General features: G+C 56.6%; 58 protein-coding genes, 1 pseudogene and 1 riboswitch (1 of these 60 cut by a window edge). Of the genes and pseudogenes, 23 read left to right on the forward strand and 36 right to left on the reverse strand.

The window, feature by feature from the left end; translation table 11 throughout:
• Positions 1-298: 298 nt before the first annotated feature.
• From GOW04_RS16875 to GOW04_RS16895, 5 genes are all read right to left on the reverse strand, one after another.
• Positions 299-886 (reverse strand): hypothetical protein, encoded by a 588-nt coding sequence (locus GOW04_RS16875; protein WP_253282529.1) that lies wholly within the window; start codon positions 884-886, stop codon positions 299-301.
• Positions 887-1,013: 127 nt separating this feature from the next.
• Positions 1,014-1,184 carry an AlpA family transcriptional regulator gene (locus GOW04_RS16880; RefSeq protein ID WP_171120901.1) on the reverse strand — a complete coding sequence of 57 codons (171 nt, stop codon included), beginning with the start codon at positions 1,182-1,184 and terminating at the stop codon, positions 1,014-1,016.
• A gap of 123 nt (positions 1,185-1,307) precedes the next feature.
• Positions 1,308-2,012, reverse strand: coding sequence for a hypothetical protein (locus GOW04_RS16885; RefSeq protein ID WP_171233360.1), 705 nt, complete (start codon positions 2,010-2,012; stop codon positions 1,308-1,310).
• Complete coding sequence (locus tag GOW04_RS16890) at positions 2,009-3,196, reverse strand: site-specific integrase (protein WP_171120897.1); 1,188 nt, start codon at positions 3,194-3,196, stop codon at positions 2,009-2,011. The genes GOW04_RS16885 and GOW04_RS16890 overlap by 4 nt, the downstream gene beginning before the upstream one ends.
• 615 nt (positions 3,197-3,811) lie before the next feature.
• The gene (locus GOW04_RS16895; RefSeq protein ID WP_171233358.1) at positions 3,812-4,021 is read right to left on the reverse strand and encodes a hypothetical protein; all 210 of its coding nucleotides are present in this window, start codon (positions 4,019-4,021) and stop codon (positions 3,812-3,814) included.
• Here GOW04_RS16895 and GOW04_RS22295 point away from each other — a divergent pair.
• Positions 3,947-4,150 (forward strand): S1 RNA-binding domain-containing protein, encoded by a 204-nt coding sequence (locus GOW04_RS22295; RefSeq protein ID WP_171233361.1) that lies wholly within the window; start codon positions 3,947-3,949, stop codon positions 4,148-4,150. The two genes, GOW04_RS16895 and GOW04_RS22295, sit on opposite strands and share 75 nt — an antisense overlap.
• A gap of 219 nt (positions 4,151-4,369) precedes the next feature.
• Here GOW04_RS22295 and GOW04_RS16905 read toward each other — a convergent pair whose 3' ends face one another.
• Together GOW04_RS16905 and GOW04_RS16910 are read right to left on the reverse strand one after the other, a co-directional pair.
• The gene (locus tag GOW04_RS16905) at positions 4,370-6,313 is read right to left on the reverse strand and encodes a DUF3604 domain-containing protein (RefSeq protein ID WP_171233362.1); all 1,944 of its coding nucleotides are present in this window, start codon (positions 6,311-6,313) and stop codon (positions 4,370-4,372) included.
• Between the two features lie 350 nt (positions 6,314-6,663).
• Positions 6,664-8,514, reverse strand: a complete 1,851-nt coding sequence (locus tag GOW04_RS16910; RefSeq protein ID WP_254430192.1) for a bifunctional 2',3'-cyclic-nucleotide 2'-phosphodiesterase/3'-nucleotidase — start codon at positions 8,512-8,514, stop codon at positions 6,664-6,666.
• 19 nt (positions 8,515-8,533) lie between these two features.
• Between GOW04_RS16910 and GOW04_RS22020 the strand changes: the two genes are divergently transcribed.
• Entirely contained in the window at positions 8,534-8,692 is a 159-nt protein-coding gene (locus tag GOW04_RS22020) for a hypothetical protein (protein WP_254430193.1), read from the forward strand.
• 464 nt (positions 8,693-9,156) lie between these two features.
• On the opposite strand, the gene GOW04_RS16915 is transcribed toward GOW04_RS22020, so the two are convergent.
• Positions 9,157-9,648 carry an ATP-binding protein gene (locus GOW04_RS16915; protein ID WP_171233364.1) on the reverse strand — a complete coding sequence of 164 codons (492 nt, stop codon included), beginning with the start codon at positions 9,646-9,648 and terminating at the stop codon, positions 9,157-9,159.
• 16 nt (positions 9,649-9,664) lie between these two features.
• Positions 9,665-10,564 carry a LysR family transcriptional regulator gene (locus GOW04_RS16920; RefSeq protein WP_171233365.1) on the reverse strand — a complete coding sequence of 300 codons (900 nt, stop codon included), beginning with the start codon at positions 10,562-10,564 and terminating at the stop codon, positions 9,665-9,667.
• Between the two features lie 96 nt (positions 10,565-10,660).
• Between GOW04_RS16920 and GOW04_RS16925 the strand changes: the two genes are divergently transcribed.
• From GOW04_RS16925 to GOW04_RS16950, 6 genes are all read left to right on the forward strand, one after another.
• A complete protein-coding gene (locus GOW04_RS16925) occupies positions 10,661-11,308 on the forward strand; it encodes a class I SAM-dependent methyltransferase (RefSeq protein WP_171233366.1) in 648 nt (215 codons plus the stop codon).
• Between the two features lie 446 nt (positions 11,309-11,754).
• On the forward strand, positions 11,755-13,302 hold the full coding sequence (locus GOW04_RS16930; protein WP_171233367.1) for an arylsulfatase: 1,548 nt from the start codon (positions 11,755-11,757) through the stop codon (positions 13,300-13,302).
• Positions 13,303-13,713: 411 nt separating this feature from the next.
• A complete protein-coding gene (locus GOW04_RS16935) occupies positions 13,714-13,983 on the forward strand; it encodes a potassium channel family protein (RefSeq protein ID WP_371807936.1) in 270 nt (89 codons plus the stop codon).
• 176 nt (positions 13,984-14,159) lie between these two features.
• Positions 14,160-15,239: an AI-2E family transporter gene (locus GOW04_RS16940; RefSeq protein ID WP_152459503.1), complete on the forward strand. Its 1,080-nt coding sequence runs from the start codon at positions 14,160-14,162 to the stop codon at positions 15,237-15,239.
• Positions 15,236-16,300: an HlyD family secretion protein gene (locus tag GOW04_RS16945; RefSeq protein ID WP_152459502.1), complete on the forward strand. Its 1,065-nt coding sequence runs from the start codon at positions 15,236-15,238 to the stop codon at positions 16,298-16,300. Before GOW04_RS16940 ends, GOW04_RS16945 begins: the two co-directional genes overlap by 4 nt.
• Positions 16,290-17,297, forward strand: a complete 1,008-nt coding sequence (locus GOW04_RS16950; protein ID WP_171207152.1) for a DUF2955 domain-containing protein — start codon at positions 16,290-16,292, stop codon at positions 17,295-17,297. Before GOW04_RS16945 ends, GOW04_RS16950 begins: the two co-directional genes overlap by 11 nt.
• A gap of 266 nt (positions 17,298-17,563) precedes the next feature.
• On the opposite strand, the gene GOW04_RS16955 is transcribed toward GOW04_RS16950, so the two are convergent.
• The 10 genes from GOW04_RS16955 to GOW04_RS17000 form a co-directional block, all read right to left on the reverse strand.
• The gene (locus GOW04_RS16955) at positions 17,564-18,313 is read right to left on the reverse strand and encodes a proteasome-type protease (protein ID WP_152459500.1); all 750 of its coding nucleotides are present in this window, start codon (positions 18,311-18,313) and stop codon (positions 17,564-17,566) included.
• 11 nt (positions 18,314-18,324) lie between these two features.
• Positions 18,325-19,122, reverse strand: a complete 798-nt coding sequence (locus GOW04_RS16960; protein WP_171172168.1) for a transglutaminase family protein — start codon at positions 19,120-19,122, stop codon at positions 18,325-18,327.
• A gap of 3 nt (positions 19,123-19,125) precedes the next feature.
• A complete protein-coding gene (locus GOW04_RS16965) occupies positions 19,126-20,067 on the reverse strand; it encodes an alpha-E domain-containing protein (RefSeq protein WP_152459498.1) in 942 nt (313 codons plus the stop codon).
• Positions 20,068-20,069: 2 nt separating this feature from the next.
• A complete protein-coding gene (locus GOW04_RS16970) occupies positions 20,070-21,488 on the reverse strand; it encodes a circularly permuted type 2 ATP-grasp protein (protein WP_171172167.1) in 1,419 nt (472 codons plus the stop codon).
• A 280-nt stretch (positions 21,489-21,768) separates the two neighbouring features.
• Complete coding sequence (locus GOW04_RS16975; RefSeq protein ID WP_171233368.1) at positions 21,769-22,455, reverse strand: D-lyxose/D-mannose family sugar isomerase; 687 nt, start codon at positions 22,453-22,455, stop codon at positions 21,769-21,771.
• Complete coding sequence (locus GOW04_RS16980; RefSeq protein ID WP_171233369.1) at positions 22,452-23,729, reverse strand: amylo-alpha-1,6-glucosidase; 1,278 nt, start codon at positions 23,727-23,729, stop codon at positions 22,452-22,454. Before GOW04_RS16980 ends, GOW04_RS16975 begins: the two co-directional genes overlap by 4 nt.
• A 12-nt stretch (positions 23,730-23,741) precedes the next feature.
• Complete coding sequence (locus GOW04_RS16985; protein WP_171233370.1) at positions 23,742-24,782, reverse strand: ABC transporter ATP-binding protein; 1,041 nt, start codon at positions 24,780-24,782, stop codon at positions 23,742-23,744.
• Between the two features lie 23 nt (positions 24,783-24,805).
• Positions 24,806-25,642, reverse strand: a complete 837-nt coding sequence (locus GOW04_RS16990; protein WP_171233371.1) for a carbohydrate ABC transporter permease — start codon at positions 25,640-25,642, stop codon at positions 24,806-24,808.
• The gene (locus GOW04_RS16995; protein ID WP_152459492.1) at positions 25,639-26,484 is read right to left on the reverse strand and encodes a carbohydrate ABC transporter permease; all 846 of its coding nucleotides are present in this window, start codon (positions 26,482-26,484) and stop codon (positions 25,639-25,641) included. Before GOW04_RS16995 ends, GOW04_RS16990 begins: the two co-directional genes overlap by 4 nt.
• A gap of 74 nt (positions 26,485-26,558) precedes the next feature.
• Positions 26,559-27,827: an ABC transporter substrate-binding protein gene (locus GOW04_RS17000; RefSeq protein ID WP_171233372.1), complete on the reverse strand. Its 1,269-nt coding sequence runs from the start codon at positions 27,825-27,827 to the stop codon at positions 26,559-26,561.
• A gap of 212 nt (positions 27,828-28,039) precedes the next feature.
• Between GOW04_RS17000 and GOW04_RS17005 the strand changes: the two genes are divergently transcribed.
• Complete coding sequence (locus tag GOW04_RS17005) at positions 28,040-29,050, forward strand: LacI family DNA-binding transcriptional regulator (RefSeq protein ID WP_171233373.1); 1,011 nt, start codon at positions 28,040-28,042, stop codon at positions 29,048-29,050.
• A gap of 40 nt (positions 29,051-29,090) precedes the next feature.
• Here GOW04_RS17005 and GOW04_RS22025 read toward each other — a convergent pair.
• The 3 genes and pseudogenes from GOW04_RS22025 to GOW04_RS17015 all read right to left on the reverse strand — a co-directional run.
• A pseudogene (locus GOW04_RS22025) lies at positions 29,091-29,219 on the reverse strand (integrase); the annotation flags it as partial.
• A gap of 510 nt (positions 29,220-29,729) precedes the next feature.
• A complete protein-coding gene (locus GOW04_RS17010) occupies positions 29,730-30,812 on the reverse strand; it encodes a hybrid-cluster NAD(P)-dependent oxidoreductase (protein WP_171233374.1) in 1,083 nt (360 codons plus the stop codon).
• Between the two features lie 5 nt (positions 30,813-30,817).
• Positions 30,818-32,071, reverse strand: coding sequence for an aromatic ring-hydroxylating dioxygenase subunit alpha (locus GOW04_RS17015; protein WP_171233375.1), 1,254 nt, complete (start codon positions 32,069-32,071; stop codon positions 30,818-30,820).
• 81 nt (positions 32,072-32,152) lie between these two features.
• A riboswitch (cobalamin riboswitch) is annotated at positions 32,153-32,357 on the reverse strand.
• A gap of 111 nt (positions 32,358-32,468) precedes the next feature.
• Here GOW04_RS17015 and GOW04_RS22030 point away from each other — a divergent pair.
• From GOW04_RS22030 to GOW04_RS17025, 3 genes are read left to right on the forward strand one after another with little or no spacing between them, the layout of a single operon-like run.
• The gene (locus GOW04_RS22030) at positions 32,469-32,591 is read left to right on the forward strand and encodes a hypothetical protein (RefSeq protein WP_371814415.1); all 123 of its coding nucleotides are present in this window, start codon (positions 32,469-32,471) and stop codon (positions 32,589-32,591) included.
• Positions 32,592-32,622: 31 nt separating this feature from the next.
• Entirely contained in the window at positions 32,623-32,874 is a 252-nt protein-coding gene (locus tag GOW04_RS17020) for a hypothetical protein (protein ID WP_171233376.1), read from the forward strand.
• A gap of 59 nt (positions 32,875-32,933) precedes the next feature.
• Positions 32,934-33,107 (forward strand): hypothetical protein, encoded by a 174-nt coding sequence (locus GOW04_RS17025; RefSeq protein WP_171233377.1) that lies wholly within the window; start codon positions 32,934-32,936, stop codon positions 33,105-33,107.
• Positions 33,108-33,136: 29 nt separating this feature from the next.
• On the opposite strand, the gene GOW04_RS17030 is transcribed toward GOW04_RS17025, so the two are convergent.
• Genes GOW04_RS17030 through GOW04_RS17050 form a run of 5 tightly spaced genes read right to left on the reverse strand, consistent with a single transcriptional unit; the run spans position 33,137 to position 37,343 of the window.
• A complete protein-coding gene (locus GOW04_RS17030) occupies positions 33,137-33,679 on the reverse strand; it encodes a DUF3833 family protein (RefSeq protein ID WP_171233378.1) in 543 nt (180 codons plus the stop codon).
• Positions 33,676-34,293 (reverse strand): DUF3833 domain-containing protein, encoded by a 618-nt coding sequence (locus GOW04_RS17035; protein WP_171233379.1) that lies wholly within the window; start codon positions 34,291-34,293, stop codon positions 33,676-33,678. Before GOW04_RS17035 ends, GOW04_RS17030 begins: the two co-directional genes overlap by 4 nt.
• Entirely contained in the window at positions 34,290-35,513 is a 1,224-nt protein-coding gene (locus GOW04_RS17040) for an MFS transporter (RefSeq protein ID WP_171233380.1), read from the reverse strand. The genes GOW04_RS17035 and GOW04_RS17040 overlap by 4 nt, the downstream gene beginning before the upstream one ends.
• Positions 35,513-36,058 carry a hypothetical protein gene (locus GOW04_RS17045; RefSeq protein ID WP_253283522.1) on the reverse strand — a complete coding sequence of 182 codons (546 nt, stop codon included), beginning with the start codon at positions 36,056-36,058 and terminating at the stop codon, positions 35,513-35,515. Before GOW04_RS17045 ends, GOW04_RS17040 begins: the two co-directional genes overlap by 1 nt.
• Positions 36,012-37,343, reverse strand: a complete 1,332-nt coding sequence (locus GOW04_RS17050) for an NAD(P)/FAD-dependent oxidoreductase (RefSeq protein WP_171233381.1) — start codon at positions 37,341-37,343, stop codon at positions 36,012-36,014. Before GOW04_RS17050 ends, GOW04_RS17045 begins: the two co-directional genes overlap by 47 nt.
• A 193-nt stretch (positions 37,344-37,536) precedes the next feature.
• Here GOW04_RS17050 and GOW04_RS17055 point away from each other — a divergent pair, with 193 nt between their 5' ends.
• The gene (locus GOW04_RS17055; RefSeq protein ID WP_171172141.1) at positions 37,537-38,262 is read left to right on the forward strand and encodes an SDR family oxidoreductase; all 726 of its coding nucleotides are present in this window, start codon (positions 37,537-37,539) and stop codon (positions 38,260-38,262) included.
• A gap of 3 nt (positions 38,263-38,265) precedes the next feature.
• Here the strand turns inward: GOW04_RS17055 and GOW04_RS17060 are convergent, their stop codons facing one another.
• Complete coding sequence (locus GOW04_RS17060) at positions 38,266-39,918, reverse strand: DNA polymerase Y family protein (RefSeq protein ID WP_171233382.1); 1,653 nt, start codon at positions 39,916-39,918, stop codon at positions 38,266-38,268.
• Between the two features lie 62 nt (positions 39,919-39,980).
• Positions 39,981-40,268 carry an I78 family peptidase inhibitor gene (locus GOW04_RS17065; protein WP_171233383.1) on the reverse strand — a complete coding sequence of 96 codons (288 nt, stop codon included), beginning with the start codon at positions 40,266-40,268 and terminating at the stop codon, positions 39,981-39,983.
• A 130-nt stretch (positions 40,269-40,398) separates the two neighbouring features.
• Between GOW04_RS17065 and GOW04_RS17070 the strand changes: the two genes are divergently transcribed.
• The gene (locus GOW04_RS17070) at positions 40,399-41,511 is read left to right on the forward strand and encodes an S-(hydroxymethyl)glutathione dehydrogenase/class III alcohol dehydrogenase (RefSeq protein WP_171233384.1); all 1,113 of its coding nucleotides are present in this window, start codon (positions 40,399-40,401) and stop codon (positions 41,509-41,511) included.
• An 89-nt stretch (positions 41,512-41,600) separates the two neighbouring features.
• Positions 41,601-42,329, forward strand: a complete 729-nt coding sequence (locus GOW04_RS17075) for an NYN domain-containing protein (RefSeq protein WP_171233385.1) — start codon at positions 41,601-41,603, stop codon at positions 42,327-42,329.
• An 8-nt stretch (positions 42,330-42,337) separates the two neighbouring features.
• On the opposite strand, the gene GOW04_RS17080 is transcribed toward GOW04_RS17075, so the two are convergent.
• From GOW04_RS17080 to GOW04_RS17090, 3 genes are all read right to left on the reverse strand, one after another.
• Positions 42,338-43,276 (reverse strand): DMT family transporter, encoded by a 939-nt coding sequence (locus GOW04_RS17080; protein ID WP_171233386.1) that lies wholly within the window; start codon positions 43,274-43,276, stop codon positions 42,338-42,340.
• Between the two features lie 135 nt (positions 43,277-43,411).
• A complete protein-coding gene (locus tag GOW04_RS17085) occupies positions 43,412-43,825 on the reverse strand; it encodes a group III truncated hemoglobin (RefSeq protein ID WP_171229990.1) in 414 nt (137 codons plus the stop codon).
• 48 nt (positions 43,826-43,873) lie between these two features.
• A complete protein-coding gene (locus GOW04_RS17090) occupies positions 43,874-46,792 on the reverse strand; it encodes an error-prone DNA polymerase (RefSeq protein WP_171233387.1) in 2,919 nt (972 codons plus the stop codon).
• Positions 46,793-46,902: 110 nt separating this feature from the next.
• On the opposite strand from GOW04_RS17090, the gene GOW04_RS17095 reads away from it, so the two are divergent.
• Positions 46,903-47,367, forward strand: a complete 465-nt coding sequence (locus GOW04_RS17095) for a DUF1203 domain-containing protein (RefSeq protein WP_171233388.1) — start codon at positions 46,903-46,905, stop codon at positions 47,365-47,367.
• Here GOW04_RS17095 and GOW04_RS17100 read toward each other — a convergent pair.
• Positions 47,364-48,356 (reverse strand): ABC transporter ATP-binding protein, encoded by a 993-nt coding sequence (locus tag GOW04_RS17100; protein WP_171233476.1) that lies wholly within the window; start codon positions 48,354-48,356, stop codon positions 47,364-47,366. The two genes, GOW04_RS17095 and GOW04_RS17100, sit on opposite strands and share 4 nt — an antisense overlap.
• Positions 48,357-48,443: 87 nt before the next feature.
• Here GOW04_RS17100 and GOW04_RS17105 point away from each other — a divergent pair, with 87 nt between their 5' ends.
• From GOW04_RS17105 to polA, 3 genes are all read left to right on the forward strand, one after another.
• Complete coding sequence (locus GOW04_RS17105) at positions 48,444-48,620, forward strand: zinc-finger domain-containing protein (RefSeq protein ID WP_152459472.1); 177 nt, start codon at positions 48,444-48,446, stop codon at positions 48,618-48,620.
• Positions 48,621-48,675: 55 nt separating this feature from the next.
• The gene (locus GOW04_RS17110) at positions 48,676-49,173 is read left to right on the forward strand and encodes a hypothetical protein (RefSeq protein WP_171233389.1); all 498 of its coding nucleotides are present in this window, start codon (positions 48,676-48,678) and stop codon (positions 49,171-49,173) included.
• Positions 49,174-49,243: 70 nt separating this feature from the next.
• A complete protein-coding gene (gene polA, locus GOW04_RS17115; RefSeq protein WP_171233390.1) occupies positions 49,244-52,042 on the forward strand; it encodes a DNA polymerase I in 2,799 nt (932 codons plus the stop codon).
• 20 nt (positions 52,043-52,062) lie between these two features.
• Here polA and GOW04_RS17120 read toward each other — a convergent pair whose 3' ends face one another.
• Positions 52,063-52,293 carry a DUF2798 domain-containing protein gene (locus tag GOW04_RS17120; RefSeq protein WP_171117031.1) on the reverse strand — a complete coding sequence of 77 codons (231 nt, stop codon included), beginning with the start codon at positions 52,291-52,293 and terminating at the stop codon, positions 52,063-52,065.
• A gap of 74 nt (positions 52,294-52,367) precedes the next feature.
• Complete coding sequence (locus GOW04_RS17125; protein WP_171233391.1) at positions 52,368-53,123, reverse strand: hydroxypyruvate isomerase family protein; 756 nt, start codon at positions 53,121-53,123, stop codon at positions 52,368-52,370.
• 9 nt (positions 53,124-53,132) lie between these two features.
• Here GOW04_RS17125 and GOW04_RS17130 point away from each other — a divergent pair, with 9 nt between their 5' ends.
• Together GOW04_RS17130 and GOW04_RS17135 are read left to right on the forward strand one after the other, a co-directional pair.
• A complete protein-coding gene (locus GOW04_RS17130) occupies positions 53,133-53,294 on the forward strand; it encodes a hypothetical protein (RefSeq protein WP_171233359.1) in 162 nt (53 codons plus the stop codon).
• Positions 53,295-53,305: 11 nt separating this feature from the next.
• Complete coding sequence (locus GOW04_RS17135) at positions 53,306-54,250, forward strand: DMT family transporter (RefSeq protein WP_254430194.1); 945 nt, start codon at positions 53,306-53,308, stop codon at positions 54,248-54,250.
• Here the strand turns inward: GOW04_RS17135 and GOW04_RS17140 are convergent.
• Positions 54,233-54,808 carry a DUF1285 domain-containing protein gene (locus tag GOW04_RS17140; protein ID WP_171233393.1) on the reverse strand — a complete coding sequence of 192 codons (576 nt, stop codon included), beginning with the start codon at positions 54,806-54,808 and terminating at the stop codon, positions 54,233-54,235. The genes GOW04_RS17135 and GOW04_RS17140 overlap by 18 nt on opposite strands.
• 64 nt (positions 54,809-54,872) lie before the next feature.
• Between GOW04_RS17140 and GOW04_RS17145 the strand changes: the two genes are divergently transcribed.
• Both GOW04_RS17145 and GOW04_RS17150 read left to right on the forward strand, forming a co-directional pair.
• Positions 54,873-55,880, forward strand: coding sequence for a MoxR family ATPase (locus GOW04_RS17145; RefSeq protein WP_152459465.1), 1,008 nt, complete (start codon positions 54,873-54,875; stop codon positions 55,878-55,880).
• Positions 55,877-56,155, forward strand: partial view of a DUF58 domain-containing protein gene (locus tag GOW04_RS17150; RefSeq protein WP_171172113.1) — the 5' end (the start) only. The gene runs 597 nt beyond the window's last position; only the first 279 of its 876 coding nucleotides appear in the window; its start codon is at positions 55,877-55,879; the stop codon falls past the right edge of the window. The genes GOW04_RS17145 and GOW04_RS17150 overlap by 4 nt, the downstream gene beginning before the upstream one ends.

Below are 56,155 nucleotides of genomic sequence, written 5' to 3' on the forward strand. Positions count from 1 at the left end.
CACCCATTGGAAGAATTGAATCAGCAGTTCATGCACCGATCAAGGAAGAGTTTTTCAACAAAATAGGCTGACTGCGGTCATTTGGAGTTATAATACGAATGGCAGCAAAGTCCGCTACTCGGACCATGGTCCTGTTCAAACCAAAGTCCGGTTCCGCACATAAGCAGTCAGAGGGACGTCAAAGCAGACGTTGCCCCCGTGCTGAGCCCCATGGCTATATGTATATGTGTCCTGTTTCTTGTGACGCCTCTCGGATCAATTTCCGGTTTGGCGTCACAGTATTTAGGACGGCCTCGATTCAAACTGGCTCAACCACCACCCAACCGTCACAACCATTGGGACGGAGTGTCCTGTTTTTTGTGCGGGGCTTCTGTTTTTGCCGCCAAGACACGAAACGCTTCGTTGCTGGTTTTCCGTCGCGTGTCGGCACTTCGCCCAGCGCCCAGACTGATGCCTTGCCGATACCAGACGGACCAAGATGCGGGGCTTTTGTCATGGTAATGAACCCGCGTTGCTGAAGTTCACGAAACCAAGGGCCAACCGTGTTGCGGTGAACGTTTAACGCCGTTGCCGCGTCGCGGTGGCTTAGAATGATATCGCCGTTGTTTGATCCGTTGTAGCGGCGTTTCAGTTCGACGTAGAGCGCCCTTGGACCCGGTGGCAGGGTTGCCCAGGCTTCAGACGCTTGCAGCCACTCAGGAAGCTGGACATGACGCCCAGTCCCCTTTTTCTGACGTTTGTACGGCCTTGCCATTACTTGCACCCTTTCTGGGTCATCAGGGCCAGCCAAACGCTCACTTCGCGGATTTCGGTCTTGTGTGAAATTATGCGCTCGTCCAATAGCGCCTTGCACGTCCAGAGAATCCGTCTCTGGTTTGAATACCATTGATTGCTGCTCATAACCGTGTGCCCTTCGTTGTTGAGCAAACAAGGCGCTGGGCGTATGGTGCAGACGTTCCCGCAAAGAACATTCCCGCCCCACGCCCAGGCGCCAGGTCTGGGTGGGGTGGGTCTTATTGCCTATGTGCGGCGATTGCAGCGTCGATATCAGCTTCGGCCCAATACAGGCGCGAACCGATTTTCACGGGCTTGGGCAATCGGCCCAATTCCACGTCGCGGTAGATAGTGGTGCGGCCTCGGCCACCGAGTTTTTCTTGCAGGTCGCGGAAGGTGAGATAACGCATCTGAGAACGCTCCTTTGTGCTGCGCGGTACACAAAAGGTCGGCCATTTTTTCGAATAGGGGAATAAGGAAACAAGATGTTCCCCTAGGGGACTATCAACTTCCCCCACTTGCTATAATCCGTGTCAGCTAGGCCTCAAACTACGTATCTGACTTACTAATTCGTTGGACGGTGTAACCGGTGGGTAACTGTTCTCAATCGTGCCGCCTTCAAACTGCACTTTCCATAAGTTCCAGTCTGATACGCTAGGCCAAGCTTCGATAATTCGCTGATAGTGCAAAACGGTGGACACCAACTTGAGTGTTTTAGGCAGTGGTTGGACCATAGGATGTGAGGGCCCACTATCAGCCCCGATAAGAGTTTTTGCCGCACAAATATGTGCTGCTGACCTGTATTTTCGGAAATAGGATTTGATCGTGGAGATGTCTCCAACAATAGCTTTCTCTTGGTAATCCCACCCGTTGGGTTTAGGTACCTTAAACAGTATCTTGTCGGAGCTGTACGCTAGCTCAGATGCGATTTTACTCGCTTCGTTGATGCTTGTTGGACTGCCGTCTTCATTTAAGTGCGCCATTATCAACGCAACTATGCCAGACAGATACACTTGTGCAGAGCGTTTATTTAGAGCGTGCAATACACTCTGAGTCACATCGCTGAAACGCCAATTCTTAGGGTCAGAATGATGGCTATGAAACTCTGATTGCAAAAGCTGAAGCGCCTGCAACGCACTTTTGTCGTCGTATGCGTAGAACGCCAGAATATCGAGGCTTTGAACAGCCGTCGGTTTAATACTTCCGTCGTTTTGGTTAATATAGAAGCAACGATTCATAGCTGTACAATCTTCTGGTCCGCTTTAGCCAATTGTTGCCGCGCCCATCGATCCATTAGCGTTTTTCTTTGTTCAAGAAAATCCGTTCGTCGATAACTCCGCTCCACAGCTCCGCCGACAACATGGCCCAGCGCCGTCTCTGCAATATCGTGCGGGGTATTGGTCGCCTCGGCAACCCAATCGCGGAAGCTGGATCGAAACCCGTGCGGACGCTCCACCATGCCGCGCCGCTCCATAAGCTTGCTCATGGTCATGTCCGATATCACGCCCTTGCGGACACCGGGGAATAGGAAGCCATCTCTCGCAAACGGAGTGGCCTCAGCAATTACACTTTGGGCCTCTTTCGACAACGGCACCCGGAAATCACTTGTCGCACCCTTGCGCCCTTTCATGGCCTCTGCGGGGATTGTCCAGATATCACCGTCGATCTGGTCAAGGTGCAGGTAACGCAGGGGATAGCTACGCACCGCTGTCAGTATCAGAAGGCGCAGCGCCAGTTCAGCGGTCGTGCCGCCATCCAAGGATTGATAGAACGCGGGCACATCCTTCCACGGCATGGCCGGGATATTGGTCACCTTGTGCCTTTGCTTGCCCAATAGGGCTTTAGCCTTTTCCGTCGCCTGCAGATCCACGTCCAAGCCCAGCGCTGCCGCATGGCGCATACAGATAGACAGGCGGTTCATGGCTTTGCGCGCCGTATCGGCCTTGGTGTGCCAGATCGGAGCAAGGGTGTCGCGTATGTCGCGCTGGTCAATCTGCGATACGGGCATTTTTCCCAGCTTCGGCAAAACGTGCAGTTCCAAGGGGCTGAACCACCGCCCAGCCTTCCCGTCGCCTTTCAATTCGGCCTTGCGGCTTTCAAAGGCGTCTTTGGCGATGTCGGCCAGAATGTTGAGATTGCGTTGAGCTTCGCGGCTCTGGCGTCCCCGCTCCTTTATGGCGTCTTTGCCAACCCGCACCACCGCCTGCCATTTCTCGGCTGCTTGCCGCGCTGCTTTCAACGAAACCGCCGGGAAGCTGCCAAGCCCCATTTCATGCCGCCGCCCGAACAGGGTGTAGCGCAGAAACCATTGCGCGCCGCCATCGGGCCGCTTGTGAAACCATAGACCGCCCCCGTCCGAATACTTGCCTGGGGCTTTAGCCTTGAGTTCAGCGCTGGAAAGTTTGTGTTTTGGCCGTGCCATTCTATATCCACCTTTCTACCCACCCCTAGATATGGGGTATAGTGGTACAGAATGGTATGGCGTGAAACAAATAAATGTATATTTCAGACATGGTTAGAGCAAGATGGGTGTTCCATGGTGCTCCAAGATTTTAGTTTTGGATGCCCTTCAGCGGCACCAGATTTTATCGAAATCGTAAGGGAAAAACTTCCGCAAAGAAAGAATTGTTCTTACTATGTTCTTGCGCCGGGATATTTATAACACGGTTAAAACGGACATCCGCACGCTCTATAGCGAATGATCGCTTCGAGCCCGTATTGACCGATGCTGCACTGATCATGAGCGTCTGGTCTCAAAAAAAACAGGCCAAAATGTCACAAAATCAAAAGCGATTTTGTCAATGGTTCGTGACACAAGATTTATGAACGATTTCGGTGATGGTGCGAAAAGTGACAGAATCGACCGTTTTTGCAACAAACCGACCTGAGTTCTGCCACTTTGAGTAGAGACTGTGATGGGTTCGGGGCACTTATCTTCCCAAGGAATGTGTTGACACTGGCGGCTCCCATTCCGAGACTATGCAAACCGTTTCACCTCCTTGAGGTTCGCCGTTTGCCTAACCTAATTGCCTGTCCATCATGCGGCAAAGAAGTCAGTCGAAGGGCTCAATCCTGCCCACAATGCTGAGAACCAGAACCGGGAACGGCACAGCGGCAATATGACAAAGAGAGGCTTCTGAGCGAGTTTCAGGGTCGAGTTTTGCCCGCCAAAGTGATCCATATCGTCGATTTTGGCGCTTATGCGCAAATCTCCTATGATGGGATGATTTTTGATGGTCTTGTCCACGTCTCACAACTCTCGAACTCGCGCTTAGAGCATCCCAGTGAGATAGTTTCAGAAGGAGATACTATCTCCGTAAAAGTCCTGGGAATAAGTGAGCACGGTATACCCCGCTTATCAATGAAGGATGCGTGACCGGGAATTCTAAGATTTACATCGATCAACTCAGGGCGGTGCACGCACTTCAAACCCAATTCGACCGTTTTTGATAATGCGGCAATCGTCAAAGCAACCATTGGCGTAGCCGCAGCGAAGGGGCGCTTTGTCCGCATAGCGATCGCTCGCGATATTCGGGCGAACGACTACAATGAACCCATCTTCGCCCTGAAACATGAGCGCGTTTTTGGTGAAGTGCTATCCCTCCGGAGTGTACCAAATGGGCGAAGTATAAGCCCGTTCTTGTGTGGATGTCGGTACTTCTTCGGGTAGTTCGTCGCCGAACCTAATAGCTTCGTAAACCGTCCATCGCGGCGTGGGGATTTCCAGCACGCGCGCGTAGTAAAAAGCCTTTTGTTCCGGATCAAATTCGGGGTCAGACCAGACGGTTATCAATTCTGGCGATCCGATTGAGTTCGTGAACGTACCGGTTTCGACGTCCACGGTGTTGCCGACAGGCGGCAGCTTGCCTTCCGCGCCGAGATCCCGATCGCCGGACCAGACGACATCAAAAACCTTTTCTTGTGTCTCACCGTCTTCTGTTACCCAGCCCTTGACTATCTGAATACGATCCAGATTACCCGAGTACGGATCCTTGAGTGCGGCGACGAGAAAATTTGGCGCTAAGGCATCACCGGGCGCTTCCGGTAGATCTGCCCCCATGGGTACGCCTTTGTCATAACCAATCTTCGCAGGAAGCCGCGATTGAGCGTCGTTTTCTTCGAAATTCCATCCCCCGAAGAAACGTACCGTGATCCGACTACCTGTTGTCCCATATACTTCCTTGCGTTCCATCGCGTCGAAAATAGATGCTCGTGTATTTTCCTCGGCCCAAACCGCCGCATAACCAGAGGCAGCCATCTGCCAGCCCAGAATTTTGGTCGCTTCAAACTCGCCGACAACATGCTGCCAACGCCCAGGCTCAGGTTCCACGCCCGAGTGCTTACCAAAAAAGTTATCTTCCTGGGCTGTCGCCAAAGCCGTGTGACTGTCTGTAGATCCCACGACACCGAACTTGTAAGGGTTGGTCCCAAGCTGCGCCTCAAGCTTCAGGCCATTTTTTAAAGCCTCGCGAGCATACTCGTACTGCAACATCCAGTCTTCTTTGGGGACAGGGCCAAGGTTTGCGACGTCCCACGTTTCGTAATCTGCAAACTCGTCATTTGGGCTCAGAAACGGGTGGGCCTCGCCGTCGCCTTTGATCTGAGTGATCTCGTACAGTGGCTCCCATTTGGCGCGTCTTTCCGCGTAATCTCCTGTGAGCGGTTTGCCGGTATCGGGGTTTGTCTCGACAGGAAACATCAAACCATTAGAAACATTTCCGTTGTGCGCCAATGCAAGGACGCGCCCGCCTGTCGTTTCTTCATATCTTTCCATCCAATCCCACAGATCTTCCGGATTGAATGTCTCGGCAGTCGTAAACGGCAACATTTGCCGCGCCCGAATCCTGTCGTCCCTATAGATGACATTGCGGTGCAAGTTGTTGCCACCTTCCGTCGAGGTCCATTCGTAGCCGATAAACGCGGTAAACGATCCCGGTTGATCATAAGCATCTGCAGTTTCCGTAAAGTCATCCCAAACTGACTGTACGAAACGACGGTCAGAAATCGCCTCCGGCAAAGCTTCACCGGTAATTCCAGCGAAAGTCTCGATAACCTCCATTGTCGCTCCAAGGGCAACATTCCCTCCTTGGTTCAACCTGTCGTTCCAGTCGCGTAACGTTGGATCGCCCATCAAAGTTGCGTTCCCCGCGACGATCTCGTTCATTGCGCCCATCGCGTCTGAATGGTCTGAAACAACGAGCCAATCCAGCGGGCGAGACAGCTTCGCCCGTAGGCCGTGAGAAGTAGTTACTTCTTCTCCACGCGCAAACCGAAACGCGTCTGAAGGCGAAAGAAGTACACCAAACGCACGCGCGTCGAGTGAGAGCGATGTATGCAAGTGGGTGTCGCCCCAAAGAGGTCTAGTTGGAAAGTCGCGTCCTGCATAAGGCGAAAACGCATCTGATGCAGGGGCATGCATGTCGGCCCCCGAGATGGTCATTTCACCAACTTGTCCACCCTCGGCGGTTTCCTGTGCCCAAGCAGAGGTCGAGGACAAACAGAGACAAAAGAATAAGGTCGCACTGAAAGGAACATTCATGGCTATATTCCCAGCTAATCAGATTATAACTCATGCGACCATTCTCATATGCTTGCTGTCAACCTCGTTTTTGTTTCCGCGAAGAGCGTCTGTACTTGGTTGAATTGGTGTGTAACTACCCAAATCCCTCGCCGCGTCTTAGTCTCGTTTACGGCGGAACCAAACAGCGGCTTTGTCCGCAGAGCATTCACTGATGCACTGCGCAACGAGGACTGCTCCGGGCCCAGATCAAACGTTCATTTCTAACCGCTTATAGCCTTTGAAAGTCGCATGCGGGCGTTCAGCGTAAGCCTGATGGTAGCTGCTTTCGTTGACTTCCGACTTCCTCAAAGTACGCACATGCGATTGCACTAGAGCTTGATGCGGAATGCCGCGAAGCCATCTGCACCATCTCCGGCGTCTTCGATTAAAACGCCTTTGACATCGGCGATGTAGTCTCGGGCCTTTGGGCCGGTCTCGAATAGCACGGTTGTGTTCTTTAAAGGAGCAAATGACCAGTTGCCGTCCGCTTTTGGGTTGATCGTTCCCTGTTCGACAATATAGCGCACGATAACGTCGCGATTAGTGTCCGGGGCTTCGAACACGATTGTATCACCCAATGCGCCGGGGAATGAACCGCCACCCGATGCACGATAATTGTTTGTGGCGATGATGAACTCCATGTCATCGGTGACCGGTTCGCCTTGGAAGGACAAGTTCACAATTCGGGCCGCATCGGGATTCACCTCTTCCCCCTTTGGCCCAAAGCGCGACGGCTGCGACAGGTCGATCTGGTATGTTACGCCATCCATCACATCGAAATTGTAGGATGGAAACTCTGGATTCAGAAGAACCGCATCCTCTGAGCCTCGCTCGATCTGGTTGAACATACCGGCCGAACGCTCCAGCCAACCACGCAGTTGAACACCGTTCACTCGCACCGCGCGCACTGTGTTGGGATAGAGATACAGATCAGCCACATTTTTGATAGCAACATCCCCGACCGGGACGTCGGTGTAGTAGTCGGGGCCCCCGCGACCACCCGCCTTGAACGGCGCCGCCGCTGACAGGATCGGCAATCCTTCGTGCTCGGTGCCTTTCAGCATTTCTTCGACATACCATTTCTGTGCGATCGAAACGATCTGTACAGACGGATCATCAGCAACCAATGCAAAATAGCTGTGCAACGGGGCAGATGTTTTGCCAACGGCTCGACGGACATAGGCGAGCGTTTCGTCGTGATCCTTCGCAACCGAGTCGAGAACCTTCTGATCGTCTCCGACCAAAGCGGTGATTGAGCGGTCTTCATTGCGTTTGGAAATCGCGCGGGCCTCGGACGTGGTAGTAACCACGCGCCACTCATTTCCTTCCCGTTCCAGCAGCAGGTCCAACAACCCAAGATGTGAGCCCCAGAAGCCGCCCATAACAGCAGGTTTACCCATCAGGGTGCCCTTTTCGACGTCAATGCCGGGTCGGTCCGCAAATGTCGGCGAGGGAAAGACAAGGTGATTGTGCCCCGTGACCAGAGCGTCGATTCCGTCAACACCCGCCAAAACGACTGAGGCGTTTTCCATACCGTCCACATGATTGGCGTCGCCGATCCCAGAATGTGAAAGGGCGATGATTAGGTCACATCCTTGTTCCTTCATCTCTGGCACGTATGCCCGCGCGGTTTCAACAATATCGCGGGCCTGAACATTGCCTTCCAGATGCTTTCGGTCCCAGTTCATGATCTGCGGCGGCGTAAAACCTATGACACCGATTTTGATTGAGTGCTTGGTCCCATCACCCATTTCGATTTCACGGTCGATAATTGTATATGGTTTAATCAGCGTTTTGTCGTCGCGCGGAGTTGCGCCTTGTGCCTTTGCAACATTGGCCAAAACGACCGGGAACTCTGCGCCCGCGAGTGATTTTTCCAGGAAATCCAGCCCGTAGTTGAATTCGTGATTGCCCAGAGTTGCAGCATCATAGCCAACCGTGTTGAAAGCGTTGATGATGGGGTGCGCGTCCCCTTCTTTCATGCCACGCTCATAGGCGATGTAGTCGCCCATTGGGTTCCCTTGAAGAAAGTCACCGTTGTCGACCAAGATCGAATTTGTCGCCTCAGCGCGAATTTCGTTGATGATTGAGGCCGTACGGGACAAGCCCACTGTGTCACGGGGTTTGTCGGCATAGTAGTCATAGGGGAACACATGAACATGGATGTCCGTTGTTTCCATGATGCGCAGATGCGCTTGAATGTTGGATGCCAAAACTGAAAAAGGATGCAAGGTGATGGCCGCTGCACCGGCTGTTGTTGCAAGAAATTGGCGACGCGAAATTGACGAGCGGTTGGAAAAAGACATGGGTCACCTTTCGAGTTGGCTGGCAATGAGAATAGTTGCCGGTATTGCATAACGATCTTATGACAGTGTCTTCTAACACATTTTGCAGACTTATTTCAGGGGGTATGGACGAGGCCATGCGCCAGATCCGTGAAGTCGCTGAATGATTGGATCAGGTGAAACCAAGCCGGGACTGGTTTGACAACGTATGTGAAGAATAATCAGTGCCTTTTCCCATCACCCGTGCTGTATTGTCGGCGCAAAACTATTCTGGAGATGGTTGTTGGAGCCGGCATTTGCCGATGTGTTGCCCATGCCTGCCAGCGACGTACACTACCGATAATCGACGTGAACGACGCTGCCCGCGTTGCCGTTGCCATGACTTAAGAAGGATGCACCGGGATACATCTTTTTTGTCACGCAATCTCCGTACCTGCGGCCTAGTGAAAGCTGACTGTAAACATTTGGCCAATCGTCGACTCAGAGCAGGCGGCCGAAAAACACTTAGCTCCGCCGCGACATTTCGAAAGTCTGGTGCTACTGACGGTGAGTTATGATGCTAAAACCCTCTTCGGGTGATGGTGGCACAAAATACCGCGCAATACGCCGATATTGATCTTCCGTCGCTGCAAATGCGTGCGCGCCTTCTTTGTTGCGCTTGTGCAGCCGGTGCAGACAAACCTCATCTGACACATCCAAAAAGTGAAGGTGGTGCTGCGCAGCAGTGTCTTCCAGCAGGTCGCGCATCCAGGCCCTGTTTTCAATTGTGTTCGCTGGAAAATCGAGAACGACCGAAACGCCAGCCTTCAGCAGAGCAGCCACGTGAGGACCCATGAGCAGTCGCAGTTTCAAAGCGCAGTCTACATAATCCTGCAGGGACTTCATTTGATCCCCAAACAGCGCGCTAAGCCATTCATCTTCTGAAATGAGCACGGCCCCGTCACTTTTCGCAAGTCTCGCTGCCAGAGTTGATTTTCCTGAAGCAATTTTGCCGCATAACAAGTGGAGCGTTGGAATAGCCTTTAACATAGAGCGAACTCCCGGATTACCTGATGGTCCCTGCGCTAAGTTGGTCCGCCAGTTGATCAAACACCAACCTGATCCTTCGTGCGGTATGTAGCTCGGAGTGCGTCGCCAGCCAAATCGGGAACTTAAACGGCTCATGATCGGGGAGCACGCGCTCGACGCCGGGTGTTAGGGCAGCCACGTCATCCGACATTACACATATGCCAAACCCTTGGCGCACCAGCTCCCAGGATACAATCCCGCTTTGTGAGCCGACCCGGAAGCTTTTTCGGGTGACCTTAATGCCCGCCGGATCAAGAAAACCGATCATCGTGTCAATGTCACCAAATCCGACAAAGTCCAACTTAGCGAGTTCGCCTTCATTTTTTGGCCGTCCAACCTGATCAAGGTACGAAGGTGCCGCGTAGAAATGTGCCGTGGCCTCGGCGACAAGCTTTGCCGTCAGATCCGGCTGCGTCGGACGTACATGTCGGATGGCGATATCAGCCTCACGTCGCTGTATGTCTCGTATGTCATTTGCAGCAACGATGTCTATCTCCAGTCGCGGTGCTGCAAGTCGGATCTTTTTCAGTATAGGCGGTAGCTGATAGGCAGACATCACATCGGACGCAGTGATCCTGACTTGACCTTCAACAGCTTGCGACTGACTTGTCGCAGTAAGTGAAATCCTGTTCGCCACATCCGCCATTTCTCTGACATGCAACAAAAGCTCGGCGCCAGCAGTCGTCAAATTAAGCGACTTGCCGACTCTTTCGAACAGGGTGATGCCAAGTGCCATTTCCAGCGCGGCAACTTGCCGGCCGACAGTGGGTTGAGTTTGCTCAAGAACGCGCGCCGCTGCGGAAAACGAGCCCTCTTCGGCTGTCGCGAGAAAGGACCGTACCTGATTCCAGTCGAAATTGATGGCTTTCCAGTTCATGCATTTATGCATAACACTTCTGCGGATTGTGGCAATTTCATAAATGATTGTTTGGAAGTAAAGGATACGGCAACAACCTTGTAAGAGAGTAATGAAATGGCTGCTTTATCCAAGGATGCTGCATTCTGGAGTAAAATCTCGCGAAAGTATGCGGCAGACCCAATCCGCAACATGGAAGGGTATCTGAAAACACTCGAGCTGACGAAGTCGTACCTGAATGCCGAGGACAACGTACTGGAAATCGGGTGCGGGACGGGTTCAACCGCGCTGCTGCTTGCGCCGCGTGTCGCCCATGTCACTGCCACGGATCTCGCTCCGGGCATGATCGAAATTGCCGATGAGAAGCTTGATAAAGAAGGGCTGGAGAATGTCACTTTCAAGGTGGCCGACGTTCTTGAGCACAGTCTTGACGAAGGCTCTTACGATGCCGTCTTGGCGCATAACTTGCTTCATCTTCTGCCCGATTTGGACCAAGCGCTCGAGCACATTGCTGCGCTGACAAAACCGGGTGGGCTTTTCATATCCAAAACCGTCTGCGCGCCTGAGAGCGGTGGTTTCCAGTTTGCGATGATCAGTCGGATCGCAATCCCAATCATGCAGGCTTTTGGGAAAGCCCCATTTGTGAACTTCGTGTCTGGATCGGCACTTGAGAGGAAAATTGCGTCCGCAGGCTTTGAAGTTCTTTATACTTCTGATCAAGCCTCGATGCTCCAGAGTCGTTATATTGTCGCGCAAAAAACATGAAGCTCCAGTTCGTACAGCTTCGTCCTTTGAAATGATCTTTGCATCACAGTGTTTTATATAAACTGTTCACAAGTGATCGGATGTTACAAAGGTCTGTTTCCGATTTAATAATGCGACTGCGAGTGGCAGCATTGTCCGCATAGCGATCGCTCGCGATATTCAGGCGAATGTCAGCATCGATTCCGAAGCAGAAGAAAAAGTGGTCCAGCAAACGCTTTGGCGTGGTTCCGAAATGCGGCGAATTCAGTCGTGACCAATTACGTGTTTGAAGCGCTGGAAAAAGGTATCGGTCAGTTCGTTTAGTAAAGCCATTTAAGTCGACAGGATTTTTTTAATTAACTTGCGCATTTCCGCCTGAAATCCTGGAAACCACAGGGGTCCCAACAAAAAACTTCGAATTTGTGGTAGGTTATTCGGTGATAACAAGAAATTTTGGGAGGACGAATATGAAGTACAAAACAAAATCCACCATAGTAGCGGCATTATTTGCCGCAACCGCTACGGCCGTTTACGCACAAGATGAACCTCCTATGAACTTCCTGATTATTTGGGGAGATGACATTGGGTTTTGGAATATTAGTGCCTACAACCATGGCATGATGGGTTATCAGACACCCAACATCGACCGTATAGCCAAAGAAGGCGCGCTATTTACTGACTGGTACGGAGAGCAGTCCTGTACTGCAGGACGAGCGGCTTTCATAACTGGACAATCTCCCATTCGTACGGGTTTGACGAAGGTCGGCCTTCCTGGCGCACCTGAGGGCATGCCCGTGGAAGACCCCACCATCGCTGGACTACTCAAAAACCACGGGTATATGACAGGCCAGTTTGGCAAAAACCATCTAGGTGACCGTGACGAGCACCTCCCCACCAATCACGGTTTCGATGAATTTTTCGGGAATCTCTACCATCTCAACGCAGAAGAAGAGCCTGAAAATCCAGATTATCCCAAGGATGAAACCTTTAGGGAGAATTTCGGCCCGCGCGGGGTGATCAAGTCAACCGCAGATGGCTCGATCGAGGATACCGGGCCGCTTACAAAAAAACGCATGGAAACCGTTGACGAAGAAGTCACGGCAAGTGCGTTGGACTTCATGGATAGAGCTGTTGAGCAGGGCAAGCCTTTCTTCCTTTGGTGGAATTCCACTCGCATGCACATTTTTACGCATCTTAAGGAAGACTCCGACGGAGTGACGGGACTTGGTGTTTATCCTGACGGCATGGTCGAGCATGATGGGCACGTCGGTGTACTACTTGATAAACTTGAGGAGCTTGGGATCGCCGAAAACACTGTCGTAATGTATTCAACAGACAACGGAGCCGAGACCTTCACGTGGCCGGACGGTGGTACTACACCTTTCCGCGGCGAGAAAAACACGCAATGGGAAGGTGGCTATCGTGTCCCGACGGTCATCAAGTGGCCGGGCGTCATCGAGCCGGGATCGAAGATCAATGGCGTAGCTTCACATGCGGACATGTTGCCAACCATTATGGCTTCTGTCGGCGAGCCAGACATCAAAGAAAGGCTACTTGATGGTGGCGTTGAAGCGATCGGTCGCCAATACAAGGCACATCTGGACGGCTACAATCTACTTCCGTCGCTCTCAGGTGAAACTGATGATTGGCCACGCAGTGAATTCATTTATTGGACTGACGATGGCAGCGTAGCCGCCTTGCGCTATGAACAGTACAAGGTGACATTTCTAAAACAGAACGCACATGGACTTGATGTTTGGCTCTCACCTTTCGAGGTGTTGCGCGCACCGATGCTTTCAAACTTACGGAGTGATCCGTTCGAGAGAGCCGAGGAAGAGAACGCTATGGGATACCAGCGCTGGTTCCTCGAGCATATGTTCGCGATAGCTCCGGCCTCCGCCTACGTTGGGCAATGGCTTCAAAGCTTCGAGGAATTTCCGCCAAGGCAAAAACCCGGCAGCTTTAACCTCGACAACGTTATGGAGGAACTCACCAGCCGTGCCGGCAATCAATAGCTCTGACGAAAGCCAGTGAGCTTGAATTCAAAGACAACGTTCTGTCGAATTTAAACGCGCAAATCATCCCCTTGGACTGAAAATTGGCGCAGTCCAAGGGAGAGAATGAACGGCGGCTTTGTCCGCGAAGCAGTCGTTCACGCCGAGTGCACCGCATGACTCTGCCGAGCCCATTGCCGACTTTGCCGGGTGATTAAAAACAGAATTGACTTGAGTAATCCCGAAGCGAATTAGCGAGAAATTGGTTAACATTCCTGCCGGACACACACGGTGGGAGCGCAACAGGGTTTTGGAAAAATGCAAGAAAATTCAAAAAATTCTATGTATGTATAAATCCCTTGGTATTCTTACGTTATGAATTCACTAACGAGAATTACGCGAGGTATAGGCGTCGCCTTTAAAGATGGCAGGGTGAAGGGCCTTCTAGCATTCACTACTGGCATGATCCTCTGGGCGTCGGTGTTTTACCGTTATGTCGAAGGTTGGAGCTGGCTTGACTCTATCTATTTTTCTGTTGTGACAATTTCGACCGTTGGGTTCGGTGACTTTTCTCCTGAAACAGCGGCAGGGAAAATATTTACAATTTTCTACATCATCGTTGGGCTCGGTATCTTCGTGACTGCAGCGACTACGGTGGCAGATACAATCCTGTCCCAGGACGACAAGCAAGAGGACAACTAGTTTTGCCCCGCCGAGCCACTGCGATTTCATACGCAGGCAATACGTCGACCGAACAGCCCCTCTGAAATCCGGATTTGCGATATACTTCAAATGGTTGCAGGTTTTTTGGTATTTTAAATATACATATTAATTTTTTTGAGTGTAAAGTTTGAACAAACAAATCTTGGAGGGATGGTATGGAAAAGACTCAGGACGCGAAGATTGTCGATCTCGCGATTAGATTGCTGTTTCTCGGGCTATTCCTTTACAGCGCTTTGGTAATGGTGGCCCCGCTGGCAAGCGTGGTCATCTGGGCGACGATCCTGTGCGTCGCACTCTATCCGGTTTTCGATTGGCTGCAGTCCAGGTTGGGCGGAAGAAAGAAGCTTGCGACGACGATACTGGTATTGTTGGGCCTCGTTCTGACCTTGGGACCGGTCGCGACAGCGGTATCCGGAGCAGCCGAACTTGGGTCTGGATTTGCAGAACAAGCTGACAACGGCGAGCTAAAAGTCCCACCGGCACCCGATGGCTTAAAGGAGCTGCCGCTGGTCGGAAACAAAATTGCTGAAGTCTGGGGCTTGTTTGAACGAAACCTTGACGGCGCGCTTGCCAAATACGGCGCGCAGATTCTTGAGATCACCAAATCACTGTTCGGAAAGGTCGTAAGCATAGGGCTTGGGCTCTTGGCGCTGGCCCTGTCCGTCTTGATCATGGGGGCTTTGTTCAGTCCTGGTCCAAGTCTGGTGCAAGGCCTGCAGCGCTTTGCCAACCGTGTCTTTGCGCCCCGTGGCGGTGAGTTCGTTACACTTGCCGGCGCTACGATCCGCAATGTGACAAAAGGTGTGATTGGCGTGGCTGCGATTCAGGCGGTCGTGGTTTGGATATTGTTGGCGCTGTTCGGAATTGGCTCGGCCGCCACGCTGGCGTTTATCTGTTTGATCCTCTCGATTATCCAGATCGGGCCCGGTTTGGTTCTTTTGCCAGTGATTATTTACGCTTGGAGCACCATGTCCGGCGGTGCCGCGTTGATCTTCACAATCCTGGCTATTCCCGTTGCGATAATGGACAGCTTCCTAAGGCCTGTATTCATCTCAAAAGGCCTCGAAACACCAATGCTGGTCATACTCATTGGTGTTCTTGGCGGCATGATGGCCTATGGCTTGATCGGCATTTTTATGGGACCTGTTCTGTTTGCCGTGTTTTATGAGCTGTTCAAGGTCTGGATCGACGCCCCTGCAGAAGCTGAAAGCGCGGCTGAAGGAGCCACGAAATGAGAAAGACGATTTGGACCACTTTGGCCGTCATTCTTGTTTTTCTTATCTGGTATCTTGTCGCTGACCGAAAAACGCCGTTTACCGGGAATGCCAGAGTAAAGGCCATTGCGACCCAGATCGTTCCACAGGTCACCGGTACAGTGACCGAAGTTCTTGTCGAAAACGGACAGATCGTCTCGGCAGGTGATATTCTGGTTCGGATCGACCCCAGGCCCTACGAAATTCAACGCAACAAGGCGGAAGCTGATCTAGAAGCGGCCACGCAGGAGGTGGGTGCATCCTCGGCAGAGGTAAGAGCCGCGCAAGCCAAACTGGCGCGGGCCCAGAGCGATCTGGACACAATACGCATTCAAACAGAGCGTGTTTTTGCGCTGGAAAGAAAGGGATTGATCGCCGTCTCAAAAGCCGACGATGCCCGAGGTCAACTGGCAGAGTCCGAAGCAAATTATGAGAACGCCAAAGCGGATCTTGAAAAAGCAAAGCAGAGGCTGGGTGACGACGGGATCGAAAATCCAAAAATTCAGCGCGCGTTAGCTGCCTTGGCGGATGCAGAGCTAAACCTGGAATGGACTGAACTGCGTGCTCCGGCGACGGGTGTCATATCCAATCTGTTGATCGCACCTGGTACGTATGCACGGTCCGGTCAGGACCTTTTGACGTTCCTGGATGCAACCGACATATGGATAGAGGCGTATTTTACGGAAAATAACCTAGGCCGGGCAGGGGTGGGTTCTCCTGTTGATGTCGTGTTGGATATGCACCCCGGTCAAATTATCCCGGGTGTCATTGAGAGCTTCAGCGCGGCTGTATCCTTGAGCGGTGGCGATGAACCTGGCCAGTTGGCCAGCCCGCCAAGTACCAAGGGGTTTCTGCGCGAACCAGAACGGTTTCCCGTTCGGATCGTGCTGCCGGGATATGAGGCCGGAAACGCCGAAGACGAACTGCGCTTCCAACTCAACGGGCAGGCCGACGTGATCATGTATTTGAGCGACAATTCCCTGCTGAATGTGGTCGGCCGGACCTATATCCGTTTGGTCTCAATACTATCCTATGCCTATTGAGGATCGAAAATCCGTTATCCGGCTTGCGCTGGGTGTGACCGGCGTTTTCGCCTTAGGCTTGTTTCTGGGGTGGCCGTTGGCGGTTGTGGGGGCAGTTTTCACCGCGCTGTTCCTACAAGCGCCCACCGCGCTGCCGTTGGCGGCATTCGCAAAGCTGTTTGTTTTCTCTATAGGATTGATGTTCATCTCATTCCTGTTGTCGTCCGTTTTCGCACCCTATCCCGTGGTATTCCTTATTCTGGTTGCCATCGGGATCATCCTGTCCTTCATGTGGTCAGTTTCAGGGGCCGGTGTTCTACCCGGTGTCATAGCACTCATGGGGGCGTTGATGATCCCGAACCTCGTTTTGCAATCGCAGGATCTGGCGCTTGTGCTTGTATTTTGGATACCGATTAACCTGCTATTTGCAGGTTTCGTATCCACGCTGATGTTTGTGATGATCCCAGCGGAACCTCAAACAGTCGCCCAAAAGAAAGCCGACGCGCCACCAGATTTTGACCGGTACCGGCGGATCGTCAGAATGTCGCTTGTGACGCTTCCATTTGCCATGGTGTTTTTTGTGTCCGGGGCATCTGCTTTGTTGGTTCTGTTCTTTGTCGCTCTTTTGAGCCAGCAGTTGGCCGCCATGCCGTCGATGGGAAAAGCCGTCGCCAAAGCTATGCTTACGGCAAACCTGCTTGGGGCAGCGGTGTCGATCATTTGTTACGAGGTGAACGTGATCGCACCGGTTATTCTGACGCCCATTTTGTTATGTCTGTTCTTCTGCTTCACCCTGGGAGCGCTTGGGAAATCTCAGGTCGCACTCGCAGCAGCAGCCGGTTCGGCGTTGACAACGGTTCTGATCGTTTACGGTGGGTCGGTTGCGCCGTTTTCGGATGAGGCTGACGTCAAAAGTATCACGCGCGTATTGCAAGTTGCAGGGGCCGCTTTCTTCGTGATTGTCGCTTATGTCATAGTGGACGAGTTCTGGCCGGAGAGGGAAATGCAAGCTTCATGAGTTGCCTGAAGTAAAGCTTTCAGGCGTCCAATCCAGCAACAAGAACAATGTGCTTCGAAGTCAGTGTTACTATCCAAGCGCGCGTCGACAACTCAGGTTAATCCCTTTCAGATTCAACACTGTTCTTCCGAATTTGGCAAACACGGCGCGCTTATATTGCCGGCGGAAACACGGGTGCGATCGTATAAACCATCGTCTGCCTAGCCCGCCAAGTAGACACTCAAGCAAAGCTCAGCGAAAGTCGGCGATGCGGACAAAGCGGACGCTCAATCGTTTGGCTTTCGCTCTGGTTTGTATTCTGGAAGCTTGGACAAGGCCGATTTCAACGCGTCGCCCCACACCTCGGAAATGGTGCGAAAGTACTGATCGTCGGGTTCGAATCTGGACCGTGTGCCGCCTTCAAGACTGTCTTCATCGTAAAGAAGAAGGTCAAGCGGAGCTCCGACAGATAGATTGGCCTTGATCGTGGAGTCGAAGCTGACAAGCAGGAGTTTCACAGTTTCCGCAAAGCTCATCTCCGGATCATAGGCGCGCACCAGAATTGGACGACCGTATTTCGTCTCTCCAATCTGAAAGAACGGAGTGTCAGCGCCAGCCTCGATAAAGTTGCCTTCGGGGTAGATCAGAAACAGGCGAGACGGGCCGCCTTTGATCTGGCCACCTAAAATGAGTGTCGCATGAAAGGCGCTGTCGGCTTGCTGACCGGATTGGGAATGCTCCTGTATGACGTCGTTCAACGTAGCCGCGACCAGTTGCGCGACTTGGAACATTGTCGGTGCTTCCAGTATGGACGGCGAGCGATCTTCTGGCGCTTTGGTCCGCTCTTCCAGAAGGCTTATGGTGGCCTGAGTAGTCGCAAGGTTTCCAGCCGTTAGGATAGTGATCGACCGATCGCCATCAACTGTCCAATTGAACATCTTGTTGAAGGTCGAAACATTATCGACGCCTGCATTCGTGCGCGTGTCGGACATGAACACCAACCCGCGATTCAGCCGCATACCCACAGCATAGGTCATCAAATTCTCCGTTATTGCTGTGCGACCTGCAACTGCACTGTCAATTGCTCACCCGCTGCCCCAATTCTGTTCCCTATTACTGGGGCAGCTTGGGAATAGTCCAGACCGGTCGCGACGCGTACGTATCGATCGTCAGGTGAAATCCCGTTTGAAACGTCGAACCCAACCCACCCAAGCCCGTCCAAGTGCACCTCGGCCCAGGCATGGGTCGCGTCCTGTAGTTCCGTTTCGTTCATCATCAGGTAACCCGATACATAGCGTGCCGGAACTCCGATCTGTCGTGCGCAGGCAATGAAAATATGCGCGTGGTCCTGACACACGCCGCACCCGGATTCGAGTGCGTCTTCTGCGCTCCAGCCCGGGTGCGAACTTCCAATCTCGTACGCGACCTGAGTGCGAATGCTTTCGGAAAGGGCATGCATCTGTTCCAGCGGTTCGCCTTTGGGCAACGCGCCTATCACTTCGGCAACCCCTTTCCCCGGCGTTGTCTGCGGGGTGCTCCTTTTGAATAACCATAGTGGAGTCGACCCTTCGTGACGCCCGAGGACGCCATGTGTGTCTTCCACTTCTACAACGCCTTCTGAAATCAACGAGATGCTTTGGGTGTTTACGTCGAAACTGATCAATTCCACGGTGTTGCGGTGGTAGTCTTCAAAAGTCAGTTCTTTGCGCCCGCCAGTGATTTGGGTGCTCCAACTTACAATGTTCTGATTGCGGAATGACTTTGGTGTCTTTCTCAGCTGTTGCAGCCCGAAGGGAACGGGTGCATCGAAATCGTATCGTGTCTCGTGTCGAATGTGCAGTTTCATTGGCTACTCGTAGAACCTGTAATCAACCTCGATCTGTCGACTTAAGCTGCCGAGATCTGTCAGAAAATCCTGAATGTACTCATGCAGACCGATTTCGAAGATATCAGAGATTTTTTGATCCAGGTATTTCTCGTAGAGGCCATTCGAGGCCTCGCAGGAAGGCCCGGCAAAGCCATAGTCTTTCTTTAGGTAAGAAAGGTTTTCTTGAATTTTTCTGCAGCAAAAGTGAAGGCTGCGCGGCATTCGCTGATCCAAGATCAAAAACTGTGCGATATCAGACGGCTGGGTTTTCTCACCGTGGGTCATTCGATATCCTCCGCCTGCGCCGACGGAACGGAGAATGCTTTCCCATTGGATGTTGTCCAGTGATGAGCCAACTGAGAAAGCTGTGGGCAGAAGAACGTAGTACTTCACGTCCAGAATGCGCCCGGTATTGTCGGCTCGTTCGACGAACGTACCAATGCGGGTGAAGTCGAAAATGTCATTGCGTAGCATCGTGCCCAATGTAGCGCCACGAACCAGGGCCGCCTGTTGGCGAATAAGCTCCAGCGTCGCAGGCAGGTCCCGCTCATTCACGCGGCGCTTCATGACATCATCAATCTGCATCCAGGTAGAGTTTACTGCGCTCCAAACATCGTGTGTCAGTGCGGTTCGAACAAGGCGCGCATTGTCCCTTGCCTGCTTGATGACTGATTTGATCGAGGATGGATTATCCGCATCACGCAGCATCCAATCCACCGCGTTGTCTTTTGAAACATCATCGTATTTGGCGTGGTACCCATCCAGAACGCCGGCCGTTTTCAGAACTGAACCCCATTCTTCGGTCGAATTCTTGGTGCGGGTCAACGCCATCCGCTGACCTGTTTCAAGCAGCCTGGCCGTGTTTTCCGCTCGTTCCAGGTAGCGGGACATCCAGAACAACCCACCAGCAGTTTTTCCCAGCATGGTCAGTCCTCCAGAACCCAGGTGTCTTTGGTTCCACCGCCCTGGCTCGAGTTTACGACCAATGACCCTTTCTTTAGTGCCACGCGGGTCAGGCCGCCGGGAGTGATCTTGATCCCCTCAGGCGACACTAATACGAAAGGCCGCAGATCGACATGTCTGGGGGCCAGCCCCGAACGCGCGAAGATCGGAACGGTTGAAAGCGACAGTGTCGGCTGAGCAATATAGTTCGCTGGCCGCGCTTTGAGCTTGTCGCGGAAAGCTGAAATCTCTTTCTTGCTGGCGGTCGGGCCGATCAACATCCCGTAGCCGCCAGACCCGTGCACTTCTTTCACAACAAGGTCGGACAGATTGTCCAGAACGTAGGACAGAGATTCGGGATCGCTGCAACGCCACGTGGGAACATTTTGAAGCAGGGGCTTCTCACCCGTGTAGAATTCAACGATTTCAGGCATGTATGAATAGATCGCCTTGTCATCGGCTATGCCTGTTCCCGGGGCGTTCGCAATCGTGATACCGCCAGCGCGATAAACGTCCAGAATACCCGGCACGCCCAATGCGCTGTCGGGGTTGAAATTCAACGGGTCCAGAAAGTCGTCATCCACTCTGCGATAGAGAACGTCGATGGGTTTATAACCCCTGGTGGTGCGCATGCAGACACGCCCGTTTACAACCCGCAAGTCGTGACCTTCAACCAATTCCACGGCCATCTGATCTGCCAAGAAGGCGTGCTCGTAGTAGGCTGAATTGTAGATGCCAGGCGTCAACACGGCGACAGTGGGTTCTCCTTCGGCGCAAGCTGGCGCGCATGCAGCCAGAGACCGTCTTAAACTACGCGGGTAATCGGAAACATTCCGGACATTTGTGGCGCTAAACAGTTCCGGGAACATTTTGAGCATCGTTTCCCGGTTCTCGAGCATATAGCTCACACCGGACGGTGTACGCGCATTGTCTTCCAGCACAAAAAACTCGTCCGGCCCGGTTCGCACCAAATCAACACCGACTATGTGCGTATAGACCTTACCAGGTGGCGTGATGCCCAACATCTGCGGCAGGAACGCTTCGTTTGCGGCGATCATCTCAGCTGGCACACGGCCAGCGCGAACAATTTCCTGACGGTGGTATATGTCATGAAGAAACGCGTTGATTGCCCGAACTCGCTGTTCGATACCTCGTTCCAGCCGCTGCCACTCTCGTGCCGAAATGACACGCGGCACGATATCAAACGGTATCAGTCGTTCTTCTGCCTCTGCTTTGCCGTAAACATTAAAGGTGATGCCCGTCAGCCTAAAAACTTCTTCGGCTTCACGCTGTTTCGCCCTCAGCCGTGATACGTCTTCAGCATTGAACCAGCGGCCGATCTCTTCATATGGACCTCTGAGTGATCCATCGCCGTTGAACATTTCATCAAAATACTCACTCATGTGTTAAGTTTCACGCTCAAATCAGAATTTTCAAGTCGTTCAGGCTCGATTTGATACTGTCATCGTAAGTAACGTCTAATTTTCAGGCGAATTGAATATCGTGGTGATCCTAAAACCGTGGCGTTATTCGCGTTTCCAGCTGTTGAAGCACAACGCAGCGAACGGGCAAATGAAGCCTATAGATATTGCCAATTTTCTGTGAAGGATGACCGCCCAAACTCGGATAGAGAGCGTTAAGTTCGCGCCAGGACCCCGCGAACTCCTCCAATGGCTTCATCAATCAGCCTAGCCATTTTGAGTAGTCGCTGACCAGAAGATATGTCGGCGCGACGTCCTCCTGAACCTCGGCAAATCGGCCAATTGGGTCGCGAAAAACATTGTCGGTCTCGTCGTCATTGACGGTCGAGACCTCGCCGATCAGCACATCGCCACCTTCGCCCCAAAACGCGTGCCAATCACCAGGGCGAAGGGTGACGCTTTCACCGGGGGCCAGGCGCAGTTTCTCGCCCGGGCCGTAATCGCGGCGGATACCATCCAGCCAGACTACGCCGCCGCGATCCTCTGCAAAACCTCCGGCATCATCCGAGCCGAAAAGCTCGACCACTAGGGTCGCGCCACCACGGTTGATGATATCTTCTGCCTTCAGAACATGCGTGTGCATCGGCGAAAGCTGATCCTGCCGTGAAATCAACAGCTTCTCAGCGTAACACATGCCGCCGCCTTTCGCCAAGTCGCTCTGCAGACCGTTGCGCAGAGTGAAAAGAAACAGGCCCATCCGATCAAAATCACCGTCGCCGTAATCAGTGATATCCCAACCGCAACGCGCGTCAATCACGTGACGGGCATCGCTTTCACGAGCCTTAAATTCTTCCGGCGTCCAATAGGCAAACGGCGGCAATGTGAAACCGTGAGAGCGTATTAACTCATCTGCTTGAGCCATAATCTCGTTGATGCGCGAACGTTTCATGCGGGCACTTTTTGAATCTTGAGAATTTCAATCACCATTGCAGCTGTCCAAGTGAAATCTCCACCCCCACACGGTTCACCACTGATGGGATCATAGTATTCCGCAAAGCCGCTTTTCTCAATGAGCCGCAAGCTGCCAGCAAGGATACGTTGTGCCATTGCTTCCTGTCCTGATTGGATAAGCCCTTCGGCAATCATATAGTTCACGACCAGCCATGTCGGTCCACGCCAATAGCGTTTACTGTCAAAGGCGTCATCCGCCGGGTCGTGGCTTGGCACCAGATAATCGCATCGCTCGGACAGTAGGGCGATCCTTCGCACCAGGGCTTCGGCGCGCTCGGGAGGCACCTGAGCAATTGCCGCAAGTAACCCGCCGACCGTTGGCGTGTCTTGCAGAATCCCGGCGGCGCGATTGTAACACGTGTATTGTCCAAGATTTGCATTCCATAAGCTTTCCAACGCTTCACGGCCCTTGGTGGCCATTTCGCGCGCTTCAGAGGCCATGGCAGGAATACCCAAAATCTCCGCTAATTCCGCAACATCGTCACAAGACCGAATAAGGATGGCATTGAACCCCGGGTCAACCAATCGGAAAGGCGAGGCGTCATGTAGTTTTGTGTTGTCCCATCGCAATCCGCGGAAGTGTTCCACCAACCAGATATACCTTTGGTACTGATCATCTGTCGGGCGATGATCGGGATTGGCATGAGTTGTATCGCGTCGCGTGAACGGTGCTATGCCCTCAGTCGGTACAGCATCCAGCCCTTCGTCCCAGTCCACCGAGTTGTCTCGCCCGGATTCCCACGGGTGAATGATTGCCACCAGCCCGGTGTTTTCTGGGTCGCGGTTGCGGTAAAACCACTGATGCCATGCGTGGACCTTGGGCAGAAGTTCAACAAGCCGCGTCCGGGCGGCGGCTTTGTCTTCGGCGCGATTGTAGAGTTTGCGCAGGGCAAGTCCCGCAACCGCCGGCTGGGTGATACCGGTCGTCGGCACAGATTGGCCGGTTTGCCAGACGTCAGGACCGGGGAAATACCCGTCATCGGGTTCGTGAAATACGATATGGGGCACCATACCGTCTTCCCACTGATGGGCCATTAGGGTCTCGACTTCGACCCAAGCCCTGTCCATGTCAAAATGCGAAAAGCCTAGCGCAGACAATGCGCTATCCCAGTTCCACTGAAAGGGATAGAGACCGTGGGTAGGCACGGTATAACTGCCACGGTCGTTGCCTTCCATTACTTTGCAGGCCTGATCGATCAGCGCTTGGCTCATCGTGGTTCTCCTTTACGCAACGGCCAGAGTTGTTTTGGGGTCAAACCAGCGTCCGCGACCCTCTTGCGGCGCCAAGGTGAGTACGTCACCGGGTTTCACGTCGAGCTCACTATCCAGCACAGCGCGGAATTGGTGCCCGTCCACATCGCAAGTCACCAGCAAATGCGCGCCCAGAGGCTCCACAACTTTGGCCCGCGCTCCGAAACCCTGATCTGCAATGCGCAGATCTTCCGGTCGAATCGCCCATTTCAGTTCTTTGCCGTTTGCCGGCCCGTCAAAGTTTTGCCCTGCCACATTCCAACGCCCGGAACCCGCTGCTTCGGCAGGAAGGAAGTTCATTGGCGGATTGCCGATAAAGCTGGCCACAAACTCGGCCGCGGGATCCCGGTACACCTCGATAGGCGAGGCGGCCTGAACTATTTTGCCCTGATGCATGACGCTGATCCGGTCAGCCATGGACATAGCTTCGACCTGATCGTGGGTCACGTAGATTGCTGTGGTTTTACTTTCAGCCAGAACACCCTTCAGCTCGGCCCGCATCTCCATCCGCAACAATGCGTCAAGGTTAGACAGCGGCTCGTCCATCAGGATCACATCCGGTTCCATCGCCAATGCACGGGCAACGGCGACCCGTTGGCGCTGACCACCCGACAGCTCGCCCGAATAGCGCTTCAGAAGCTGCTCGATATGCATCAATCCAGCGGTGCGTTCGACCCGACGTTTGACTTCCGCATCGGGCAGTTTCTGCATCCGCAGACCAAAGCCGATATTTTCGAACACAGTCAGATGCGGGAACACCGCGTAATTCTGGAACACCATCGAGATACCGCGATCCTTTGGCGACAGGTGATCCACCCGGCGACCACCGATCCAGACCTCGCCGGTGGTCGCTGTCTCGAGCCCGGCAATGATACGCAAAAGCGTGGACTTGCCGCAGCCCGAAGCACCTAAAAGCACCATGAATTCCTGATCCGAGATGGTCAGGTTGATGTCGTGCAGAGCCTGGTAGGACCCAAAGTTCTTGGCGATGTTTTTGATCTGTATTTCAGCCATAACAGTTTCCTTTCAGCCACCGCTCAGCGGTTGGCAATACCCCACATGGCAAAGAGATATTTGCGCACGGCGAAGATGAAAATCAGTGCAGGCACCACGAGAATGAACCCGCCTGCAAATTTCAGATGCAGCGGTGCTTCGCCCAGGGTCTGCAACAGGAACGCGGGAAGCGTCCGGTTTTCGATGGTCAGAACGGCGGCTGCGAAAACCTCGTTCCACGAGATCACGAAGGCAAAGATAGCCGAGGCCGTGATCCCCGGGAGGACCAACGGCAGGATCACCTTGGTAAAGGCGGTCAGCCGCGTGCAGCCCAATGTCCAGGCCGCTTCTTCCAGCTCAAGCGGAATGCCTGAGAATAGCGAAAAGGTTATGAGCACCGCAAAGGGGATTGCCAGTGTGGTGTGGACAAGGGCCAGACCGAAGGCTGTGTCATCCAGACCCGTGCGGATAAAGAGAACCGCCAGAGGCAACGCCAGCAGTGGCAGTGGGAAAGCCCGTGTCAGCAGGATCAACAGGCGGAACAGTTCCTTCCCCCGGAAGTCGAACCGTGACAGGGCATACCCAGCCGGGGCTCCGATCGCGATCGACATCACCATCGTCATCAAAGCAACCACAACTGAATTCCACAGTGCCGCCATCATTCCCTGGAACCCCGCAAAGAATTCCAAGGATCCCATGTCAAATTCCGGGAGGAAGCTCTTGGGGAAGCTGTTCACAGTATCCGGTGAGGACATCGTGTTCACAAACAATAGGTAGAGCGGGACGATCACCCAGGCGCACAGCAGGATAACCCCGGCCCGGTAAAGCCCCTTCCCCGCCTTACGTGCGTCGGGGGCAACTACGTCTGCAACAGCCGTCATATCGTGGCTCCTTTCGGGACGCGCAAGGCGCGCATAATGATCAGAGTGAAGACGATTGAGATAATCAGAACGATAATCGCGAGTGCTGCTGCTGCACCGCCATTTTGCAGATCAAACTGATAGGCGTAGATCTCGCCCATAAGCACCGGGAAAATCGTGCCCCCAAGGGCTGCGACCACGGCAAAAACCTCAAAGGCAAGGATGACGCGCAGGACCAGGGCCGTTTGCAGCGATGGGCGCAAAAGGGGCAGGGTGATCCGCGTGAATTGCTTCCAGCGCGAGGCTCCAAACACGTCTGCGGCCTCGTAGTATTCCTTGGGTATCAAGCCGATGCCTGCGACAAGGATCACAAGCATAATCGCGGTTGCGCGCCAAATCTCGGCCAGCATAATCGCAAGGAATACAATCCAGGGGGTCTGATAGCTCAGCAAACTCACAGGTTGGTCAGTGACACCCAATCCCACCATCATCGAATTCAGGAAGCCTGACTGCTCGAAGATTGCCAACCAGATGATACCAGCTGCAAGGTCCGAAATGCCCAGCGGGATGGTCCAAATGTACAGAACCAGATCGCGTCCCCTTTGCATCTTCGTGACCATTGTGGCCATCAGAAGCGAAAGGGCCAACTGGATCGGCACCACAGCCGCTGCCAGAAGAAAAGTGTTCTTCATTGAAATCGGGAACTTCCAGTAGTTCACAACCTCGCGAAAATTATCCAGTGAGAAACCGCTCTCGGTTCCAAAAGCCTGCTGCGCCACCAACGCAAACGGGTAAAGAAAGAACAGGCAGAGAAACAGAGTCACCGGGAGGATCAGAAGGTATGGCAATAGCCGCGCTTCCATCGGACCGCTCCTTCAAGTTGGGAAAATGCTGGGGAGCCGGGCCGCTATTTCAGCGGCCCGACCGTTGGAAGGTCTTACTCGACCGGGCACGCGCCTTCCGAAGGCGCATCAGGTGCCCAGCAGGGCGCGCCGGTTTCAGTCATGATTTTTTCAAGCTGTTTCTTCTGATCATCCAGTACCTGCTCGATGGGCTGGCCAGCCAGAACAATGCGTTCAAATGTATCTACGTAGACACGATTGAAATCACCGCCCATGCTGCCCAGACCTGCGGGCAACAATCCAGGATTGGCATCTGCCGAACCGCTCATCTTGGCAACGGCTTCACCGGCAGCTTTTACCGAAGGCGGCAAATCTTCTGGCAACTCGACGTCAACTACAGGGAAGAAGTTAGTGGCTCTCAGAGTTGCGATCTGCGTCTCTGGCTGCATCAGATAAGTTACCAGAGCTTTGGCACCTTCTGCATCCGGCGCGGTGCGCGGAATGGCTACACCTGCCAGAACAGGCATGAAGCCACGGCCGGTCGGACCTGCAGGTGCCGGGAAGGCGACGAAATCATCGGGGCGTTCATTGAATGCCTGCGCCAGGCGCGAGGTGTGATCGAAGACGATCCACGCATCTCCGTTCAATAGCTGTTCCTGCATAAACGAGAAGTTGGTTGATGCAGGGTTCGTATGGCTCCAAAGCTCTTTGAACTTCTCCCATGCGGTCACAGCCTCGGGCGAAGAAAACGTTCGCACGACACCGTTAGTGTAGGACGGGTAAAGATAGCCTTGGAAAAAACGGTGTTTCAGCCCTTTGGGCCCAGCCGGAAAACCGAATTTCTTCTGACCAGTCGCTTGTTCGACATTGGCTGTCCATGCGATCAACTGGTCATAGGTCAGCGCGTTAACGTCTGCATCTTCTGGCAGGTATTGCAGCGCTTCCTTGTTGGCGGCCATGATATAGCTCGCTTGCATCCACGGCATGTATTGCAGGCTGTCCGTTCCCAGCTTAGCCAGATCGTTGAAAGTGTCCGACGCCGACATCACACCCAGATCGCTGAGATCCATCAGATCATCGGGGTTCATTGCCGAGAAGTTGCCGTGCAAAGAGCCCAGCAGATCAATACTTCCCGAGCCCGCCTGCAACTCGGCTTGGAGCCGGGTTAACCAAGGGCCATCTTCGTTTGGCTGGTAATCAACTTCGCCATCAAATCCACCAAGCACCTCGGCCCGCATGGCTTGCGCCTCTTCAGCAGGACGGGCTTGGGTCGACCAGAACAGAGTTTCGGCTTGTACGGCAGCTGCGCCAACAAGAATAGCCAAACCTGATACGGCACCCGCAAGTTTCGATTGAATGGACATGTTTTCCTCCGTTTGTCTGAGGCTGGCCAAAATCTGGCAACCTCCCTCCCTCGCCGACAATCTTGGATCAGTCTATGGCGAATGTTGGCACTATGATATATCGTTTTATCATGAGTCAAGTCAGATAGCCCGTTTGTATTCCCATATTTTACTTGAAGTATTCGATTTCGACTGCAAAATAGACAAAACGTTATATCTGTAAAAACTCATCCATGGCGAAGAAACCCACCCTATCCAGCGTTGCCAAAGAAGCTGGCGTGTCAGTTCCAACTGTTAGTCAGGTCTTGCGCGACACAGGTCGAATTTCAGAAAAAACGCGTCAAAAAGTTCTGAGCGCGGCTAAGCGACTTCGATACGTCCCAAATCACGCTGCGGCCACAATGCGATCGGGCGACAATCGCGAAATCGGCTTTATCCTTAACAAGTTGGCAAACCCGTTCAACGCAGAGGTCGTTAGCGGCGCTGTTAACCTGCTGGAGGCCGAGGGCTTCATGGTTTCGGTCCTCGATGCTCAAGGAGACCTTCAGCGCCAGGACCGCCTTTTGGAAGCCTGCATCAGATTTGGTCGACGTGGTCTGATCTGGGTTCCGGCACTCAACACCAGCGGGGACGCCATGGGGCTTCTGGATGCTCACGGTGTTCCTGCTGTCACATTCATGCGAAAGGTGTCTCAGTCTCTGGATCACGTTGGTGTTCTAAACAAAGAGGCCCTCGTGCAGGCCACACAACACTTGATTGACTTGGGGCACAGGCACATCGCCTACTTAGGCGGAACCGAACAAACGTCTGTGCGCGAAGAGCGCATCGCCGGTTACCTGAGTGCCTTGGAGAAATTGGGCGGCGTGCATTCGGTTATCTGGCCATGCGAAGAAACCAAACGCTCTGGTGTTGAAGCAATCACCGCACTTCGTCAGCGACACCCTGAGGTAACAGGCGTTGTTTGCAATGGCGATGTTGTTGCACTTGGGGCATGCTTTGGCTTGATCCAATCCAATTTGAAACCCGGGCGTGACTTTTCAGTAGTAGGCTTCGACGACATCGAAGATGCCGCTGTCTCGACACCTGGCCTCACAACAATGGCGATCAACCCAAAAAAATTGGGTACGCGATTGGCCGAGATCCTTCTGGACCGCATGCGAACACCTGAAATGCCAGTTCGCCATTTCGAGTATTCTGCAACCCTGACAATTCGAGGAACATCAGGGGCAGCCTCTGGCCAATAAAGTGTACGTCTTGGCTGCTGTTGCGCGTCCATTCCGGGTTTCGCATTGTACTGTCCGTCTTGCCATGGCCAAGCAACAGTTGGACAGCGCGCATAGTACCCGTTTTCTGATAGATCAACTGAATCAACGCTGCTTTGGTGCGTCTGAGTGAATGGGTTCTCTGGCCTGATGACGCTCATCCAATCGCTTACACCTACTCTCGGACAAGCTTAGCGTATTGGCTCCGGGCCCAAGCTTCGACACCGCGCCGACGAACACATTATCCACTGCCATGATTGATCAACCGGTCTGCGGACGATGAAGTCGTCAGCTTGAGCTGATTGCCGCAAGGGGTCGTCTGCGAGGCGCGTGCCTGTGATCATGTTTTCGTTGGTTTTCCAGATGTGCTGTCTTTTTGACTGACCGCCAGAACTTCTTCAAACTCTTGTAAGGGTGCTCAGGATCGGCCGCAGGGAACAGCCACGGGCATTGTGGGGCTCTCTCTTCTTGCGTTTTCGATGACAGCGTGATGGCCGGCGAGGACAAAGGCAGATGCTTGCGCCGCGTCTGTGAGATGGCGGGAAAGCGCCGGACGTCCGGCGACCCAATCCGGCCCGTGTTCTGCAAAGGGCAGAAAAACCGCGCCGAAAACCGCAGCGGGTGTCAGCCACGCTGCGGCTTTGATCGTGATGCGAAGCGCCTAAACCTCGATTTCGACCTTGCCGATCGGGTTCGAGCAGCAGGCCAGAATGTACCCCGCGTCGATGTCGTCTTCCGAGATGCCTCCGTTGTGGACCATATGGACCTCGCCGGCAGTTTTCTTGACCTTGCAGGTCCCGCATACGCCGAAGGTACAGCCTGACGGAATGTTCAGGCCAACCGAGCGGGCGGCGGCAAGCACCGTGTCGGTCTCGGCAACCTTGGCCGTCACGCCCGAGGTCGCGAACAGGATCTCGGCGCTGCTGTCGTCGTCCAGAACAACGTCATCCAACTCGGGCTGATCCGCCTCGGTTTCCACCGGCGCGCCGAAGCTTTCCTGATGGTAGTTGTTCATATCAAAACCAAGACCGGCCAGCGCGTCGCGTACTGCTTGCATGAAGGGCTCAGGACCGCAGCAATAGACTTCGCGTTCTAGGTAATCCGGCGCCATCAGGCCCAGCATCAATTGGTTGAACTGACCCTGATATCCCGTCCATGGGCGGTAGCGGTCCGGCTCTTCCACCACGAATTTCAGGTCCAAACCATCCGTGCGGCTGGCCATCTGTTCCAAGCGCTGGCGGAAGATGATCTCGGATGGCCTTTTGGCGCAGTTGATGAAGACAACGTCCAGATCGCGGCCTTCGTCCCACATACAGGTGGTCATCGACATCATCGGGGTGATGCCCGAGCCAGCCGAGATAAACAGGAACTTGCGCGCATCGCTCAACGCGTTGGTGAACAGGCCCGCGGGCCCAATGGCCTTGATCCGCATGCCGGGTTGAAGATTGTCCAGCATCCAGCGCGTGCCGATACTGTCGGGTTGCGCTTTGGCGGTGATGGTGATCGACCGCGGCCGCGACGGCGACGATGAGATCGTGTAGGTGCGATGCACAACGCCTCCGGGCTGGCCGGGCGCCGGAATCTCGAGCGTCAGGAACTGACCAGGGTAATAGGCGAACTGCGCCCCCGAGGGGGCACGGAACGAAAAGCTGGCAGTGTTCGGCATCTCGGGCACGACCGAGACACATTCCAGCATCTCTCCATCCTGCCAGACGGCTGATGAAAGCGTGTTCAGGTCTTTCATCAGACTTACTCCGCCGCCAGGGAGTCAGGGGCCAGGCGGGCCGACACTGTGTTGCAATACCAATCCACGAATTGCAGCACACCGGATTCCTGAATGGCTGAATATGGGCCGGGCACATAGGCCGGGCTGTTGATGCCCTGCTGGTTGTCCTCGACCACCTGTCGATCTTCGTCATTCGTGGCGACCCAGACTTCGGTCAGGCGTTTCACGTCATAGTCAACGCCTTCAACCGCATCCTTGTTGACCAGCCATTTGGTCGTGACCTCGGTCTCTGTCGGGCTGATCGGCGTGACGCGGAAAACAATCGAGTGATCGGCAAGAAAGTGGTTCCACGTGGTCGGATAGTGGAACTTCAAAAGCGATCCCGCATCCGCAAAGGGCGACCGGCCCAACCAACGGCGCACGGCGGATTTCCCGTCCATCGTATAACTCTCGGCCCCTTCTTTCAGCGGCATCCGCGCCAGTCGATATTGGCCGTCCTCGTGCAGGTAGAACTGCGATGGCATACCCGCTGCCTGGCACCTGTCGAAATGGGCTTGCATATAGGCTGGGGTTTCACCGCCTTCGATCCCCGTCACGCCCGGATCATCAGGGAAGGTCCGGCACAGCGCAGGGTGGTTGCCGCCGCAGTGATAGCACTCGCGATTGTTTTCCCAGACCAGCTTCCAGTTGCCGTTCTCGATGATCGTGCTTTCGAAGGCGACCTTGGCATTCGCAAGATCATGCGGCTCAAGATACGGGCGCGCGATATTGGCGAACGTGTCAAAATCCGGGGCGACATCCGCCAGACAGATGTAAACCAACCCGGCCAGCTCGCGGCAATGAACCGTCTTCAAACCATGCTGTCTGGGATCAAACTCCGGCCCCATGTCGCGAGCCCACAGCAATGAGCCGTCAAGCTCGTAGGTCCATTGGTGATATGGGCAAACCAGCTTCGGCGCGTTGCCTTTTGCCGCCTTGCATATGATCGAGCCGCGATGGCGGCAGGTGTTGTGAAACGCCCGGATCTGGTTGTCGGCGCCGCGCACGATGATCACGCGATAGGCACCCACGTTGTATGTTACATAGTCGCCGACTTTCACCAGTTCGCAAGCAGGAATGGCAAAGAGCCATTCGCGATAGTGGATGGTTTCCAGGTCGGTCTGAAAGATCTCGGGGTCGGTGTAAAAGGCCCGTTCCAGAGCATAGCCCGGGATTCGACGCGCCAACAGGTTTTGGACATTGTTCACTTCTGGCTCTCCTGCCGCGCCCCGCGGCATTGCTTGGGCAGATGACAGGGAGGAACCGTCCGGAGGCGCGCGAGGACCACGTCCGAAACCCGTGCCCCCACCGCCACCCGCGGTTTGACATATCTGCAAGGCTGGTTTCCGGACTTGAAAGGGGCTTGCACCCGGTTGCGACACCTTCCCGGGATCCTCGTCCCAGTGGTTGATTGTCGAACCTGACCTTCCTTACCGTTGCGGGGGCAGTGCCGGAATTCCACCGGCTTCCCAATTCTCCGCTGTCTGAGAATCAAACAGCGGCACCTCACGATGGCAGCCTACTTTTTACCCGCTTGGGCGCTGAAATGCTTGCGACATTTCCGGTTTCAAAACAGACATAGAAATATTCCGGCAGAGTGGACGGCGCCGGGACCACAGTCCTTGGCACAGGGGCGTGGCAGGCCCGCCAGCATGGCGTTTTGCGGTGGCCGATGGCCTTGCGATGGATGCGGCCACGTCTGACATCCGCGCCGTAAAATTGACCCCCAACCGCGACGGCGAAGGCCGGCTGCTCTGATCAGAAACCAAACGCTGCGCGTCGCCTGAGCATGGCTGAAAAAGAGAGTGTCGGGCCAAGTGAAGGAGGTTTGCAGCAAACCCTTTTAGGTGAAGTTGATCCGTTCGGGATAGTGCTGGCTTTCAATGGGGCAGGTGAAAAAGGCCAATATCCGTCATGCGAGAGTTGCCAGTCCATCCTGTCAACGGCCGGTAGAAAACCTCATTTTGTCCATAAAAAATTGTCTTTTTCGGGAAAAACCATTACGTTTTCCGAAAATGGTGGAAAACACCGGAGGCAGTAAGAGAGCAGATGCCAAAACCGAAAACAGGTGTTTTGCGGACAACAGTTCCTTCGCGCCTCATGGGAAAACGAGATGGCCTGTTTTTCCTCTGGGGGCAGATAGAACGCGCGCGCTTGAAGGTCGACGGCTGCGAACGCGCCGAGGGTGCAGCCCCGGACGGGCCAAGGGCGAACAGGGCCGGTGAGGTCAAGGGATCGACGACAGCATTGGTGGACGAGTTTATTTTCTACTGACTTTTGTGATGAAACCGGGCCTGGCGGCCCTATTTCTTCTCGAAGAACAGGATGACTTCACCCAGACGGACGCCATAGCGTGAGACATAGGCGCGGTTCAGCAGACGGTCGTCATCCAGCAGCCACATCCAATCGTCGAATTTGACACGCATGGTCCCGTCCTTGATCGGCAGGTCGATCTTGTATTTCCAGTTGAACGTATCCCCGCGTTCAATCCCGCTGGCGGTACCCAGTACGCCAGGAGCCGTACCGGTCCACGTATCCTCTCCGGTTTTGGTCAATGTCCAGATGCGTTGTTCCGTCGCGCCATCGTCGTAGACGAAGTCTTCGACCAGTGTCAGGGTTTCGCCGTCCCATGTCCCGTCGATATCAACCGTGAATCTGCGGGGGATATTTCCCAAAACATCCTGAAACTGACCGTAGGCCACTGTTTTGCCTTCGAAAAATTCCTCGAGGTTCAACTGCCGGTCCGACAGAAACGTTTTTGGTACCTTCGGTTTGCTGGAGCAGGCGGCAAGAAGCGCAAGGCTTACGATGGCGACGCAGGCGATGAAAGAGCGAAAGGTGATCATTGCAACGGCTTCCTTTCCGAAGTCGCGTCATACCCGTTTGACCCACTTGGATGAATCGGTTTCGAACTGGGGCTTGGACGCATTGTGGCGATCAGTTCCGCGACCTTGACGCCAAACTTGCGCATCTCGGACCGATTCATGATGACGCCGGTTTCTGTCATATACATCCAATCGGTGACATCCAACGTATGTCCACCGGCGTCATCTGGCAGAATGATACGATAGGTCAGTTTCACCGTGGACCCCGAGATGATGCCCCGACCTTCGCCCACGATATCATCCGCCATTGCCGTGAACGTGTTGCCAGTTCCCAGCGTCAGGTACCATTTGCGGGTCATCTGTTTTCCGTTGGAATAGGTGAAGTATTCGGTCAGCGTGCCAGAGTTGCCTTGCCATTCGCCGGACATGCGCGCGACAAAACTGTTCGACATTTTGCCGTTGGGGCCATAGATCAGGCCCTCGGACAAGATCTCTCCGTTCAGGTGTTTTTTCAGCGAAAAATTTGGCCCGGTGCCACTGTAATCGGACGGCGATTGCGCGCGAAAGCTCAGCAGCCTTGCACGGATGAAGACAGCGGTCAGAAGGACCAGAAGGATGATGGTGAAAGCGTTCATTTGCTTGTGACCTCGGTGGGCAGGGTCAACACCATCCCGAACGCTCCGACTTTCAGGATGCAGGGCAGTACAGCATAGGCAAGATTGAGTGTGGCCAGCGCCTGTGCGGAATTGGTTTGACCGGGGGTGAAACCGCTGCGTTCCAGCAGCGGCAGAGTGAAAAAGGCAGCCAGGGCGAGGCCCAGTTTGCCAGCGAAGGACCAGATGCCAAACGCGGCTGATGCGTTCAGCCCGGCCCGTGTAAGCACGACCGAGAACATGGCCGGCAATACGACCATATCCGCGCCCAGCGCCGCGCCCGAGGCGAGACAGATCATTGCAAACCCCGCAAGGTTTCCTGCACTCAGTGTGGCAGCGCCAATAAAGCCGGCGATCGAGAGGGGCATGGCGATGATCAGAGTCTGTTTCGGGCCAATTCTGTTACTGAGCTTTGCCCAGAGCGGGACGCTCGCGCCTGCGCTCAGGAAGAACAGGATCAACAAAGGACCTGCCTTGCCCGGCAGTTGCAGCCGGTCTTCCACAAAAAACAGAAACAGGGTGGAGGTTATGGCAACCGGGAGGCTGTTGACCAAAGCCAGCGCAAGAAGGCGCAAGCCACCGGCCTGACCCAGACCTGCAAAGGACAGGCCTGAGCCGGTGATTGGTCTGCGACGCCAGATCGGGATCGTCAGTATCAGGGTCAGAACGGACAGCAGCCCCAGAAACGCTCCGAATGCGGGGTAGCCTTGGGAGTGTGCCCCGAAAGCAACCAACAGGGCCGGAGCGCTGGCTGCGATGACCACCCCGGTCAACTGCCCGCCTTCACGATAGGCGGCCAGTGTCATCAGCTCTTTCGGATCGGTTCGCTTCGCCAGAGTTGCGCTGCGACCATATAGAAGAATGGTTCCCAGGCTGTACGCCGAGAACAGCAAGATCAGGATCGCGACCAGTTCCGGCACGCTGGCACCCTGCGGCAGATTGAAAAGCAGGGGAAACCCGATCGCCAGCCCCAAAGCCGCCATCGCCGCAAATGCAAGCTGGCCGCCGGGCCATCGGTCGATTGCCCAACCGATCAGCGGATCCTGCACCAGATCCACCAACCGGATCACCAGCAGCACCGTACCAATGACCCCAAGGCCAATACCCAGGTTCACGGCTGCAAAGCGCGGCAAGTGGATATAAAGCGGGATACCCGCCGCAGCGAGCATCAACGCATAGAGACTGACCCGGGGATAGAGCATCACCGCCCCTGTAGCCTGCGCGTGAAGGACGCGGACCGCGTGTTGTCTCCCAGGAACACGGACATGAAACTGCGCTTGATGCCCGGATACGCCATGGTGCACGTCTTTTGCCCGTTCAGCCAGAAACTGACCTTGTCGGGACCATCAGAAACCGCCAGATAGCTGTCCCCTTTTGCCACGGCTTTGAAACACCGGTTCAGTTGGTCGCGAACGGGTGCTGACCGGCCGATGCGGTCCATCTCGTCCAGGGTCGAGTTGACCAGCGCTTTCTTCTTGATGTTCTTGCGATAGGTCAGTTGCAGGGCGATATCTTCGCTCCAACTGAACGGCGCACCTTTGGGCGTATAGAGTTTGGCGTCATAGATCGGCAAACCCAGATACCGGAACGTCGCGGTTCCGCGCAGTTGGGCATCGTTCAGTTCTTCCGTGACCGGCGACGCGACCAGCCCATTGGGGATCAGCAAGGAAAGTGCAAGAAACGCTGTGCGCCATATCGCCTTATTCAGCGGCAACAGATAGGGCCGGGTCTTTCCCAGGAATGCCATTGTCAGCTCCGATGGTTTGCGGGGCGCCATTTATTCGAGCAACGACATGCATCGCGCTGGCTATCCCGTCTTCGTGAAATCCGTGCCGGTTGTAAGCACCGGCAAACCAAGTTCGGTTCTGTCCCTGCATCTCGCGGATTTGCCCCTGCGCCTTCAGGGCGGCCTTGTCGAAGACCGGATGGGCAAATTCGACCTGGTCATAGACCTTTTCCGCGGGAATTTCTGATGAAGCGTTCAGCGTTACAAACAGCGGGTCACTGTCCGGAATGTTCTGAAGCCGGTTCATCCAGTAGGTTACCCCCACATCTCCGGCTTGCGAACGATAGGTCCAGCTTGACCAGCAGGCGCGCCGCTTTGGCATCTGACCTGGGTCACAATGCAATATGGCCGTATTGGGCTGGTAGCGGATTGCGCCCAATGCAGCGGCTTCCGCGGGGGTCGCGCCATCACCTAAAATGGCAAGCGACTGGTCCGAATGGGTGGCCAGGATGATTTCATCGAACTGATCCACGGCGCCCTGGCTGTGGATGGTGACGCCCATCTCGTCACGGGATACATTCTGAACGGGGCTGGCCAGACGTATCTCTGCCCCCCGCGCACGAAGGGCCGCGTCGATCCGGCGGACATACTCTATGCTGCCGCCTTTGACCGTGTACCATTGATGCTGGTATGCGCGACCACTTGCCAGCAAAGCGTGATTGCGGAAAAACTGCACCAAAGAGCGTGCGGGGAACTGATCCACGAACTCGACCGGCGTAGACCAGATGGCACCGCACATCGGCATCAGATAATTGTGCCGGAACCAGTGACCCAGCCGCAGCTGGTCCACCAATTCGCCAATCGTGGTGTCATCGTCCTTGGCGGCTTCGGGGGCTTCTTTGCCAAACCGCAGAATATCAGCGATCATTTTATAGTAAGCCGGACGCGCCAGATTGCGCTTTTGAGCGGTCAGTGTGCGCAGATTGTTCAACCCGTATTCAATGCGGCCATTGTCGATTGTCGCGCCAAAGCTCATCTCGCTTTCGATCACGGGCACGCCCAGTTTATCAAACAGCCGGGTCAGGTAGGGATATGTCGCATAGTTGAAGACGATGAAGCCCGTATCGACCGGTTGATCCCCGTTCTTTCCGGCCATCACCGTGCGGGCATGGCCACCAAGCCGAGGTTCGGCCTCATAGACTGTCACGTCGTTGTTTTCTGAAAGATAGTAAGCGGCGGAAAGTCCCGAAATGCCTGCACCTACAATCGCGATTTTCTTCCGTACACCCCGGGGTTCGTCGAACATTCCAGCCTCTTTATGTGACAGTTTACAAGAAGATACGCAGGGTAGGCACAAGTGGATCAATCCGATTAGAAGTTTTTAACAGATGCACTACCTTGTGGCTTCTGGTTTGAGCTTCCGTGACCTGCGCTACCGTTTTGATCCGAAGCGGATGCGAGGCCGTATTATGGTGAAACACAACTGAATCGGCCCACACATGAGCAGCTTTGACGGCAAAACCATTTGGATCATCGGCGCAAGCGAAGGGCTGGGTCGCGCTTTGGCGCATGCGCTTGGCCAACAGGGTGCTTCCCTGATCCTGTCTGCGCGCAATCTTGAGCGGTTGTCCGAACTGTGTTCTGAACTGCCGGATGCGCGCGCGATCCGGTGCGATGTGACCGAGTTAGACTCTGTTCGTTCGGCTGTTGCCGAGGCGGGGCATGTCGACGGGCTGGTTTACAATGCAGGTGCGTATGACCCCATGCGTTCGGCCGAATGGGACACCGAGGCGTCGCTCAGGATGAGCGATGTGAACTATCTGGGTGCGCTACGGGTTCTGGGTGAAACCGTTCCGGGTTTTGTCCGGGCAGGCCAGGGAGAGGTTACTTTGATCGGGTCACTGGCCGGGTATCACGGGCTGCCCGCCGCAATCGGGTACGGAGCCAGCAAGGCCGCGCTGATTTCTCTGGCCGAGACGATGCGACACGACCTGGCGGGTACGGGCGTGACGGTGCGTATCGTCAATCCGGGCTTCATCAAAACCCGCCTGACCGAAAAGAACGGTTTCAAGATGCCGATGCTGATGTCGCCCGAGGATGCGGCGGATCGCGTGGTCAATGCGATGGCGCGTCGCCGTTTCCGTACGGATTTTCCGGCACCGTTTTCCTGGTTCATTCGTCTGATCGACTGTTTGCCGGATCTGCTGGTTTATCGTGGAAAATAGACTCTAACAAAACTGCCCCTGACAGAACCAGCCTGCGGACATCGCGCCCCCGTGGCCATAGAACAGCCACAGGCGCTCGCCTTGTTCTGTCACCACCACCCAGTAATCGCGTACCCCGCTGCGCCAGTTGGGGTCATCCAGCCACCATTCCGGCGCGATGCGTTCCGGGCCGGTGGCCTGCGCCAGTTGCCAGTCTCGTCCACGCCAGCGAAAGGTGCAGGGCACATTCGGGGTTTCCGGGGCCATCACGGGTTCGGGCTGCCACATCTGCAAGGGGCGGGGGCGCGGCGGGGCAGGCCAGTCGCGCGCGGGTTCCGACCAGGCCGCCGCCAGCGTCTGGGCGGTTTTCTCGGGGATATGAGAGGCCGCAGGATGCCGCCGGGTGATCGCGTCCAGCCCGACCCGCGCGCCCAGCTTGGCCGTAAGGTCATCCACGGCTGTATTGCCCTCAAGCCGGTTGCAGGCCACGCGGCGCGCTTCGGCATGACCGGCGATGGTGCGGGCGTGGATGGGTTCTGTCTGGATCGCTTCAAGCCGCAGCAAGTCGATGCCATAGCCTGCGTCGATCTTGTCAATTTTCATCTCTAACAAAGGGCGAATGCGATTTTTGTCATAGGTCGGACGGGCCAGGCCGATCTCGATGATTTCAGCGGCCTGATCCGCACGGTGGGCTTCCAGCCGCAGCGTGCGGGCCCCGCGCCCCTTCTCTTCCAGTTTGGTGCAGAGCGTTGGCAGAATCCGATCGACAGCGGCCATCACGTCTTCGACCAGGCCAATCGGGTTGGGCAGAGTCATCCGCACTGCAAAGTGATGTGGCGGACGGGCGGGCGAGACCGGCTCGGGCGCGCTGCCCATGGCCTGATCCAGACGCAACACCAGCCCGCGGCCGAACCGCCGTGCCAAACTGGCACGCGGCTGGCCCAGCAGATCACCGATCCGGCGCAGGCCCAGGCGGTTCAGTTGCGCCACGGTCTGATCGTCCAGCCGCAGCGCCGCGATGGGCAGGGGGCTGAGCGCGCCATAGGCCTGCCCCGGCGCGGCAATCCGCGCGCCACCGCCCAGCGCCATCACCTGTGGCGCGGCCCCGCCCCTGGTCCAGTGCCGCCGCTTGCTTGCCCGGGCGCGGGTGGCGCGGGCCTCTTGGTTGATGGCGTCGCCGTTGCGGTCAGACGTGGCCTCTTGCCCGGCATAGCGGGCCAGCGCCCAGGCCGCGCCCAGCGTGTCGGCGATACCCATCTGCACGCTCAGGCCCATGTCGGCGCAGTCGGTCTCAAGCACGCTCAGCAAGGTCTCTTCACCGCCGAACAGATGGGCACAGCCTGACAGGTCAACGATCAGGCCATCGGGGGCCTCTTCGGCCACCCATGGGCTGAACTTGCCCGCCCAGCGGCGCAGCGCGGTCAGAAACGCAGCCTCGGCCGGGGCGTTGCGAGGGCGGGTGATCAAGCTGGCGCACATGGCATGGGCATCGCGTACCGGCTGACCCACGCGCAATCCGGCGGCCTGCGCCTCGGCATTCAATGACGTGACGATCTGCATGTTCGACTGTTCGGCCACAACGGCCAAAGGCCCGGCATGCAGGCCCCGCGCGGCGCGGACCAGCCGTTCGGCCCCCAGACGGGGAAACCACAGCGAAAGAATTCGGCGTTTGGGCATCGGCAGGCATCAGTGATGTTCTTATTTTGTTCTTAATTCAGAATCACCTGCCGAGTCCACGCTTACCCGCAGGTCAGACGCTGAATAACACCGGCGCCGTTCACATAGACGTTCAGCCTGTCGATACGGTAATCCTGTGTGGCGATGTCATCCGGGCCCAAAACACGAGACCGTTCGGGAAGATCGGCCTGAATCGTTGAAACGGGCTGACCGACGGATTCGGCAAAGGGCTCGCCCTTGCAAAATGCCAGATCAACAGGTGCGTCTTCTGAGGTGGTGGCGACATCCTGCGGAACGCTTGTGTCTGCGCAGGCCGCCAGAAAGATAAAGATCGGTAAAAAACGGTGCATTGGCGTTCCTCATTCTGGCAATGTCGTTTCTGCAATATCAAATAATTAGCCAACCTGCCAAGAAAGCACAGTTGAAAACACCCTGTATTTGACGCAGGGTCGGGGCAAAAGTGACAGGGAGATAAGTACCATGCGTACCCGTGCTGCCGTCGCCGTACAGGCGGGCAAACCTTTGGAAGTGATGGATGTGAACCTTGAAGGCCCAAAGGCGGGCGAGGTTCTGGTTGAAATCAAGGCCACTGGCATCTGTCATACGGATGAATTCACCCTGTCGGGCGCCGACCCCGAAGGCCTGTTCCCGGCCATTCTGGGGCACGAGGGCGCCGGCGTGGTGGTCGAGGTCGGACCGGGTGTGACCAGCCTGAAGCCAGGCGATCACGTGATCCCGCTCTACACCCCCGAATGTCGCGAGTGCGAATACTGTCTGCATCCCAAGACCAACCTGTGCCAGGCCATCCGCGAGACGCAGGGCCAGGGGCTGATGCCCGACGGCACCTCGCGCTTTTCGACGCTGGATGGCGATCCGATCCTGCACTACATGGGCTGCTCGACCTTCTCGAACCATACGGTCCTGCCGGAAATCGCGCTGGCCAAGGTGCGCGAGGACGCGCCGTTCGACAAGATCTGCTATATCGGCTGCGGCGTGACCACGGGCATCGGCGCGGTGATCAACACTGCCAAGGTTGAAATCGGCAGCCGCGCCATCGTGTTCGGTCTGGGCGGGATCGGTCTGAACGTGATTCAGGGCCTGCGTCTGGCCGGGGCCGATCAGATCGTCGGCGTCGACCTGAACCCCGCCAAGGTCGAGATGGCCACCAAGTTCGGCATGACCGATTTCGTCAACCCGTCCGAGGTCGAGGGCGATCTGGTGCCCTATCTGGTGAACCTGACCAAGGGCGGCGCGGATTACACCTTTGATGCAACAGGCAATGTCGGCGTGATGCGCGCGGCGCTGGAATCGGCGCATAAAGGCTGGGGTGAGTCGATCATCATCGGCGTTGCGCCCGCGGGGGCCGAAATCTCGACCCGTCCGTTCCAGCTGGTCACTGGCCGGTCGTGGCGCGGTACAGCTTTCGGCGGTGCACGTGGGCGCACGGACGTGCCCAAGATCGTCGACTGGTACATGGAAGGGAAGATCGAGATCGACCCGATGATCACCCACACCATGGGTCTGGACGACATCAACACCGGCTTCGACCTGATGCATAAGGGCGAAAGCATCCGGTCGGTGGTGATTTACTGACAACCAGAAATTGCAAGGGCGGGGTTTAACCCGCCCTTTTTGTCTCCTATCTTCAGGATATTGATAAATATCTGAATAGAGGGACTAAATTGACCACTGAAGCAACGGAACGCCTGGCCGTTCTGATTGACGCCGAGAATGTTCCGGCAAAGCATGTTGCCGAGATTTTCGAAGAAGTTGCCACATTGGGTGAGGCAAGCCTGCGCCGGATCTACGGAGATTTCTCGGGCGGTACCCCGCAAGGCTGGAGTGCTGAGAAGCTGGCGGAATATGCCATCGTTCCGCACCAGCAATTCGCCAATACCACTGGCAAGAACGCCGGGGACATCGCCCTTGTGATTGATGCCATGGACATATTGCATTCCGGCCGGTTCGGTGGGTTTGTACTGGTGTCGTCAGACAGCGACTTTACCCGGCTTGCCAGCCGGATCCGAGAACAAGGGTTGAGTGTGTTCGGGATCGGCGAAGAAAAGACGCCCAAAGCCTTTGTCGCGGCTTGCAACCGGTTCATCTACATCGAGAATATCAAAAAGGAGGAGGTGCAGGTGAACGATTCCCCGGAGAAAGCTAAGAAGCCCTCTCCCAAACAAGAGCTGAACCATGCTTATCAGTTGATCCGGAATGTCGTGCTCAAATCCGAGGAACCGGACGGATGGGCCGGCCTTGGCTGGGTCGGCAGTCAGCTCAGCATGAACTATCCGGATTTTGACACGCGAACCTACGGCTTCAAGCGGCTGAGCGATTTGGTACGAGCCACCGGGAAGTTCGAGGAAACAGGCGAAAACGGTGGCCGGAAGATCAGACTGAAAGATCAGTAGCGGCCGCCCTACGACCCTGGCCGCGCCGAGGCGCCGGTGTCAGAGCGCGGCGAGCGGACGCGCAGAACCGGCTTGTTCGGCGATACATTGGCCCGGCTCTCGCGCCAGACAACGAACACACCGGACGCGATGATGATGCTGGCCCCGACTGCGACCCACATGTCGGGCGTTTCGCCAAAGAACATCATGCCGAATATCGTGGCCCAGATGATCTGGCTGTACTGGCTGGGCGCGACCACACCGGCGGGTGCAGCGCGATAGGCCAGAATGATCAGGTGTTGGGCGATCACGGAAAACACGCCGACCAGCGCCATCATGGCCAGATGCAACAGCGACGGCGGCTGATAAACGGCCGGTTGGGCCAGGCTCATGACCGCGATCGCCAGCAGCATCGGATACAGGATCAGGACGGCCGAGCGTTCCTCGTTCCCGATCTTGCGCACCAGCACCGATGCAAAGGCGCTGCAGAATGCGGCCATCAGGGCGGCCAGATGGCCGAGCGTGATATCCGTTGCGCCGGGGCGCAGAACGATCAGCACCCCGATCAGACCCACGCCAACCGCAGCCCAGCGCTGGGCCCGGACGACTTCGCCCAGTATCGGAATCGACAGGACCGTGACGATCAGCGGGAAAGAAAACAGCAACGAATAGACCTCGGCCAGGGGCAGGACCGAAAAGGCATAGAACGCGCAGGACATGGCTGTGACCATCAGACCCGAGCGCAGCAACACCAACCAGGGGTGATGCGGCAGGAAGTTGCCCGTGGTCCGGTCCGTCAAGATCGTCACTGCCATCGGGACAAAGGAAAACAGCGTGGCAAAAAAGATGATCTGCATCACCGAGTAGGTCCCGCCCAGCGTCTTGATCAGCGCGTCATGGGTGGCAAAGACCGCAAAGCCCGCGAATGCATAGCCAAGACCCCGGAGGGTGGTGTTCTGAGTGCTCATGGGTCAGCCTCGGGTGATGTGTCGATGTGAAGGGGCAGCACAAAAGGGGCTGTCTTGTCTCTGACTAACTCTATTTTCTCGACCCGCATAGCCCCTAATTTACCGCTAACATCGCAAGGCAGCCATGACGTGAGCTCAACGCAGGATCGGTGGCGCGTCCTTGGGCTGGCGGGCCGATTGCACCCCGGCCTTCATCCCAACACCGATGCGGCGCGCCAGAGCGACCCAGGGTGTGGCGGTTTCCGGGGGCAGGGTCTGGGTGGCGACCTTTTCGAACAGGTCCAGCCAATGGGCGAACATCTCGGGCTTTACGTCCGGTCGTTCGATATGCACCCGCTGCGGGTTGCCGTCATAGCTGCGTTCGAACAGGATGGCGTTGCGCCAGAAGGATGCGATCTTTTCCTCATGCGCGGGCCAGTCGGTGACATGGTTGGCGAATACCGGGCCTAGTACCGCGTCCTGCCGCACACGGGCGTAAAAGGCGCGAACCTGTGCGTTGATCTGCTCGGGCGTCGCGGGAAAGCGCGGCGGAAGGGTTGGTCTGGTCATGGTGGCCTGTTTTCGACTCTGTTTTTTGGCAGATAGGCGGTTCCGGCGTTATGTGACAGAGGTGGTATTGTCGCGCTGCCCCGGTGTCAGCAGGTGCCGCAACAGGGCCACGGGATGCGCCCGCAGGCTCAGGCGGGTGGCGACGTAATCCTCGACCACCTGTTCGCCCAGCGACATCCGGGGCAGATGGGCGGCGGGCTCGTCCAGCGCCTCGCCTTCCAGATCCTGCGCGAACAGCGGCAGGGGCCTGGCGGTGGCGATCGCCTTGGCCTGCCACAGCGCCTCGCGCCGGGTCAGGCCGCAGGCGGCAAAGGCATCGGCCTCGGCCAGACGCTCGATCACCGAGGGGCCAAGGCCCGCGCGGCGCCAGACGTCGTCAACCTGATGATAGCCATTGCCGCGCGCGGCGGTCAGCCAGCTGGCGTCCTCCTCGCTCAGGCCCTTGATCTGGCGAAAGCCCAACCGCAGGGCCAGCCCGCCATGGCCGTCGGGCTCCATCACGTTATCCCAGAAGCTGGCATTGATGCAGACCGGGCGCACCTGCACGCCATGTTCGCGCGCATCGCGCACGATCTGGGCGGGGGCGTAGAAGCCCATCGGCTGCGAGTTCAGCAGCGCGCAGGCGAAAATCCCCGGATGGTGGCACTTGATCCAGGCGCTGGCATAGACCAGCAGCGCAAAGCTGGCCGCGTGGCTTTCGGGGAATCCGTAGGAGCCGAACCCCTCGATCTGCGAAAAACACCGCTCGGCAAATTCGGCGTCATAGCCGTTGCGCTGCATCCCGCGCAGGAACAGGGTGCGGAATTCGCTGACATTGCCATGCTTCTTGAAGGTCGCCAGCGACCGCCGCAGCCGGTCGGCCTGTTCCGGCGTGAAGCCCGCGCCGACGATGGCGATCTGCATCGCCTGTTCCTGAAACAGCGGCACGCCCAGCGTCTTGCCCAGCACCTCGCCCAGTGCGTCCGAGGGAAAGCTGACCTCTTCCTCGCCGTTTCGCCGCCGGATATAGGGATGCACCATGTCGCCCTGGATGGGGCCGGGGCGGATGATGGCGACCTCGATCACCAGATCATAGAAATTGCGCGGCCGCATCCGGGGGAGGAAGTTCATCTGCGCACGTGATTCCACCTGGAACACGCCCACCGAGTCTGCCTTGCACAGCATGTCATAGACCGCCGGGTCCTCGGGCGGCAGGGTGGCGAGCGTATAGCTGGTCTGATGATGCTGGCCGACCAGGTCAAAGGCCTTGCGGATGCAGGTCAGCATGCCAAGGCTCAGAACATCGACCTTGAGGATGCCCAGACTGTCGATGTCGTCCTTGTCCCAGCAGATGACGGTGCGGTCCTCCATCGTGGCATTCTCGATGGGCACCAGCTCGTCCAGACGACCCTCGGTGATGATGAACCCGCCCACATGCTGGGACAGATGGCGGGGGAAGCCGTTGATCTGATGCACCAGTGTTAGAGTCTGTTTCAGGCGGCGATCCTCGGGGTCGAGGCCGATTTCGCGCATCCGTTCCGCCTCGAGCCCCGAGGCCGAGAAGAACCCCCACAGCTGCGAGGACAGGGCGGAAATCGTGTCCTCGGTCAGGCCCATGGCGCGGCCCACCTCGCGGATGGCGCGCTTGCCGCGATAGTGGATCACCGTGGCGCACAGCCCCGCGCGGTGGCGGCCATAGCGTTCATAGATGTGCTGGATCACCTCTTCGCGGCGTTCATGTTCGAAATCGACGTCGATGTCGGGCGGCTCGTCCCGCGCCTCGGAGACGAAACGTTCGAACACCATGGTGCCCATCTCGGGGCTGACCTCGGTGATGCCGAGACAGAAACAGACGACAGAGTTCGCCGCCGAGCCGCGCCCCTGGCACAGGATACCGCGGCCGCGGGCGAAATGGACGATGTCGCGGACGGTCAGGAAATAGGGTTCGTATTTCAGCTTGCCGATCAGCGTCAGTTCATGCGCCAGCATCTTTTTGGCTTTCTCGGACGCCCCGGCGGGATAGCGCCATTTCAACCCTTCATGCGCCAGCCGATGCAGGCGCTGGGTCGGGGTTTCCTTGTCGCTGCCCTCGCTGGGATATTCATAGCGCAGCTCGTCCAGCGAGAATGTGAGTTCCTGGCTGAGCGCATAAGCGCGGGCCACGGCGTCCTCAAAGCCCTTGAAGATGCGCAGCATCTCGGGTTCCGAGCGCAGGCGCTGTTCGCCATTGGCCAGCGCGTGGCGGCCCAGATCGTCCACCTTGCGGCGCAGGCGGATCGCGGTCAGCACATCACCCAGCTTGCGGCGCGACCCGTGATGCATCATCGGTGCGGCGCTGGCGATTGTGGGCAGACCCAGATGATATGATTCAGTCTCTAACAAATGGAAAAATGCCGCATCCGCCCCGTCATAGCGGGGATGCATCAGCAGATGCATGCGCCCGGCAAAGCGGCGCGTCAGCTGTTGCGCCTGTGTCCGCCACCCGCTCGCGCCGCCGCTCGGACGGCCCGCCTGTGGCCAGAGCAGCAGGTGCAGACCGTCGGAAAATTCCAGCAGGTCGGACAGGTGCAGGATGCACTCGCCCTTGGCCGCGCGCAGCCGTCCGGTGGACAGGAGGCGGCACAGGCTGGCCCAGCCCTGCCGGTTGATGGGCAGGACGGTGACGGGCGGGGCATCGGTAAAAATCAGCCGCGCCGCCGGGATCAGGCGCGGCACCGCATGCACCGGGAACGAGGGTGGTTTCGGGATGTGATCGGGGCAGGGCGGGCCGATGGGCGTGTTCTGCTCCTCCCACGCGCGGCGCTCGCGCACCTTGCGGGCGATCTCGCGCGCCTGGGTATGGGCGCGGACGATGCCGGCCACCGAGTTGTCATCGGCGATGGCGATGGCGGGCAGGCCCAGGGTGACGGCGCGCTCCATGTACTCCTCGGGGTGCGAAGCCCCGGTGAGGAAGGTGAAGTTCGACGTGATCGACAGCTCGGCATACATGGCGATTCCACATTATATTCACGTTTTGTTCTTTTTCGAGTCCTTTGCGCAGGAAACGGGTCGCCTGGACCAGGCCAGGCGCGCATGGTTGCAGAAAAAGGAGACCTGATATGTTCAAGATCACCGCTCTGCCCACTGACGAAGTCCGCGCCCTTCAGGCAGGTCAGCCTGATGCATATGGCGCCGCGCCCGAGCGCGCCGTTTCGTCGGGGGCTGGCAATCCCTGTCGCCACTGCCTGAAGAACATTCCCGAAGGCGCAGAGATGCTGATATTGGCGCATCGCCCCTTTTTAGAGCCACATCCATACGCTGAAACAGGGCCGATCTTTCTGTGCGCAACGCCTTGCGAGCGCTATGAAGGCGGCGCCCTGCCCGAGATTTTGACCAGTGCACCCGACTATCTGATCAAGGGGTATGGACCGGATAACCGGATCGTCTATGGCACCGGCGCAATCACGCCCAAAGATCAGATCGACGCAAAAGTCAGCGATATTTTTGCCCGCCCGGACGTGGCCTATATTCACGTCAGATCGGCGCGGAACAACTGCTACCAAGCGCGGATAGACCGGGCTTAGAGCTTGACCCGGTGCAGGCCCCGGCGCGGCTGGTCCTGATCGTCGGCCGGAGCATCGTCGGTCCGCGAGGAGGTCAGGGCCAGGAACACATCCTCGAGATCGGCCTCTTCGGTACGCACGTCGCGGATGCGGATGCCCGCCGCCCGGACGGATTCCAGAACCTGCTCGGCGCTGGTCCGGGCGCTGCGATATTGCAGTATAAGGCTGCCGTCTTCACGTAAGCTGGCCTCGACGCCTTCGGTCACCGGCAGGTCGACCACCGGGGTGTCCGGCACAATGACCATGGTCCGGCTGTCCATGCGGCCCAGCAGGTTGGCGGTACTGTCCTGAGCGATCTTTTCACCGTGGTTGATGATGGCGATTTCGTCGCACATCTCCTGCGCTTCTTCCAGATAGTGGGTGGTCAGGATGATGGTCACGCCCTGCTGATTCAGCTTGCGCACATTGGCCCACAGCATCTGGCGCAGTTCGATATCCACGCCTGCCGTGGGTTCGTCCAACACGAGGATTTTGGGGTGATGCACCAGCGCCTTGGCCAGCAGCAGCCGCCGCCGCATCCCGCCCGACAGCGTGCGGGCATAGGCCTCGGCCTTGTCGCTGAGGCCGACCAGTTCAAGGATTTCATCGCTGCGACGTTCGGATTTCGGTACGCCGTACAGGCCTGCCTGTACTTCCAAGGCGCCCCGCGGGGTGAAGAACGGGTCAAGGTTCAGTTCTTGCGGCATCACACCAATCGCGGCGCGGGACTGCCGCGGATTCTGATCCTGATCGAAGCCCCAGATCGACACACGGCCCGAGGACTTCACCACCAACCCGGCCAGAATATTGATCAGGGTCGATTTCCCGGCGCCGTTCGGGCCCAGCAGCCCGAAAACCGAACCCCTCGGAACAGTCAAATCAATGCCTTTCAGCGCGTGTTTCTCAGGCTGACCCTTGCCGCCACGATAGGTCTTGCGCAGACCTTCGATCCTGATTGCCGCATCGCTCATGTGGCTCTTGCCCCCGGATTGCTCATCGCTCATAAACGCACCTAATACATGCCCGCGAGGCCGACAACCGAAGAAGGATCGCCAGCCGTGACCATCGAAGCGCCGGAAACCAAGATCGTCGAAACCGCCCGTGTCGCCTGTGACGGCGGCGAAGGCGCATTGGGCCATCCGCGCGTCTGGCTGCAAATCCCCGAGGATACAGGCTGGGTCGAATGCCCGTATTGCGACTGCAAATATGTGCTGAAGGGCCGTGAACAGGGCTGATTGCCCGATCAACCGGGTTTTGCCCAAATATTGCCTCGGTTTTCATGTTAGTGCTTTGGCGCAACCAAAGCAGGGATACGTGATGACCGGAACTTCGGCCACTGACACTGTGAACCCGGTTTTCGGCTGGGTTGGGTTCTGCATCGCGTCTTTGGCGTTGTTTGCTGCGTTGTTCGTATTCTGGGCGGGGCCCTTTGCACCTCAGCAGACTGCGGGTGTGTCGCTGGGCGAACTGGCGGCCGAGATCGGCAAATCGACCCTGAGGGCCGCTGCGGGGATGGAACAGCCCGAGCCCGTTGCCCGCGCCCGCGATCTGGATGATTTCCTGCGGATCGGTGTCGCCATGCTTGGCGGGCTTGCGATCGTCGTATCGGCCGTTGGCATCCTGCGTCACGAAAAGCGGCGCCCTGCCATCGCCGGAATGGTTATCGGTACGGGGGCAATCCTGTTCCAGTTCTTTGCCTTTGCGTTTTTTGCCTTGCTGGGGGTGTTGGTGATCATGGCTTTGCTGAACAGTTTCTCTGACGTCTTCTCGGGATTGTTTGGCGGTTAGGCTGCGTTCTTGGCTGGTCACCCGCGCGACCCTGTGGCAGAACCATCCCTGACCGACAGGGAGCGCGCGCATGAGCAATTTCGGAAAAGGATGTCACCTGCATCTTATCGACGGATCGGCCTTTATTTTCAGGGCCTATCACGCGCTGCCTCCGCTGACGCGCAAGTCGGATGGTCTGCCGATTGGGGCGGTGTCCGGGTTCTGCAACATGCTTCAGAAATATGTCGAAGGGAACACCGGGCCGGATGCGCCAACCCATGTGGCGGTGATCTTCGACAAGGGGTCGCACACATTCCGGAATGATCTGTACGACCTGTACAAGGCCAACCGCGAAGCGATGCCCGAGGACCTGCGCCCGCAAATTCCACTGACCCGCGAGGCGACAAAAGCGTTCAATATCGCGTGCAAGGAACTCGAAGGCTATGAGGCCGACGACATCATCGCCACCCTGACCGTTCAGGCGCGCGAGGCTGGGGGCCGCGTGACCATCGTAAGCTCTGACAAGGATCTGATGCAGTTGGTCGGTGACGGCGTCGAGATGCTGGATGCGATGAAGAACAAGCGCATCGACCGGGACGGGGTGATCGAGAAGTTTGGAGTTGGCCCCGAGCGCGTCGTGGATGTTCAGGCGCTGGCGGGGGATTCCGTTGACAATGTGCCGGGCGCTCCGGGAATCGGGGTCAAGACGGCGGCGCTGTTGATCAACGAATACGGTGATCTGGAAACACTGCTGGACCGGGCCGAGGAAATCAAACAGCCCAAGCGCCGGCAGACCCTGATCGAAAAGCGCGATCAGATCGAACTGTCGAAGAAACTGGTGCAGCTGGACGAGAACACACCGCTGGATTTCACGCTGGATGACCTTGAAGTGAGAGAGCCCGATGCAGAGACCCTGCTGGGTTTTCTGGCGGATATGGAATTCCGCACACTGACCAAACGGATCGCCGACAAGCTGGGGGCCGAAGCACCGGCCATCGCCGACGCTCCGGCGCCTGCGGCCAAGGAAGTTGAGGCCGAGACGATCCCGTTTGACGCGGCAAAGTATGAATGTGTCCGTGATGCAGCAGCTTTGCAAAAATGGATCGATCAGGCCCATGAACGAGGCTGGATCGCTGTTGATACCGAAACCACCGGTCTGAATGAAATGATAGCCGATCTGGTCGGTATTTCGCTGTGTGTCGAGGCCGGCGAAGCCTGTTACATCCCGCTGACCCACCGCGATGGTGCGGCGGATGATCTGTTCGGGTCAGACGCGCTGGCTGACGGGCAAATGCCGCTGGATGAGGCGCTGACGCTGCTGAAGCCGGTGCTTGAGGACCCGTCGATCATCAAAATCGGGCAGAACATGAAATACGATGCCAAGATTTTCCGGCGTCACGGTATCGATGTGGCCCCGATCGATGATACGATGCTGATGTCCTATGCCATGCATGGCGGTGAGCACGGGCACGGTATGGATACACTCTCGGAACGGTATCTCAGCCACACGCCGATCCCGATAAAGCCGCTGCTGGGGTCAGGCAAGTCTGCGATCACCTTCGACAAGGTGCCGATCGACGAGGCCACCGCCTATGCCGCCGAGGATGCGGATATAACGCTGCGCCTGTGGCAACTGTTCAAACCGCAGCTCCACCGGGTGCAGGTGACGACTGTCTACGAGACGCTCGAACGACCACTTGTGCCGGTTCTGGCCGAGATGGAGATGCATGGCATCAAGGTCGACCGCGACGTGCTGAGCCGTATGTCGAACGCCTTTGCCCAGAAAATGGCCGGTTTAGAGGCTGAAATCCACGAACTGGCGGGTGAGAACTTCAATGTCGGCTCACCCGCGCAGTTGGGTGAGATCCTGTTCGACAAGATGGGCCTGGAAGGTGGCAAGAAGGGGAAAACCGGCAAGTACTCGACCGGGGCTGATATTTTGGAAGATCTGGCGACCGAGCATGAACTGCCGCGCAGGGTGCTGGATTGGCGCCAGTTGTCCAAGCTGAAATCAACCTATACCGACGCGCTTCAGACCCATATCAACCCCGACACGGGCCGGGTGCACACGTCTTATGCCATCACCGGGGCGAATACCGGACGTCTGGCCTCGACCGACCCCAATTTGCAGAATATCCCCGTGCGCACCGAGGAGGGCCGCCGCATCCGCGAGGCCTTTGTCGCCGAGCCGGGCAATGTTCTGGTCAGCCTCGACTACAGCCAGATCGAGCTGCGCATCCTGGCGCATATCGCCGACATTTCGACCCTGAAACAGGCCTTTGCCGACGGGCTGGACATCCACGCCATGACCGCGTCGGAAATGTTCGACGTGCCGCTGGACGAGATGACGCCGGACATCCGCCGTCAGGCCAAGGCGATCAACTTTGGTGTGATCTATGGCATCTCGGGCTTCGGACTGGCGCGCAACCTGCGCATCCCGCGGGCCGAGGCACAGGGTTTCATTGACCGCTATTTCGAACGCTTTCCGGGCATTCGCCAGTACATGGATGACACGGTGGCATTTGCCAAAGAGCACGGTTATGTCCAAACCCTGTTCGGGCGCAAAATCCACACGCCCGAGATCAACGCCAAGGGGCCGCATGCAGGATTCTCGCGCCGGGCGGCGATCAACGCGCCGATTCAGGGCACTGCGGCGGATGTGATCCGACGCGCGATGGTGCGGATGCCGGGTGCGATCAACGGGCTGCCCGCCAAGATGCTGTTGCAGGTCCATGACGAATTGTTGTTCGAAGTCGCCGAGGATTCCGTGGATCCGCTGATCGACGTGGCGCGCGAGGTTATGGAGGGTGCCTCGGACCCGGCGGTGAAACTGGATGTGAAGCTGAGCGTGGATGCTGGCCAGGGTGCGAACTGGGCCGAGGCGCACTAGCACCAGGTCAGCCTTCCGGGTCAGCCCTGTGGCCTGACCCACCCTTCGACCATACGTTTCACCGAAGGTCCTAGGACCAGGATCACCGTGAACGCGATGGGCCAGCAAAAGGCCCAGGACGCCATCCAGTCACCAAGCGTTTCAGGATGGAACCCCACTGCCTTGACCGTAGCGATCCCGGTGACAATGCACGACATCAGTCCTGACATGATCAGTCCAAAGATGGCATGGGCAAAGCGGGCAGGAATCATAACGGGCATCCTCGAAAGCGGTTTGCCCGTTTTGTGCGCCTTTCGGGCAGCGAATTCCAGCCCGATGAACGGCGTCAACGTCGCATCCAAGCCAGGGTCGCATCTGTTCGAGCCGTCGAAGGCGCGTATTCGGCGCTGACCCAACCGGTGTAACCAGCATCATCCATTGCCGCGAAAAGCTGCGCGAAATCCGTAGGCCCGCGCCCCGGTTCAGAACGTTCGGGGGCGGCCCCAATCTGGGCGTGGACAACACTGGGGTGAAAACGCTCCCAGACGGCCAGCGCGTCGCCGTGGATCATATGTGCGTGAAAACTGTCATATTGCAGACCGACATTCGGGCGATCCACGCGGCCCAGTACCTCGGTCGCCAGATTATAGTCGTTCAGGAAATAGCCGGGTTGGGACATCGGATTGAGGGGTTCGATCGTAAATGTCTGCTGCGGTGCGAAATCGGCGGCCCACTGCAAGTTTTGCACGAAGCAGTCCAACGCATCCGTCCCGGCTGCGTATCCGGACATTATATGAATGAAGCCCGGCCGCAGCACCTGAGCGTAGCGCAGAACGCGGCGGATATCAGACTGAAACCGGGACGCACCGCCGGGGATGGCGGCATAACCCGGTGCGCCACCGGTATAATTCGGCGGGGGCGCGTTGATCAGAACCAGTTCGAGCCCGTTGGCCAGCAAGGCACGACGGGTTTCTTTTGCAGCAAGTTCGTACGGAAACAGGATCTCGACCGCCTTGAACCCGGCATCTGCCGCTGCCTGAAACCGGTCCAGATACGGAAGTTCGGCAAAGAGCAAAGAGATATTCGCGGCGAATTTTGGCATAGGCGGCCCATGGATTTCAGGTGGCCCGACCTTATCCGCGCGTTGATTTCTGTGAAAGTGACAGAAAACGACAGTTTGTCGAAATTCGACCAGATCGACCCGATGAAATCGGAAACGCTTCCTGCATTGCGGCGAATCAATTTTCTGACGCCGTGCCAATGGAAGGTTTGAAAACGATGGCGATGAGCCCAGACCCCGTCCGCGGGAACAGCCTTTCTGCGCCGGCGGGACAGCATTCTGCCTTGTCGGGCAACGGGTTGGCCGTGGCTTCGATGCTGACATGGGCGGCCGGGTTTCCGGCGGCCGAAGTGCTGTTGCAAACATGGCCGCCCGTCGCCCTGTTGGCCGCGCGACTGGCGCTTGCCGTGTTGGTGATGGTGCCGGTCTGGGTGATTCTGGACGGGCCGCGCCGGGTTGTTTCAGCCCGCTGGGGTCATGCAATGACCGTCGGCGGCCTTGGAATCGGGTCGGGAATGTTCCTGTTGATCTTGTCGCAAAAGCTAACTGACCCGGTGACGGTGGCAATCATCGTCTCTTGCGCACCTTTGGTGGCCACATTGCTTGAATTGGCTGCTGGCACACGCCGGCTGAAGTGGAATTTTGCGCTGGGCGTAGCTGTATCGATTGTCGGCGGGTTGATCGCCACCAGCGCTTTGGCCCCGGCCCAGTTGGGTCTGGGCGCGGCCTGTGCGGTTGGATCAACGGTGCTGTTCTGCTGGGCCAGCATGGCAACCGCCCGGGATTTCGCCGAACTGAGCCAGACCGGGCGCACGACGATCACCTTTGTCGGAGGGCTGGCCATGGCATCGCTGCTGGTTTTCGGATCGGCGCAGTTTGGTCTGGACGTGATGCCTGCAACTGCGTTCGACATGCAGCAGGCAGGCATGCTGATGATCTATGCGCTTATCTCCATGGGTCTCAGCCAGGTATTTTTCATCACCTCCGTCGGCAAGCTGGGCGTGGCGCTGGCCTCTTTTCACATCAATGTCGCCCCGTTCTACGTGATGCTGATCATGCTGATGCTGGGGGACGAATGGAACTGGACCCGGGCATTGGGTGCGAGCATTGTTGCAATGGCTGTCGTGCTGGCACAGGATCGCGCGCCACGGTTAGCTCAGGTCGGCTGAGGGGATCAGGCCAAAGAACTGCCCGCCTGACCAAACACCGAACCAGCCGTCATGGTGCGTTCCGATCTCGACGAGGCGGTAAAAGCTTTTGCGGTCTATCCGAGCTTCGAGGTTGTCGCGGATCAATATGTAGGGTGAGGGTTCGTCTGTTTCAGGGTCTATAACAATTCGGATCGGATGATCAGCTCCGGCCAAGGCCCGGTCGCCAACATGGGTTGTGAAGGTCAAGGACTGGTCCTTTCCATCCCCGTCCCGGTCGAAATCCACAGCGACAAACGGCGCGTCTTCGACAGTGATTCCCACCTTCTCGACCGGGGTGACGAGGAAGTACTTGCCGTCTTCCTTCTTAAGAATTGAGGAAAAAAGCTTCACAAGCTCGAAACGGTTGATGGGTGAGCCTAAATAACTCCATGTGCCATCTTTTGCGATCTTGATGTCCAGATCGCCGCAAAACGGAGGATTCCAGAGGTGAACGGGCGGTAAACCGTTGGTTTTGGCCGCTTTGACCGATGCCGCCAGACCATCTGGCGACGGTTTCACAGGTTTTTGTCCGCTCATTGCTTTTGCCATTTCCTCTCAGCGCGATACACTTCAATCATAATAGTCCACGGAAGGGAAAGTCATGACCGAACCTGCCGACCTCGTAGCCGAGATCGAAGCGCTGGAAAACAAGCTGCAAGAGGCCAAGGCCTCGATCACCCGCCGCTTCATCGGGCAGGAGAGGGTCGTGGACCTGACGCTGACCGCACTTTTGTGCGGCGGCCATGCCCTGTTGATTGGTCTGCCGGGTTTGGGCAAGACACGCCTGGTCGAGACTTTGTCGACGGTGATGGGCCTGCATGGCAGCCGCATTCAGTTCACTCCCGATCTGATGCCCGCCGATATTCTTGGGTCCGAGGTTCTGGACACTGCCGACGATGGCAGCCGCCATTTCCGGTTCATTCCCGGCCCGATCTTCTGTCAACTGTTGATGGCGGATGAAATCAACCGGGCAAGCCCGCGGACACAATCGGCGCTGTTGCAGGCGATGCAGGAACGCACCGTTACCGTGGCAGGCGAGGACCGTTCATTGGGTACGCCGTTCCACGTGCTGGCAACGCAAAACCCGATCGAGCAGGAAGGCACTTATCCGCTGCCCGAAGCCCAGCTTGACCGGTTCCTGGTGCAGATTGACGTCGAATATCCCGACCGCCAGACCGAGCGGGATATCCTGCTGGCCACGACCGGGGTTGAAGAGGAAGAGGCACATCAGATTTTCAGCAAGGAAGAGTTGCTGGCTGCGCAGGTGTTGTTGCGCCGGATGCCGGTCGGAGAATCCGTCGTTGAACTGATCCTTGATCTGGTGCGGGCCTTCCGCCCCGAAGAACCCGGTGTGTCCGAACGGGTTGCCGAAACCGTGGCCTGGGGTCCGGGCCCCCGTGCCGCGCAGGCGCTGATGATGACGGTGCGGGCGCGTGCCATGTTGCAGGGACGCCTGGCACCAAATGCCGAGGATGTTCTGGATATGGCGCGCCCGGTGCTCAGCCACCGGATGGCACTGAACTTTGCGGCAAGGGCGCGTGGTGACAGCCTTGCAGAGCTGATTGACTCGACCGCTGTCGGGCTGATCCGGACCGAGGCCGCGGCGTGAATGCCGAGCTGACCCTTCGCGAAAGATCTGAAGCCGAGGCATCGCGGCTGCCGCCCCTTTTGGCGAGGGCCGAGCACTTGGCCGGAACTGTCCTACTGGGCGACCACGGTCGACGGCGGTCCGGGATGGGGGATGATTTCTGGCAATACCGCCCGGCGCAGGTCGGCGACAGCCGTCGCATGATCGATCACCGCCGCTCGGCGCGGGGGGATCAGCAGTTCGTACGTGAACGGGAATGGCAGATCGCGCAATCCGTGATGTTATGGGTCGATCAG

It is taken from the genome of Ruegeria sp. HKCCA4812 (assembly GCF_013034245.1).
GTDB lineage: Bacteria > Pseudomonadota > Alphaproteobacteria > Rhodobacterales > Rhodobacteraceae > Ruegeria.

Coding starts and splice junctions, on each gene's coding strand:
- GOW04_RS17120 (WP_171117031.1), bottom strand. CDS start 52,293: ATGATTCCTGCCCGCTTTGCCCATGCCATCTTTGGACTGATCATGTCA.
- GOW04_RS16890 (WP_171120897.1), bottom strand. CDS start 3,196: ATGGCACGGCCAAAACACAAACTTTCCAGCGCTGAACTCAAGGCTAAA.
- GOW04_RS16905 (WP_171233362.1), bottom strand. CDS start 6,313: ATGAATGTTCCTTTCAGTGCGACCTTATTCTTTTGTCTCTGTTTGTCC.
- GOW04_RS16915 (WP_171233364.1), bottom strand. CDS start 9,648: ATGTTAAAGGCTATTCCAACGCTCCACTTGTTATGCGGCAAAATTGCT.
- GOW04_RS17080 (WP_171233386.1), bottom strand. CDS start 43,276: ATGAGCACTCAGAACACCACCCTCCGGGGTCTTGGCTATGCATTCGCG.
- GOW04_RS17090 (WP_171233387.1), bottom strand. CDS start 46,792: ATGTATGCCGAGCTGTCGATCACGTCGAACTTCACCTTCCTCACCGGG.
- GOW04_RS16980 (WP_171233369.1), bottom strand. CDS start 23,729: ATGAGCCAAGCGCTGATCGATCAGGCCTGCAAAGTAATGGAAGGCAAC.
- GOW04_RS16995 (WP_152459492.1), bottom strand. CDS start 26,484: ATGGAAGCGCGGCTATTGCCATACCTTCTGATCCTCCCGGTGACTCTG.
- GOW04_RS17020 (WP_171233376.1), top strand. CDS start 32,623: ATGGCTGAAAAAGAGAGTGTCGGGCCAAGTGAAGGAGGTTTGCAGCAA.
- GOW04_RS17125 (WP_171233391.1), bottom strand. CDS start 53,123: ATGCCAAAATTCGCCGCGAATATCTCTTTGCTCTTTGCCGAACTTCCG.
- GOW04_RS17095 (WP_171233388.1), top strand. CDS start 46,903: ATGTTCAAGATCACCGCTCTGCCCACTGACGAAGTCCGCGCCCTTCAG.
- GOW04_RS17145 (WP_152459465.1), top strand. CDS start 54,873: ATGACCGAACCTGCCGACCTCGTAGCCGAGATCGAAGCGCTGGAAAAC.
- GOW04_RS17130 (WP_171233359.1), top strand. CDS start 53,133: ATGGATTTCAGGTGGCCCGACCTTATCCGCGCGTTGATTTCTGTGAAA.
- GOW04_RS16965 (WP_152459498.1), bottom strand. CDS start 20,067: ATGCTGGGAAAAACTGCTGGTGGGTTGTTCTGGATGTCCCGCTACCTG.
- GOW04_RS16975 (WP_171233368.1), bottom strand. CDS start 22,455: ATGAAACGTTCGCGCATCAACGAGATTATGGCTCAAGCAGATGAGTTA.
- GOW04_RS16960 (WP_171172168.1), bottom strand. CDS start 19,122: ATGAAACTGCACATTCGACACGAGACACGATACGATTTCGATGCACCC.
- GOW04_RS16880 (WP_171120901.1), bottom strand. CDS start 1,184: ATGCGTTATCTCACCTTCCGCGACCTGCAAGAAAAACTCGGTGGCCGA.
- GOW04_RS17065 (WP_171233383.1), bottom strand. CDS start 40,268: ATGCACCGTTTTTTACCGATCTTTATCTTTCTGGCGGCCTGCGCAGAC.
- GOW04_RS16990 (WP_171233371.1), bottom strand. CDS start 25,642: ATGACGGCTGTTGCAGACGTAGTTGCCCCCGACGCACGTAAGGCGGGG.
- GOW04_RS17015 (WP_171233375.1), bottom strand. CDS start 32,071: ATGCCGCGGGGCGCGGCAGGAGAGCCAGAAGTGAACAATGTCCAAAAC.
- polA (WP_171233390.1), top strand. CDS start 49,244: ATGAGCAATTTCGGAAAAGGATGTCACCTGCATCTTATCGACGGATCG.
- GOW04_RS17010 (WP_171233374.1), bottom strand. CDS start 30,812: ATGAAAGACCTGAACACGCTTTCATCAGCCGTCTGGCAGGATGGAGAG.
- GOW04_RS17005 (WP_171233373.1), top strand. CDS start 28,040: ATGGCGAAGAAACCCACCCTATCCAGCGTTGCCAAAGAAGCTGGCGTG.
- GOW04_RS16950 (WP_171207152.1), top strand. CDS start 16,290: ATGCCTATTGAGGATCGAAAATCCGTTATCCGGCTTGCGCTGGGTGTG.
- GOW04_RS17070 (WP_171233384.1), top strand. CDS start 40,399: ATGCGTACCCGTGCTGCCGTCGCCGTACAGGCGGGCAAACCTTTGGAA.
- GOW04_RS17045 (WP_253283522.1), bottom strand. CDS start 36,058: ATGGCATTCCTGGGAAAGACCCGGCCCTATCTGTTGCCGCTGAATAAG.
- GOW04_RS16885 (WP_171233360.1), bottom strand. CDS start 2,012: ATGAATCGTTGCTTCTATATTAACCAAAACGACGGAAGTATTAAACCG.
- GOW04_RS17050 (WP_171233381.1), bottom strand. CDS start 37,343: ATGTTCGACGAACCCCGGGGTGTACGGAAGAAAATCGCGATTGTAGGT.
- GOW04_RS17135 (WP_254430194.1), top strand. CDS start 53,306: ATGAGCCCAGACCCCGTCCGCGGGAACAGCCTTTCTGCGCCGGCGGGA.
- GOW04_RS17000 (WP_171233372.1), bottom strand. CDS start 27,827: ATGTCCATTCAATCGAAACTTGCGGGTGCCGTATCAGGTTTGGCTATT.
- GOW04_RS17035 (WP_171233379.1), bottom strand. CDS start 34,293: ATGAACGCTTTCACCATCATCCTTCTGGTCCTTCTGACCGCTGTCTTC.
- GOW04_RS16955 (WP_152459500.1), bottom strand. CDS start 18,313: ATGACCTATGCTGTGGGTATGCGGCTGAATCGCGGGTTGGTGTTCATG.
- GOW04_RS16940 (WP_152459503.1), top strand. CDS start 14,160: ATGGAAAAGACTCAGGACGCGAAGATTGTCGATCTCGCGATTAGATTG.
- GOW04_RS16970 (WP_171172167.1), bottom strand. CDS start 21,488: ATGAGTGAGTATTTTGATGAAATGTTCAACGGCGATGGATCACTCAGA.
- GOW04_RS16910 (WP_254430192.1), bottom strand. CDS start 8,514: ATGGAAACAACGGACATCCATGTTCATGTGTTCCCCTATGACTACTAT.
- GOW04_RS17100 (WP_171233476.1), bottom strand. CDS start 48,356: ATGAGCGATGCGGCAATCAGGATCGAAGGTCTGCGCAAGACCTATCGT.
- GOW04_RS16985 (WP_171233370.1), bottom strand. CDS start 24,782: ATGGCTGAAATACAGATCAAAAACATCGCCAAGAACTTTGGGTCCTAC.
- GOW04_RS16925 (WP_171233366.1), top strand. CDS start 10,661: ATGGCTGCTTTATCCAAGGATGCTGCATTCTGGAGTAAAATCTCGCGA.
- GOW04_RS16920 (WP_171233365.1), bottom strand. CDS start 10,564: ATGAACTGGAAAGCCATCAATTTCGACTGGAATCAGGTACGGTCCTTT.
- GOW04_RS16930 (WP_171233367.1), top strand. CDS start 11,755: ATGAAGTACAAAACAAAATCCACCATAGTAGCGGCATTATTTGCCGCA.
- GOW04_RS17025 (WP_171233377.1), top strand. CDS start 32,934: ATGGGAAAACGAGATGGCCTGTTTTTCCTCTGGGGGCAGATAGAACGC.
- GOW04_RS17040 (WP_171233380.1), bottom strand. CDS start 35,513: ATGCTCTATCCCCGGGTCAGTCTCTATGCGTTGATGCTCGCTGCGGCG.
- GOW04_RS22020 (WP_254430193.1), top strand. CDS start 8,534: ATGTTGGATGCCAAAACTGAAAAAGGATGCAAGGTGATGGCCGCTGCA.
- GOW04_RS16945 (WP_152459502.1), top strand. CDS start 15,236: ATGAGAAAGACGATTTGGACCACTTTGGCCGTCATTCTTGTTTTTCTT.
- GOW04_RS17085 (WP_171229990.1), bottom strand. CDS start 43,825: ATGACCAGACCAACCCTTCCGCCGCGCTTTCCCGCGACGCCCGAGCAG.
- GOW04_RS16875 (WP_253282529.1), bottom strand. CDS start 886: ATGGTATTCAAACCAGAGACGGATTCTCTGGACGTGCAAGGCGCTATT.
- GOW04_RS17060 (WP_171233382.1), bottom strand. CDS start 39,918: ATGCCCAAACGCCGAATTCTTTCGCTGTGGTTTCCCCGTCTGGGGGCC.
- GOW04_RS17055 (WP_171172141.1), top strand. CDS start 37,537: ATGAGCAGCTTTGACGGCAAAACCATTTGGATCATCGGCGCAAGCGAA.
- GOW04_RS17140 (WP_171233393.1), bottom strand. CDS start 54,808: ATGAGCGGACAAAAACCTGTGAAACCGTCGCCAGATGGTCTGGCGGCA.
- GOW04_RS17030 (WP_171233378.1), bottom strand. CDS start 33,679: ATGATCACCTTTCGCTCTTTCATCGCCTGCGTCGCCATCGTAAGCCTT.